The organism is Rummeliibacillus sp. TYF005 (genome assembly GCF_003844195.1).
In the GTDB taxonomy this organism is placed as follows: Bacteria; Bacillota; Bacilli; order Bacillales_A; family Planococcaceae; genus Rummeliibacillus.
This window is the reverse complement of record NZ_ML122560.1, coordinates 1-57671: the sequence shown is the minus strand read 5'-3', so window position 1 is coordinate 57671 and position 57671 is coordinate 1. Positions and strand designations below refer to the sequence as shown.

Genomic DNA, 57671 nt, shown 5'->3' with positions numbered 1-57671 from the left:
CTAAATGCAAAACGTATTTTAACTAATTGGTATCCAAATGTTTCTTTAAACTATATTACAGCTCGTGAAGAAAACTCCCGTGCAGTGACAGACCATTGGTTTAAAGCAAATCACCTACCTTATGATACGATTGATATCGTTGGAGCAACAGATAAGGTGATTGCTGGACGTAGACACGGCGTTCAATTGTTTATGGAAGATAAGCATGATAATGCCGTTAGAATCCATGAAGAATTAGATATACCTGTTCTATTGTTCGATGCACCATATAACCGTGAAGCAATTCCAAATGGTGTTGTTCGCATAAAAAGTTGGCTTGAAGCTGAAAATTGGGTAAAAAAAGAATTTGGAGTTTAATAGATTAAAAGTAAAAGCGAAAGATTGCTCTAGAGCAGTCTTTCGCTTTTTATTAAAAATTAATATCTAATATTTTCTTCACTTTTTCTAATTTCTCAGGCTCTTTTTTAACCGTCATATACATCATTTCTTTTTTCATCGTATCTTGGAAGAAAATTGTTCCATCTTTTAACATATAAATCTTATAGGTCAGTTTGTTCATCTCTTTCGTGTCCCCAAGGGCTATTATGTAGCTACCTTGTTTGTCTAACTGTTTTACAACTTCAGCTTGTTTTTCAGTTTTAGGAACCATCACAACTGATCTATTTACAGTTCTTATATAATCTTGAACAACTGCAGGATCTTCTACTAGCTTACTTGTTTCCTTCGTTGATATTCCTTTATCATCGACGCTTTGAATAAATAGATATTGATAAAATTCAGTTTTAGGTATAATGATTTCCCTTGTATTCGCTTTAGAATTTTCTTTCCCACAACCAACTAAACCAATTACTAAAGCAGAGACTAATAAAAACGTTTTAAACAACATTCGCATATGTAATACTCTCCTTTTCCCTACTATAACTTTCCCCGCTCATATTATACCTTGAAAATTATGAAAGAAATCAACACTCAAATAAGTTGTAACAAGATTGGCAAACAATGTTATCTTTTTTGAAAAAATTTCTTATGTTAAAAGTAACTATTTTTCTATATTTTCTTGACTTTTCTGTTTAAATTAATATGTATAATTCTATTACAATTATGAATACCATTTTGTATAATAATCAGTATACTAAAGTTTCTAAGAATCGAGGAAAGCGGTGGAGAATATGGACTTGCAGTATTTCATGAATGTCTTTACAAATTGTTTTATTTTCCTCTTTTTCATTCAATATATTGTTAGTATTTTTAAATCGAAGCACAAAGACCTATTATCAAAAATGTTGATTAATTGCTTCGTTATCTCAACTATTATTACCTTATCAATTCCTCTACTTGAAGAATGCGATATTCAATTAGGATATATTATTGAATTTCCATTTGAGGATTGAATAAGTCGCCCCTGTTTTTTAAAATTCCCAATTAAACCTTCAAAAAAATTGAGCTTGCCATCCTTCTGGATAACAAGCTCAATTACATGCGGGTAATTCCCTATATATTTCAGGCTCTATTTTTCACTTACTCTGTCTATAAATAAGAAGACTGATTTTCTAAAAAGTCAATCAACTATAGATTTTTACTAATTGTTGTTACACATTTATAGTTTTACGTGCCTGACTTGCGTGCAATTTTTTCATAGTAAATCTTGCTGCTGGCTGAGCGATTAACATTTCAACCCAAAATGCGATGAAAAAGTTTCGTGGCCAATTATATAAGAATGTTCGAATCAGATCTAAACTCATTTGCCTTGTACCAATCCATGAACCAATAATTGTCAGTAAAATAGACAAAATAGTTACGCTAAACAATATCGTAAATAATATTCTTGCATTAAATCCGTCCGTCGGCTCCGTAAACTTTTGGTTAAGTTTTGTAACAAGTGGATTTGCAACAAGTGTTACCAATAAAACGACAAAAATCCATACAAAAGGAATTACTTTTAAGGTATCAAGATACACATCTTTACTGAATCCAAATTGATATCCCATAATTATAGGTGCGATAATATTAACTGAAAGTATAGATATAATCGCTAAGAATAATATGAATTCCTTTCCATTTCTAGGTAATCTTGTTTCCTCATGCATATTGATCATCTCCATATAGTATTTCAGATGGCAGACGTATCATTGAGACATATATTTTTGGTCTGTTAAACCAATATCTCTACACACTTATTGTTAAATCATATCATTTTTTTCGAGTATATTTCAAGTACTCGAATATAAAAATGATAAATCTTTACATTAAAATTTACTAAAACAAAAACCTGTCATCCATTGCTATGACAGGTTTTTCTTTATACAATCCGGACATTTACCGTAAATTTCAAATTTGTGATTTTCTATCTCGTACTCAGGAAGTTGTTCGTGGAGCATATCCATTGGGCACAAGTGAATTTCTTTGATCTTCCCACATTCCATACAAATAAAATGGTGATGGTGATGTTCAGTTTCACATTGCATACGGAAGTGACGTTCACCTGATAGCTCGGTTTCTTCTAATATCCCCAGGTCTACAAATGTAGCTAGATTACGATAAATCGTATCATAGCTCATACCTGGGTAATCCTTTTTCATCACCACAAGCAGATCGCGGGCAGTTAAGTACTTATCATTCTCCTCGAACATCTCTAGGATTTGCTCTCGTTTATCTGTCTTTTTAAACCCGCTATCCTTTAGTATTTCCCATGCCTTTGTCAAATTCATAACCCAATTACTCCCCTCAATCCTTTGCACGAATTGCCATTACAATTTTCTTGATCATAATGACCAATAGTAAAATTAAAATAGAAGTTACTACAATTGTACCACCAGGTGCCAAATTTAGATAGAAAGCTGTTACTAATCCTATAATTACTGCCAATTCACCAAAAAGAATGGCAAAGAAAATAGTTTGTTTAAAACCCTTTGCTATTCGAATACTCGCTGCAACAGGTAATGTGATTAAAGAAGAAACAAGTAATATCCCTACTATTCGCATACTTGCCGCAATAACAAGAGCCGTTACTACCATGAATAGTAAGTGAATTGTTTTTGCAGGTAAACCACTAGCTTTTGCATAATCCTCATCAAATGAAAGGACAAATAATTCTTTATAAAAAATAAAGATAAACGCAAACACTAAAATGGCAATTCCAAGTACAATCCATAGATCTTGTCTACTAACTGCTGAAACAGAACCAAATAAATAGCTAAACAAATCCGTACTAAATCCTTGTGCCAATGAGATGAAAATAGCACTCATTCCTAGTCCAGCTGACATAATAATTGGAATCGCTAATTCTTCAAAATGTTTATATAATCTGCGCAGACGTTCGATTAAAACAGAACCCCCTACTGCAGAGACAATCCCTAAGTAAATAGGATTCAATGTTGCGAGTGCTGTAACACTTTGACTTAAGTATAAACTTCCAGCAATACCAGCTAAAGTGACATGGCTTAACGCATCTGCGATTAAGGATAAACGCCGTACAACAATAAATACACCGAGTAACGGAGCAATTACGCCAATAATAATTCCTGATAAAAAAGCATTTTGTAAAAAATCATATTGTAATATTGATTCGATCATTTTTGTTTCTCCTTATTATCATGATGAATTTTTCGAACTGCATGGCCATACCATGCGTTTAGTTGATCATCGGATAAGGAATCATAATCGTCTTTATAACCGTGGAAGTGGATAGTTTGGTTTAAACAAGCTACATGACTTATCGTATTGGATACTGTGTCCACATCATGTGTGACTAAAATCATTGTCATATGATGTCGCTTATTTAAATCGGTCAGCATATCATAGAATGACTGCACATTCTCGTGGTCAATTCCGACGGTTGGTTCATCTAATATAAGTAATTTTGGCTCTGCTACAAGCGCTCTTGCAATAAAAACACGTTGTTGTTGACCACCGGATAGTTCACCAATATTACGATTTGCAAATTGTTCAATACCAACAGCTTTCAAAGATTCTATTACTTTGGCTTGCTGATTTGGTAATCTTCTTTTAAATAGGCCGATTTTTTTAGTAAGACCGCTCGCTACTACCTCTTTAACTGTTGCAGGAAATCCAGAATTAAACGAATTAGACTTTTGAGAAACATATCCAATCCATTCTCTATGTTTAAAAGTCGAACCTGGTTCTCCAAATAATTTCACAGTACCCTTGGTAGGTTTTAATAACCCTAAAATAATTTTCAATAATGTCGATTTTCCGGAGCCATTTGGGCCAAGTAGCGCTAAAAAATCGCCTTCTCTTACGCTTAATGATATATCTCTTAAAACATTTGTATATTCATATTGAAATGAAACATCTTGTAATTCAATTAACGGCTTTTGCGCCATATACTTCTCTTCTTTCTAATTCATAATCATTACGATTTACAAATTCAAAGTATAATAGATTGCGGGCGCTTTGTAAAGAACAATATCTTGAGAGGATGACTAAATGGATTATCTTTCATTAATAAGTGAAATCAACCGTAAATCAGATAAGGAGCTTGCCGAATATGCCAAAACTTATCAGATTCCACTTTCGAAAAAAGAAATACAAAAATTACGCCCACTTCTTTCATCGTTCTCGATCTCATGGGTATTAACAGGTATTCCTGAACATGTGCTCAAAGAAATCGAGAATATTCTTGGCAAGAAGAAAACGAAAGAATTATTAGGTAAATACGGAAACTATATTTAATTGAATTTAGAAAGCGCGTCCAGCCAAAGGATGCGCCTTTTTTGTTTGTAAAGAAGGTTGAAATAAACTCATTTAGAAAGGAAATAAATAAACGCTAAATGGTAATAAATCAGTTCAAAATGCAAATAAATTTATATCAAAAAGAAATAAAAAGCCGATAAAAGGTACTAAACTGCCCTGAACAAAAATAATAAACGTCATAAAAAAGCTGATTGTTGATAAGCATCTACAATCAGCTCTTTCGTTAACTTCACTACATCATATATAGCTTTTAAATTGTTCCTTCAGTTTAAACTTTTGTATTTTGCCTGATGCGGTCATTGGATAATGATCCACGAAGTAAATATATCGAGGAATTTTATGGCGTGAAATTTTTCCATCACAAAATGATTTGATTTCTTCTTCAGTTGCAGTTTGACCATCTTTTAGGATGATCCAAGCTGCTGCCTCTTCACCGTACTTCACATCTGGAACACCTGCAACTTGTACATCCAATACTTTAGGGTGTTTGTACAAGAACTCTTCAATCTCACGCGGATAAATATTTTCACCACCGCGTATGAACATATCCTTTAATCTTCCTGTTATTCGGACATAGCCATTTTCATCCATCGTTCCAAGATCCCCTGTATGAAGCCAGTTATTTTCATCAATTGCTTCCTGTGTTGCATCTGGATTTTTATAATACCCCTTCATCACTACATAGCCTCGTGCACAAATTTCCCCCTGTACTCCTGGTGGAACTTCGTTATTGGTACCAGGTTCCATAATTTTCACTTCAACATTTGGTAAAGCTCGACCAACTGTCTCCACTTTTAAATGGATAGGATCATTGGTTCGTGTTTGCGTTAGCACAGGGGAAGTTTCAGTTTGACCATAACAGATCGTAATATCCTTCATCCCCATCCTATTCATAACGCCTTTTAGCACTTCTATTGGACATATGGATCCTGCCATTACGCCTGTACGAAGAGATGATAGATCGTAATCTTGAATATTTGGCAAATTCAATTCGTTTATGAACATCGTCGGTACTCCATGAAGTGCTGTACATTTTTCCTTCTCAACTGTACGTAAAACTTCTGCTGCGTTAAACTCTTGTACTGGTACCATTGTACCGCCAGCAGAAACAATAGCCAATGTTCCAATAACACATCCAAAACAATGGAAAAATGGTACTGGAATACAGAGTTTGTCCTCATATGTTAGTTTCATACACTCTGCAATATTAATAGCATTATTGATTAGATTAAAATGACTTAACATTACACCTTTTGGAAAACCAGTTGTACCTGACGTATATTGAATATTAATAACATCATCGTAAGATAACGAATTCTTACGTTGTATTAGTTGTTCATCGGTAATTTTCTGACCATTTGATAAAAATTCTTCATAAGTAAATGTACCAGGATACTTTTTCTCACTAATCACAACAACCGTTTTTAATAATGGTAAACGTTCGCTTACGAGCTTTCCTGGCTCACTAGTTTTTAATTCAGGGCAAATTTCATAAAGCGTATCGATAAATGAGTAATCTCTTAGCTGATCCATTAATATAATCGCACGCGAATCGGATTGCTCCAACAAATACTCTAATTCTGCCGTTCGATAATTTGTGTTTACCGTTACGAGAGGAGCGCCCATCTTACCTGACCCAAATTGTAACCCCGGCCATTGAGGTACATTTGTTGTCCAAACGGCAAAATGATCCCCCTTATCTAATCCAATAGCCATTAATGCTTTTGCTACTTCATCTGCATGTCGATTAAATTGCGAATACGTTAAACGGAAATTACGATCTGCATACACTAGTGCTTCTCTATTAGGATATAATAATGCTTTTTCCTCAACTAGTTCACCAATTGTTCGATAAACCAATTCTGCCAAATAGTTCCCTCCCACTATTTTTTTAAAACCTAATATACGAGACAATAGCAACTCTTTAAACTTCAGATGTGCCTTTGTTCATCTTCGTTAGCTTAAACACTTTTCCAGATACTATCGCATTTACAATCTCAAAAAATGAACTAGAGATGAAATTAAGATTTTTACCATTACCATTATTAACCGTATTACAAATTCTTTATATTTAAGAGTAGACAACATCTTGTAAGAATAAGTTATGATAAAAACTATTTTTTCATGTTACATTCTTTGCAACAAATTGGTTATGTTCGAAGAAAATTTAGATAGTGATATACATTACATATTTTCTTTGTATACTCTTACTTTCAATTCCACCCATTCGCCTTCATCGTCACCTCTTAAAATATGAAAGATGGGAGAATTGATCTGATAATCATTTCGAATGGCATATTGAAACAATTCATCATATGCTTTTTCAGTTTTCACTTCGAAATTGTCTCTGACTCTCGTCATCAACATCTCATCTATATAGAAATAACTTTGGAAGAATAAATCCGAGTCTTTCGGAATATCAGATTGTTCTACTGGAATATAGATATCGATAAGCATTTTTTCGTCAAAAGGTATATTATGCAATGCATAAAAAAGAGGCCCTGCTACGGTTAAATTCGCCTTCACCAATTTTACATTAAAGTCCTCCATTGCAAGTTCAAATTGACTAAAATGGATTTCATATGTATGCCAAACCACATTCTTATACATCATTGTTTCAAAATCCACAACCATCTCTCATCCTTCTTTCACTTGAGCATAAATATCCATAATGACATGATCAAATGCATCAAAACATACATGATAAAAAGGTTCTTCGATCATGAGATTATTTTCCTTCGCATAAGTTCTCAAAAGCGTATAAGCCTCTTCTAACTCGTCAATTTCTGCGCATCTCACATAAATAGCAGGCGAAATCTCCAAATACTCTAATTGTTTAAAATCTGCATCATCCCCTACCTCAACCTCAGTATTTATCCCAACATAATAAGAATATTTACCAAAAGCAGGCTCATTTTTCATCTCCTCTGCTTTAAAAGTAACAGGGCTCGTATAGTAAATATCCTTATTCACTAAATTTCTACGTAAACTTAAAGCAGGCAAATACCATTCCTCATGCGGAATAATCTCCTCAACACAAATTACATTTCGAATAACAAGTGATTCTTCACGTACAATCACGGTCAATCTCCTTTCTATTTAAAAAATTCAGAAATTAGAATATCGAATAACTCCTTATCGTCTATTCTTCTTCCTCTTCTTCTTTTTTCTTTGATTCTTAGGATTTACATATTGTAACTTTTTTTGCGGTGGTGGGTTTACAGCAAAAGATGGGTAACAGAAAATACAATAAGCAGCTATTATGAATTCACAATTTCCTATTAACATTGCTATAAAAACTATTGAAAATGCTAAAGTCATTAATAACATATTAATATCTTGAAATAGTACATTTTTTGATAGTATTGTTGTTAATACAATACATAAAAATAAAATTGATATCCAAATCATCGTATTCCGTTTACTTAGTAATTTCTTTTCTTTCTTTTTAACACCATTAATTAAAAACAATATATGAACAATTATTCCTGTGAAAATTATTAATAATAGAAAAGGGGTATAGGTACTAAATGTTCCATCGTCAATTGTAAACATAGCAATCATTATGAAGGGATCAAGAGCAGCTTTATAAGTATATAAAACCCGGCTAACACTTAATACTTTAAAATTAAAAGTACGCTTCGTTCTACAGAATAAAATTAGTAGTATTTGAAGAATCAATAGACTTACTTCACCATAAAGGATTACTTTCCATTCCTTTTGAAGTACATTTAATCCAATTGAATAAGCAACTCTATATGTTATGCCTAAAAGAACAAGAGAATAAATGAATAAACTTAAAAGATACAATCTATTTCCAGAAATCGTTAATCTTCCATGTTGAATTTCGTATTGGATATTTGAAAACTTTTTATCATTTATTTTTTTCAAACTTACACCTCATTTTCACTTAAACCAATTCAATAATTTTCCTCCATATTTTTTTACAGAATTAACCCCTTTATTAACAACATCTTTTGATTCTTCAACAATACTCTTTGAAGAGTTATTAAGTTTTTTATTTACTGCAAATGTCAATCCAAAACCCAATCCAGCTCCAACCACGGTACCTATTGGTGGAAAGAAACCTGAGCCAATTGCTGCACCCATTGCTGTTGCCCCTGCACCATAAGTAGTATCCACAACTGTACCTACAACAACCTTTTGAGTATTTCCTTTGTAAGTTTTATAATTGTCTGCAGCAACAATTCCGACACCCAACGGACCTAAACTTTTTCCTGCAACCTTCATACTTTTCCCCAGAGAATTCATCCCTTTAGTACTTTCTTTAAAACTTTCTGCTGCATTTTTGTAAGCTGTTTTTGGATTTTTCCAACTTGGTAAAGATTTGATCGTTTTTTTTGTAGACTTATAAGTTTTCCCTACAAATTCATCTCCAAAAGTGGTAGCCATTTTTATAACTTTTTGGGAAGGCGAAAGATTTATGAACTTTCTATATTTTTCTAATCCAAATAATTTATCATATTCTCGTATCATTGCGAGCTTACCACGTTCTTTTCCGTATACATCCAGGCTTTTTTTTAAGGCTTTATAATTTTCTGTAGTAAATGCTTTTGTTTTAAACTCTCCTATATGTTCCGTAAATTCTTTTGCTTTAAATTTATATAAAGTAGTTTTTGAAAGTACATTATTAAAATTCCGATATTGTTCTTTTGTTAAAGCATGTATACCTAAATTTTTTAATATTCTACGTGATGATTCATCTAACTTGTAATAAGTATATAGTTGCGCTGCAGCGGTCATCATGGTATTCGCCTTATTTATATTTTTTAATACTTTTTCAAAGCTCTTCATGCCAACCAGCATTCCTATAGCCATCGTTGCCAATTTGATATCATCAGGTTGTTGTACCTTTCCAATTTCTTTTGAGCTGACTTTAGGAAAATGATTGGATGATATGCTATTTGCAGTTAGTTGAATAATTTTCTGCGTGACTTTTTCTACGTCTTGTTTGGAATCTTTTACAATTTGTAATCCTCTTTGATCGAATCGATGGAATCTTTCGTTAACTTCTTCTATATGCTTTTCTGAGTTGTCTACATTGTCGATGAAAGGTGAAATGGCTGGTACCTGTAAGCTGATGATATCTGATACACTTGTTATAATTTGTTCACCCTCATGATGTGTATCTAACATGCCAGTTTCAATTGTTTTTACTTTTTTATCTAAATCGAGCAAATACTCTTTTGTTAGAATAGCAGCTGAATCTGCATCCACCATTTGTTGAAATATTTTAGTAATTTCGGTGTAGTTTTTCAATATTTGTCGGGCAGTTTCTTGTAAATCGATAATTGTTTGTCCGTGAACATTCTCAAAATACTGTTTCGTTGTATCAGCAGCTTCTCCCTGAAATGAATGGATTTTACTAATATTATCTGTTTTTTGTTTCAGTGTATCTAATTTAGCCGTAATTTTTTTCACACTATTATGTAAGTCTAATTGAAGATTTAGCAATTCTTCCATCGCTATCTTCATGCATTTCAACTCCTAGCATGTTATTTATTTTTTATTTGGTTCGCTAGATGCTCATCATGCTGTACCATAGAATCTCCTATCATTTGTAGCTTTTTCAAGTCTGTTTCCAAAAATTCGTTATAAAGGTTGAACACATTTTTTAAATCCTCTATAACTTTTAGTTGTTCTTCCATGCAATTTACATCAGTAATTTTGAGTTTAAAGGGTGGTATTTTAGCTCCCGCTACATTATTTTTAGCGTTTGTTATTTCCTTAACCGTTGCATCAAATACTGATTTATTGATCGATATTTCACCCACAGTCATTCACCTTTCCTTTTAATTTTCAATAGAATGATTGAGACTTGAAATACTAGACTGTAGAGAGGAAATTTCTGAATAACAAAGTTGTAACTGATTGTATAGTCTTACAATTTCCTCTTCGATGCTCTCTTCTACCTCTTGTAAATCCTTGTTATAATCCACTAAAGACTGCTCGATTCTATACTTTAAATCTTCATATTTATTTTTTGTAATCCCCTTCCAAAGCGTTGTATCTATATCTAAATTTTGAACTTTCTTTTTGTAATCGTTACTTTCATTTATGACATCAACTAGTTGTGCATTTGCAGCTTTAAGGCGCTCGATTTTACCATTTAATATGGTAATCTGTTGCCTTTTTTGAGCTATTTGTCTCTGCAAAACAGATCTCCTACTAATTAGTCCAGCTTTATCCAAACTCACACCTACCTTCAATATTGCCATATGTACTATTTTCCAACATTTACACTTCATGAATCAATAGTTTTCCAAATAATATAACTTTAGTCCTTATTTTACCAATTAAATATTCCTATCTAAATTTTTTGTATATGTAAATTTCCTTATGTATTTTTATTTTTTAATATGTTATTTAATTTCTCACTGTGCTATAAGTAGCGATGTAAAAATATGCATTAAAAAACACCTGTTCTTTTATTGAAAGAAACAAGTGCAATGAGTGGTATTTATTTTCAAGATAATTTTAGTTTTAGGATAATTTCTTCTATTAAAGAGCTTAATGGATTTAAAATTTGAGTATGTAAATTTCCACCTGCTTCTACCATTGACAACTGAGCAATTGCCAAGTGATTAGAATGGTCTTTTGTCATCTCCGAAAGTTTATTGTAAACAATTTCATTATGCAATTTTGTATTTCCATCCATTAAATAGTCAAATGCATTTGGTATTATTTCAATGAGGTAACTATTTTGTCTATTTTGCTTACATAAATATTCGTTAAGTCTGTTAGTTGTTCCTTTTACAGTTTCAGGATTAGTAAAGATCAACTTTTTAGGAGCCGGTAATTGTGCAAAAGCTTTAAAAAATGGTTCATCAATGTTTATAATCGGTACACTTACTGTACTTGTATCATCTAATAATGCACTATAATTGGTACATGTAATTACTATCGCATCAATACCTACTTTTGACATCCAATGGAGTTGTTCTAAAACCTTTTTCTTTGCTTCTTCAGCAGTGAAAGTAGGATCATTTGTTATACGTAATAGTAAACCAGGATCTACAAAATGATGTAATGTAATTGGATATTGCTCTAACGCTTTTTCAAGATAGCGAGTGTTCGAGTAATGTGCATGTAAGCATCCTATTGTTTTCATTTTTCACCTCATCATCCCTTTTTATCAATATCCATCATGAAATCTTCAATTTGTTGAAAATGATGTAAGTCATGATCCATTAACCCTTTGAAATAATCACTTAATGTTAAATGACTTTTACCGATTGAAAAAGTTTGATCAAATACTTCATGGGATAATTCATTAATGAAAGTTAATAGTCTTTGTCTTTCTTCGATAAATTCGTGAATCACCTCTCCTTTCAACTTTTCTTTGCTCATTGAAGCCGCTGTAGCATTCGCTTCATGGACTTTTGGAGTAACTACCTTTTCCGTTCCCAACAGGAATGAAGGCAGTCTTTTTTCAATAAGAAATTGATCCCAAAAGATTAAGTGACCTATAATTTCACAAGTCGCCCACTTTCCTATAGCAAGTGGCATTAGCCATTGCTCATTATTTAAAACTTCTAGATTACCTACAAATTGAATGGACTTTTTATAATGATCAACAATTCTTTCTTTCGGTTTGATATTATTCGTCTCCTTCTACAATGTTTTTTGACAATCTATTCAAACAAAGTTACTTTAACATTCCCCTTTAGTAATAGTAAATATTGATGTAATTGTGCTCTATGGTGTTGCAAGTGGACTAATATTTCTAATAGCCATTCAAAATAAGAGTATGTCGTTCCCCAATAACTTGATGTTTCCTCTGTTAAATCATCTATAGATGAATAATAGTTTTTCAAATCTTTGTATCCTTGTTTTAAAGCAATGCTCCATTCTTCTTTTGTATAAGCAACGTTTTTAGAGTAGAATACATCCATTTCTTCTAGGGATGATTCTTGCAAAATTTGCAAATCCGCACTGCATATTAGTGAAAGATGAGAGCATAGTTGTCCTAAATTTCTTTTCCCTTCAACAGGACAAAACTTAAGATCTTTTGTTTCTACATGTGAAAATAACTCGTTAATAGAGTTAACTATAAATTGAATTTGATAAAGTGTTTTCTGGACATAAAATTCCATATCGTTTCCCTCCTTGTAAAAAATTATATTCTATAAAATACCATAAATCATATACAAATTCATTTAATATTTACTATTAAATATAAAAATAGATTTTTATTCTAAATTTTTGTCCAAATTGTGAAAGTGTGCTTATTCGGAGAAAAAAACACTTACATCAAGGGGGAAATTTTTGTTATAGTGAGAAACATATTGGTATTGCTGTAATGGTCTCACTGTTCTCTGCAAAAACCATAGCTATCTAGTAACTACAGCAAAACGGTCTAAAATTTTTAGTATAGGATAATAAGAATATTATAAATTTATTTAAAAATCTAAATATACCATTGACAAGTTATAGAATTTTAGATAAAATTAATTTCAATATTTGTATATAAGAGCAAAGGCTATGATAAGAAGTAGTAACAATTATAGAGACTTTCAGAAAGTTGCCGGTTGATGAGAGGCGCATGTCGATTGGTTGTGAATTCCTCTTGGAGCTGCGTACCGAACAGAAATCTAAGTAGGCTACGACGGTAAGCATCCGTAATCTAGTGCAACAGTATCGTCTATATGACCGTACTTTTTGAGGTAAGTAATGTGAATTACTTGCAAATTAAAGGTGGTAACACGAGTATAATCGTCCTTTTGGTTAATCCAAAAGGACGTTTTTTTATTTCTTTGTTTCTTATTGTAGTACAAATGTTAGTAAACTATTTGATAGGAGATGCTAGCGATGATATTAAATTTAGAAGAACAAATGAACGAGTATAAAGCTATAGAGGGGCACGTTTACCAAAAAGAACTAAAATTAAATCATGAGAATGGTCCTCACAAGATTCCTGAGCTATTACTAGAAATAAATTCTGAAAGAGTAATTGATATTATTCCTCAACTTATTCAGCTAGGTATGGTGAATGATACTAATCAACTGATTCGATTAATAAGACAAGATGCCGTAAAGATCAATAATGAAATGCTTTTTGAGGATGAGTTGGATCGGGTTTTGATAAATGATGAAATATTACAAATAGGTACGAAGAGATTTTTGAGAATTATTAAATAACTGAATCAGAATTATTTATCTTTAAAGAAATTTTAACACAGTGGTATTTTTTCAATTACCACTGTGTATTAGTTTAAATAATCAGGTATTACAGTCGAAAATTTCGTGGGCATTAAGCTTATATTTTAAGCTCTTTTTTGAAAAATAGCTGTAAGTATTCCATCAACTCCAAAAACAAGTTCATCTTCATGTACATTCTTCATTTTTCGAATTTCAATGCAATCGAAGTCATGGAATATTCTTTTCAATTTATCCGCAGTAAACCCTAATCCACCTTGTAGACTTTTAACTCGGTATACCTCCCAATCGGAAATATCAGAACCTCCTAATGGTCCATTTTCAACAAAACAAGTAATTGCAAAGTATCCGCCTGGTTTTAGGGATTCTTTTACTAGATGAATATAATCAGCCCTTCTATGTGGTGCTATATGATGAAAGCACCCCGAATCGTATACTAAATCATAATGAGATTCTTTAATATGTAATTTAAACAGATTTTGATTGATAAAATTGATTTTTAGATTTCTTTTGATTGCTCTTTCCGCAGCCCATTTAAGTGATTCTTCAGAGAGGTCTACTGCATCAACATGAAAATGATTGTCTGCTAAATAGATGGCATTTCTCCCTGGACCACAGCCTAATTCTAATGCATTCCCATCTTTCAATAACCCTTTTGCTAAATAACTTACTAAATTTTCATCTGGCTTGTTTTCAAAGAATGGAACCTTCTCTTCTCGATTACTATAAAAATCATCCCAATGAATCTGTGAATTATTTAAGTAATCATCTAACATTTGCATTAAGTTGTCGTGGTTAATTTTACCTTGTTCATGCTCTTCGGATAAAGCTTTTTCAAGAATTGTTACTGTCAAGTCATGATCCTCTCTTACATATGGAACTTCAGCAGGCTCAACCCAAATTCGAGCAAGTGACTCGTTTTCTCTTAAGAATGAATCGCAACTTTTTACATCCATTCTGTAAAAAGCCTGATAACCAACGACTGGATATTTTCCTGTAACATCAAAATGTGGGTTATCTTTATGGTTAACTTCTATTGCACCTATATATGTAATATCACCTCTGATATAGGCTTCTTCATATACTTCTCGGTGAATCGCTTCTTCTAGAGACTCTCCTTTTTCAATATGACCACCAGGGTAGTTAAATCCTCTATTTTTTATTTTAGAAAGCACTATTTTGTCATTTTGAACACAAATTGCATGTACACTAGTAACTATATCTTCATCCTCGATATTATAATCAGGTAGCCAAGTCAATTTTACAGGTTGACCTCCCCACTCTACTATCATAGATTTCATTTTATCCTCCTATATTTTTGAAGTTTCAAACCCTTCTCCTAAATAACGCGTATAAATTGTTTCCTCTTTCACTCTGTCTTCATAAGTTACTCTATAGGCCTGGGCATAGGGTCTTGAACTGATTACTTCTTTAATAGTTTGATCGACATAGTGTATTGCTACACCATCATCTGCTGCAATACCAGATTTTATCCTATTTGTTTGAATAAGATTTTGGTATGAAGGTCTTCTATCCTTTTCTCCGTCATAATGTGGACAATTACTACCTTTTAGAAATCCTAAACAATGTATAGGTTCTAAGGCATCCCCAAAAGAATCGGTGACTCCCTCTTCAAACCAACAAATGGCTCCTGCACTAATACCCGCTAAAATAATGCTGCCATGCCTTTTTCAAAATCTCATCAATGCCCCACTCTTTTCAAAGTGCTAGGAGATTTTTTGTATTACCTCCTCCCACATAAATAATATCTTTTTCTAAAAGGTATCCTTCTAAATCTCTTGAAGGAGGGTTAAATAATGACAAATGGGAAGGAATACAATTCTGCTCACTAAAGAATTGATAAAATCTCTGAATATAATTTTCTGCATCTCCGCTTGCTGTTGGTAAGAAGCATATTTTAGGTGTCTTATTAGGAGATTGGCTTAATATATATAAATCTAATAATGGATTGTCAGGTTCCATTGAGAAACCTCCTCCACCTAAAGCGATAATTTGTTTCATCTTTTCTCCTCCATAATCATTTATAAATAAAAACTCAGCACGATTAACTCGCCTTTTTCCCCCATTACTCGAACTCCTTCATCAACAAATCCACACTTTTTATAGAGAGATTGTGCATCTATATTTTCTACATTAACCGATAAAACAATTTCATTGATTTCAGGAAACTCACTTTTCACTAATTGTGGCAACAATTGCAAAGTCTTCTTTGCATAACCTTTTCCTTGATGTCGATCATCAGTAGAAAAGCCACGCAATAGAATTGCATAGCTATTATCGCTGTAAGGTACTACGCCTTCATTTCTATGTAAAACGAAGAAAGTTACTAGCTGCTCGTCCTCAATAACCAAAATATTGTACCGATCTTCTTCTTTCGTTGATCGTTCAATACTTTCTTTTGGTGTACATGTAAATCTTAGCTGTTCTTCTGTTAATTTATAATTTTCAATCAACTGTTTATATTGTTCTGTATATAAGATTAAATTCAATTTATAACTACCTCCTAAAATACGCATCTACTAATTCTTTTGACTAAATACAACTTTACCAGCTACGACAGTCTTTACTACTTTTGCTTCTAGCATCTCTTCTGATGTTCCTTTAAATAAATCTCGATCAAAAATTGAAAAATCTGCAACGTAACCTGGTTTTATAAGCCCACGTTCATGTTCCTTACAAATTGCTTCTGCGCTACCTACTGTATACATTCGGACTGCTTCATAACGTGTTAATTTTTGTTCTTGTAAATAGCCTTCTCCCTCTGTATATGGCTTTTTACGCTCTACTGCTGCATAAATGGTCAAAAGCGGGTTAATGTCTTCAATCGGGGCATCTGTCCCAGCAGCACACATAATTCCCCTATTCAATAATGTTTTCCAAGAGTAAACATATTTTAAGCGTTCTTCCCCTAAACGATCTATAATCCAAGGAAAATCAGATGTAACGAATGCCGGTTGAGCATCTATCACTATAGGTAACTCGGCAATCCTTTCTATTAAATCTTCACGTAATACGGAAGCATGGATTAGTCGATCCCTTTTCCCCTTTGGTACAGGGTATTTTTCAATGACATTCAAAATTTGTTCAGCCCCTGCATCACCAATCATATGTACAGCAATTGCCTCATCGTATTTGCGCGCAAGTTTTACTAAATCCTCTAATTCTTGATCTGTATGAATAAGGAGTCCCTTAGTTTCTGGATTATCCGTATATGGTTTGGAAAGTGCTGCTGTAAAACCACCTAAAGATCCATCCGTAAAGATTTTCATTGCACCCGGTTCGATAAAAGGTTCATCAAATTCAACGTTCGCCGCCATCATTTCTTTAAACACAGCATTATGTCGCAGCAGATTTACTCTAAAATGATGTTTTTCACCAATGACACGACGAAAAGCAGTTAGTGGATTGATAAAATCCCCAAAATAATGCATATCCTCCGTATGACCACCTGTTAAGCCAAGGGACAACATTTGGTTGACCGCAAGATTGAGTTCATCTGATAACATATCAATATATGCTTCACCTTCTCTTGGAATAGCGGAAGTAACAAGATCACCCGCGGTATCATATAACAAACCATTTAGTTTGCCCTCCGTATCCCTTCCAATCTCTCCGCCTAATGGTGATTGGCTTTTTTCATATATCCCACCTGCTTCAAGTGCCTGAGTATTGCATAGGATCACATGATGACAAACTCTTTTCAAAAGAATCGGTTCTTTACGAATTGAATCTAGTTCATCCTTTGTTGGGATACGTTTTACTGCAAAATTATTTTCATTCCACCCATCGGCAAATAACCATTGATCACTTGGGGTAGCTTTTGAAGCCTCTTTCACCATTTCTAGCATTTCTTCAGCAGAGGTAGCTTTTGATAAATCTAACCAGACCATCTTTTCACCTTGAAAAATCATATGAAGATGGCTATCTACAAAGCCTGGATACATTGTTGCACCCTTTAAATCGATTTGTTCATCTGAATGATTAACCAAATCCTTGAATAATCCAACAGCTATAATTTTATCCTCTTCTACTAAAACAGCTTCAACTGTTTCCTCTTCTTTTTCCATCGTATAAATTGTTCCACCATACCAAAGTTGTTTCATATTATAAATGCTCCATTCTTAAAATTCTCTGATCTTATTTAGAAGTTATTTCGACAAAAGCGTTATTTTGTCCTTCATATGAAGCATTCTTCTTTTTCATCTATAAATTAACCTGCAGTAAGCCCCCTCAATACAAAATAAAAATGCCCTAAAAGATATTTATACCTTTTAAGACATTTTCGTCCCAGTTATATATTGATGCTATACTTTTTTCGTAAATGATTTAACTTCTGTACAAATAATGTTAATGCAAATAATACACCTATTACAGTTGCCATCATGCCCGAAATAGAGGTGTTTAAAATTTTAGCTATATAGTAACCAAGTATAGCAATTATTTGAATTGTCAATTACTTTTTTACATAAAAAAACATCACCCTAATAAAAATAATTAGAGTGATGTTTTTAGCTTGCTATTCTCCGCGTAATGCATCGATCTTCTCTGGCATAAATTTTCCTGAGCGGAACATTTCGATTTCATAAGCATATGGAGCTTTTTTATTTTTTGAATCGGTACCAACCCATGGTGTTTCAAGAATCTTAGGGATTCCTGTGAAAGCTTCATGATGTGCGATACGATTTAGTGCATCAAAGCCGATATGACCAAAACCAATGTTCTCATGACGGTCTTTCGCAGCACCACAAACATTTTTACTATCATTGATATGTAGTACTTTGATACGATCTACACCAATAACTTTGTCAAAATGTTCTAATACCCCATCAAAATCATTTATAATGTCGTATCCTGCATCATGTGTATGGCATGTGTCATAACATACAGAAAGGCGTTCGTTATTGGTTACGCCATCAATGATTTTAGCTAATTCTTCAAAGGTACGGCCACATTCTGAACCTTTACCAGCCATTGTTTCTAATGCAATTTGTACAGGATAATCTGTTGAAAGGACTTCGTTTAAGCCTTCAATAATTTTAGCTATACCGACATCAGCACCTGCTCCAACATGAGCTCCTGGGTGTAAGACAATTTGGGTAGCTCCAATTGCTGCTGTACGTTCAATTTCTTTTTGCAAAAATTCAACACCTAGAGCAAAAACTTCTGGCTTTGTCGTATTTGCAATATTGATAATATAAGGTGCGTGAACAACAATATTCGACAGACCATGTTCTTTCATATGCGCTAATCCGGCTTCGATATTTAAATCTTCAATCGGTTTTCTTCGCGTATTTTGCGGTGCACCTGTATAAATCATAAATGTAGATGCTCCATATGAAGCAGCTTCTTCACTAGATCCTAGCAGCATTTTTTTGCCACTCATTGATACATGTGAACCAATTAACATAATATGTCCTCCTTTTAGCGTTGGCGGCGACGTTTTTTACGTTCTTTCTTCTTAATTTCTTCCATTTCCCAACGCATATTGCGCTTATATCCTGGTTTTACCTTTTTAGGTTTACGTACTTTAGATTTTGCAATACGATCGATTTCATCTGATTTTTTCTCACGTTTTTCACGTGCATGGCGTGTTTTCATTTCAATAATCTCGCCATTTTTAATGTCTTTTGCTTGGAATGGTATACCCATATTTTCAACACGTGCAATAGCATCTTCGTCAGACGGTTCAAAAATTGTGATAGCTAGTCCTTTGTTACCTGCACGAGCTGTACGTCCAACACGATGGATAAAGAATTCTAAATCTGTTGGTAGTTCATAATTGATAACATGGCTAACACCTGGAATATCAATACCACGAGCAGCTAAGTCAGTTGCAACGATATATTGGAATTCAAGATCGCGGATTTGTTTCATCATCTTTTTACGGTCACGAGGAGTAAGGTCTCCGTGAATACGACCTACACGATAACCGTTATTTGAAAGAAAACCGGCAACATGTTCAGCTTGTTTACGTGTATTAGTAAAGATAATCGCTAAGTAAGGGTTTATCGCACCCATTACCTCTAATAGTTTGCTGTTCTTAGATTTACTGCGTGTCGGAATAAGATAGAAATCTAAATTTTCCGCTACAGGTTTTTTGTCATCCATTTGAATATGGATCGGCGATGACATATATTTTTTTAAGAAAGGTTGTAAACTTTCTGGAACTGTTGCAGAGAAAACAAACATTTCAAGGTTTTCTGGCATTTGCGATGCAAATTGGTCAATATCTTCGATAAAGCCCATATCAAAAGCAAGATCTGCTTCATCAATTACAAGAATTGATGCAGTATGAACTAACAATGCTTTTTCGTTCACTAAATCGCGAATTCTTCCCGGTGTACCTACTACAATTTGTGGTTGCGTCTTTAGCTTATCAATTGAACGCTGTTTATCAGTACCACCGATAAATAATTTTGCTTGAATATCAGTCTCATCAATAAGTTTGTGAAGTTCTACATTTATTTGAGTAGCTAATTCACGAGTTGGAGCTGCAATTACAGCTTGTACTTCTTGTTTATCTTGACGGATACGTTCTACTATGGGGATTAAAAAGCTGTGCGTCTTCCCTGTTCCTGTATGCGCTTGTCCGATTGCACTTTTACCTTTTAAAATAAGTGGAATCATTTCTTTTTGAATCGGGGTTGGCTCTGTAAAGCCTAATTTTTGGATAGCATTTCTTAAAAATGGTTGGAAATTATAATCTGTATATTTGGACATTAAATTGTCACTCCTAACTTTCTATAAATATTGTAACATGATTCGCATTCATTAGACCATCTGCATATCATATCTATTAATAAAGCATTAGTCAATTCTCTTGTTGATTTTTCCTATGTGCTTTTTATTGTCTTATTTTACAAGTAAACAAATTCATAATTCACGTTTGAGTGAACTTTGATTTTACTTTGAAAAATTGAAAGGAGATTCTTATGGTTTACCGATCCTTTAACCCTTATGGTAACCCAATTCAGGGAGGGTTTAATCCATATGGAATGCAACAAATGATGAGGCCAATGCCTTTTCCACCTCCTGGTCCAGGCAACTTTAATGGACCTGCACAAGCTTTCGCAAGAGGAGCCGGTAATTTTATAGGTGCACCAGGTTTTGGTGGCCCTGGTCCAGGTGGTCCTGCTCCTGCTGGTCCAATTCGGAATTTTACAGGTGGCGCAGCTAGAGCTGTAAATTCTATAGGTAATTTTGCTGGCGGCACCGCTAGAACAGCGAATACTGTAGGTAATTTTGCCGATGGTGCTGCTAGAATGGCAAATTCTTTAAGTAGTTTTGCTGGTGGTGGAGCAAGAGCTGCAAATACTGCTGGAAATATTGCCGGGGCTGCCGGAGCTGCTGGAGCCGTGGAAGCTGCTGGGGCTGCTGCAAATGTAGCTGAAGGTGCAAGTTCCCTTGGAGGATTCGCAAAATTAGAACAATACTTAAATACAGCCGATCAATTGTTTAATACTGCTCAAAAATTTACGCCTATGGTTAAACAGATTTCACCGATGTTCCAAAACCTACCTGCTTTATACAGACTTTATAAAGGGTTCCAAGGACTTCCTAATGCAAATAGCCCTACCACCGCAACTGATCCACAAAATAATAACCTTGCGCAAGAAAGAAGACCAATGAGATTTAGATTTGGTAGAAATAGTTCACAACCTGAGCCTGCACAACCAGAAGTTCAAGCATACACACCACCAAGAACACGCCCATCAACCCCAAGAATATTCCAACCACCCTTTAATGGGTAAAGTGATACTTCCTTCAGAGGGGTTCTTTCCCCCTCTGAAGGTTAGTTGAACCAATCGGGCTTTTTACGGGCAGTTCCATCATCTCTCCTTTTGAGGTGATGGAACTGCATATTGCTGAAGAATAGATTATTTTGTATTCAAATCAGGACTCCGGTATAATATACATAGCGAGCGTTGAAAGGAGTTCGAAGCATGCAAGTCATTAAAATCACACCACGAGGATACTGTTATGGCGTTGTCGATGCAATGGTGATCGCACGTAATGCAGCCTTAGATAAAACATTACCAAGACCTATTTATATACTCGGTATGATTGTTCACAACAAGCACGTTACCGATGCATTCGAACAGGATGGAATTATTACTTTAGATGGTCCAAATCGTCTTGAAATTTTGAAACAAGTTGATAAAGGAACCGTTATTTATACTGCACATGGTGTCTCACCTGAAGTACGAGAATTAGCAAGAAAAAAAGGATTAGTTGCAATTGATGCAACATGCCCTGATGTTACAGTCACACATGATTTGATAGAAGAAAAATCTGCTGAAGGCTATGATATTATTTATATCGGTAAAAAAGGACACCCAGAGCCAGAAGGTGCTATCGGTGTATCACCTAACCATGTACATCTTGTGCAAAACTTGGAGGATATTGACCAACTAAATCTTACTCGTGATAAAATCCTTGTGACAAACCAAACAACCATGAGTCAATGGGATGTAGCAGATTTAATGGACCGATTGAAAGAAAAATATCCAAATATCGAAATTCATAAAGAAATTTGTCTAGCTACACAAGTTCGTCAAGAAGCAGTTGCAAAACAAGCAGGTGAAGCTGATCTATTATTAGTTGTTGGTGATCCTAGAAGTAATAACTCTAATCGTTTAACACAAGTTTCTGAAGAAATTGCTCATACAAATTCTTATCGTATTGCAGATTTATCAGAACTTAAATTAGAGTGGCTTGAAGGTATCGAAAAAGTTGGAGTTACGGCTGGTGCTTCCACACCTACTCCAATTGTTAAAGAAGTGATTAGATTCTTAGAAAAATATGATCCCAATGACCCTTCTACTCATTCTTTAGCGAGAACCGTAACATTAGATAAAATTTTACCTAAGATTAAACAACCTTCACCAGTTGAAAAAATCATGCCGTATAACCTATCTGAAAAATAATAATGGCTAGTGTTAGTAAGAGCGTCTTACTGTCTTTATAGACAGATTAGACGCTCTTTTCTATTCTTGTTCAGTTATTATATATCTCATTTATATAAATTGGAAAGGTTCTGTCGATATTTTTGAAGGAATAAAAGTACAGTCGACTTTATGCTGTTCGCAAAGAAGTGTCATTTTTTTCGCAACTCCTGCTTTCATAACACTCTCAACATGATGACCAGGATCAACAATATGTAATCCCATACTTTCCGCATCTTGTGCAACATGGAAATACATATCTCCAGTCACAAAAACGTCCGCTCCTGCACGTTTAGCTGCATAGATATACTTATTCCCGTCGCCACCTAAGACAGCAATCTTACGTACTTGTGCTGACAAATCCCCCACAACTCGTACAGCAGGAACATTTAAAGTATTCTTTACATGTTCAGCAAATTGATGAAGTGTCATTGGATTTATCGTTCCAATTCTGCCTAATCCCATTTCATTTGCAGGTGTTTCTAAGGCAAATAAATCATAAGCAGGTTCTTCGTAAGGATGATGATTGAACATTGCACGCAAGGCTTTGTTTTTATTTGTCTCAGATACAACCACTTCTATCTTCACTTCTGGTTCTGTGTGAAGCTTTCCAACTTCGCCAGTGAAAGGATTGGCTCCATCTAATGCTCTAAATCTTCCTTCACCAGAAATCGTATAGCTACAAGAATCATAATCCCCTATTTGCCCAGCACCAGCACCTGCTAATGCTTGTCGTAATGGTTCTGCATGATTTTCTGGAACAAATACAGCAAGCTTATACATCTTTTCAGTAAATGTTGGTACTAACACTTCACAATTCTGTAATTGTAATGCTTCTGCTAATAAATCATTCACTCCGCCTTCAGCAACATCTAAATTTGTATGTGCTGCATATACTGCGATGTCATTTTTAATACATTTTTCTAATAATTGACCTTTTGGATTATCAGTTCGTAGATTTGCTAATTTCCGGAAGATTGGTGGATGGTGAGCAATTATTAATTGGCATTGATTGGCGATGGCTTCATCAACTACATTTTCGTTAACATCTAATGTAACTAACACTTTGGATACAGGTTTGTTTAAAGTACCAATGGCTAGTCCAATTGGGTCGCCTTCCATTGCCGCAATTTTTTTCGGAGACCATGATTCAAAAATTTGAATAATTTCTTGACCATTCGTTTTTTTCATCATCGCAAAACCTCCTCTACCATTCGAATTCGTTGCTGTAATTCTTTCTTTTTAGCTAAAATTTCTTTGGTTTGCTCTGCTTTTTCAAGAGCTTTTAAAACATTTTGCCATTGTTCGATTTCATGATTCCATTTTTCTTTAAAGACTTCATTTTGTTGTTGCATTAGTACTGGTCCTAATAGTAAGGCTTCATTTGTTAAAGTTTCTTTACCTGGTTCAAGTACTAATACTTCATAAATCTTGTCATCTTCTTTTAAGATTTCCTCGTTTATAATCTTCCAATTATTTTTAGAGGCCCATTCACGGATTGCAATTGCATGTATATTTGGTTGAAGAATTAGTCTCTTCACTCCTGCTAATCGACCTACTTCTTTTTCCAAAATAGATGCTATTAGCGGACCACCCATACCTGCAATAGTAATGACTGTTACACAGTCTTCTGGATATATAGCTTTAAGCCCATCAGCTAGACGTACTGTAATTTGTGATTGTAAGCCTTCTGATTGTACTTCATGACATGCTGATTCATATGGTCCCTTCACTACTTCTCCTGCTATTGCACCTTTTGCAATCTTATTTAAAACTAAATAGCAAGGTAAGTATGCGTGATCACTACCAATATCAGCTACAATTGAATTTTCCGGCACAAAAGAGGCAACTTTTTCGAGGCGCTTTGATAATTTTTGAGCATTCATTTTTAAACCCTCCTCCCTTGTCTTATTGTATCGAAATTCGTCATATATTGTATAGATAAGTCTTATTTCGAATTAGATTTAAGTAAAAAACCCTTATCCCAAGTAGGATAAGGGTTTGGAAAATATATAGGAATTAATTATTTTAATTCAGAAATATATTTAGCCATAGCATCAAGTTCTGCACCTGAAACTAAACCAGCAGGCATACCGCTGCCTTTACCGTTAGTAAGAATATCTTTTACTTCAGCTTCTTTTAAACCTGTACCATGTAAGTTTGGACCTACTTGGCCTTTAAGGTCTCCACCGTGACAAGATATACATTTTTCTTTAGCGATTGCTTCGGGATCAACATCACCAGATGCCGATTCTTTATCACCAGCTGCTTGTTCAGTTTTTGCTTTGTCTCCGCCTTTAGCGATATCGGCTTTATTTCCTGCTCCTTCTACAGACAAGAAGAAGATTAAACCTAAACCGAACGCCATGATTAAGATATACGGAATAATAGGATTCTTTTTCATAAATTTACCCTCCCTTATAAGTTCAATCTATTTCTATAAATAGAATCAGTCAACACTTTATATTGTACTTCATAACTGATGAAACGAAAAGGCTTTCTGTACAAGTTTTCGTTTGTTTGTGACAAATTTGACACAATAGTCATATTAACAACCAATTTGTCTTGCAATAACCATTCTTTGTACTTCAGAGGTTCCTTCACCAATTTCTAACAGCTTTGCATCTCTTAAATACCTTTCGACTTCAAATTCCTTCATATACCCATATCCGCCATGAATTTGTATAGCTTCTCTTGCGATTTCCATCGCTATTTCTGTTGCATATAATTTAGCCATTGCTGCCTCTTTTGTAAATGCTTTTTGTTGATCTTTTAACCAAGCTGCTTTATAAACCATATTTCGTGCTAATTCGATTTTTAAAGCCATATCTGCGAGCTTAAATTGTGTTACTTGGAATGTACTAATCGCTTGTCCAAACTGCTTTCTTTCCTTTGCATAATTTAGTGCTTTTGTATAGGCTGCCTGAGCAATTCCTACAGCCATTGCTGCAATCCCTATCCTTCCTCCATCTAATGTAACGAGAAATTGTTTAAACCCTTCTCCTTCAACACCCAATAAATACTCTTTTGGAACTTGCACATCCTGTAATATAAGTTCTGTCGTATTTGACGAATTTAACCCCATTTTTTCATATGGCTCAGAGATAGTAAATCCATTAGAATCTGTTGGTACAATAATGGAACTTATTTGTTTTTTACCTTTTTTGATACCAGTAACAGCAGTTAAAGCTAAATGATTTGCGTAACTTGCATTTGTGATAAACATTTTACTTCCGTTTATCGTATAAACACCATCATCAAGTTTTGCAGTTGTTTCAGTTCCACCAGCATCGGAACCTGCATTAGGCTCTGTTAAACCAAATGCCCCCAACGATTCACCTGTGCAAATTGGTGTTAGGAATTTTTCTTTTTGTTCTTTTGTTCCAAATAAATGGAGTGGAGCACCTCCTAAGGAAATATGAGCAGAATACGTTATTCCAGTGGATGCACACGCTTTACTAAGCTCTTCTGTTACGATTGCAAAACTAATGGTATCAGAACCTGCCCCACCATAAGTTTCTTCAAAAGGCAGTCCCATTATTCCCATTTCGCCTAATTGTTTAAAAATTTCTTTTGGAAACTCTTTCGTACGGTCTCTTTCTATTGCTCCTGGCGCTACTACTTCTTCCGCAAACTCTCTTATCATTTTCTGTAACATTTTTTGTTCATCGGTTAGTTCAAAGTTCATCTACTATCACTCCTCATCGAATTTTACAAAACACTTTATATAAAATCATATTTTTTAAGACTAAAAAAAAGAAGCTATTTTTAAAATAGCTTCATACTTAATTGATTGAGTTGTGAATTCCAAATCTCTAAAGTAATCGTTTTGATATCAATTTATTTAAACAACATATAAAAAATGACGATGATTAATCCAATAATACCTGAGATTTTAAAATAGATTAAGTTTAATAATCTACCAGTTAACAACCATAAAATACAATTCCCAAGTAGAACACCATAAAGAAGTGAAGGGTGTCCACCAAAATAGAGGTTTACGATTTTGATAGAGACTCCAAAAATTAGTAGAGCTATTGTAGCGTATGTTAAGGTTTTTCTCACTGTTTTATTGGGCTTGAATTTAAAAAGAAATACTAACAGACCAACTATTATGCTCACACTTAAAATAATTGGAATAAGAACGAATGGGGCTTTCAAGACAAATAATGCAACGAAAATTAGGATAATAGCTATGGAAGCTAAAATCGTTTTCAAATTATTTTTTGAATAATTTTCTGCCAGTAAAGAATTGGCCGCATTGATTCTTATTTTAGTCGTATTATTTTCTTCTACTTCTTGACCTTCTGAATATAAAGTTGTTAAAAAATCGCAATAATGTTCAGGTAATAATTTATTTTTCTTCCAGAATGAGATTTCGTTTAGGATTACTTCTTTCTTTTGACTGTTCATGTAATTGCCCCCAGCTATTGAAACCATTTTCATCCCCAATTTTACCTTAATTCAACGAAAAAAGGCACCCTTTTAAAGGGTGCCTTTTTGACTATTCTAGAAAATCTTTTAGACGTTTACTTCTTGAAGGATGGCGCAATTTTCTTAGTGCTTTTGCTTCTATTTGTCGAATACGTTCTCTTGTAACACCAAAGACTTTACCTACTTCTTCAAGTGTACGAGTACGGCCATCATCTAAACCAAAGCGTAAACGTAGTACATTTTCTTCTCGGTCAGTTAATGTATCTAATACATCTTCTAATTGTTCTTTTAAAAGCTCATATGCAGCATGTTCAGAAGGTGATTGAGCTTCTGAATCCTCTATGAAATCACCTAAATGTGAATCATCTTCTTCACCAATTGGTGTTTCCAATGAAACTGGTTCTTGAGCGATTTTAAGAATTTCGCGAACTTTTTCTGGTGTAAGATCCATTTCTTCACCGATTTCTTCAGGTGTTGGTTCACGTCCTAAGTCTTGAAGTAATTGACGTTGAACTCGGATCAACTTGTTAATGGTTTCAACCATATGCACGGGAATACGAATTGTACGTGCTTGGTCAGCTATCGCACGAGTAATTGCTTGACGAATCCACCAAGTTGCATATGTTGAGAATTTGAATCCTTTTCGATAATCGAATTTTTCAACTGCTTTAATAAGCCCCATATTTCCTTCTTGAATAAGGTCAAGGAAAAGCATGCCACGTCCTACATATCGTTTTGCAATACTTACAACAAGTCGTAAGTTTGCTTCTGCTAATCGTTTACGTGCTTCATCATCACCTTGTTCGATACGTTCAGCAAGTGCGATTTCTTCTTCTGCACTTAGTAAGTCAACCCGACCAATTTCTTTCAAATACATACGAACTGGGTCATTTATCTTAACGCCTGGTGGAACACTTAAATCATTCAAGTCAAACGTTTCTTCATGGTCCTTACCTTTAAGTAGTCGATCTAAGTTTTCTTCATCACCATCTTTACCACCTAATTCAATACCATTAGATTCAAGTTTTTCGATGAATTCTTCAACTTGATCGGCTTCCATTTCATATGTTTGCAATTTATCTGCAATTTCTGCATATGTTAATTCGCCATTTTTCTTACCAATAGCCAATAAGAATTTTTTTGTTTCTTCTAAAGTATGCTCATGTTCTACTTCTTTTACTTTTTTATCATCGGTTGAACGTTTAGACTTGTCCGCCACAGGTGTTTCCTCCTTCTAACCATCACTATCCCATTACACTTTTGATAGTGAATTCTTTAAATCAATAACTTCTTTTAAAAGCTGCATTGCACTATTCAAATCGTGCATCTTTTCTGCTTCTTGAATAGCATGTTTTTTATCTTGTATAATTTGCTTAATCCTGAACTTTCTTATTTGTTTTAAACAATCAGAAATTTCTTCCTCAGCATGATCAGGATCTCTCTCTACAAGTGCAGCTTCCATTATGATTTTACGTAGCTCTCTATCACCAATGACTTCAGCAAAACGCTGGTAATCTGCTTTTTGATGTTCTTCATAAAAACCAATTAGGTGAATATAGATTGCCATATAATCTTCCCGTACAAAGGGATTTTCATCCTCTTCTTGGCGAATTCGATCGACAACGTCAATGTTGTGTAACATATGTGCTAAGAGTAGTCTTTCTGCACGGTCAGTCGCTGTGATTTTATCTTTTTGAAGAGTAATTTGTTGAGTTATTGGTTGCACTTGTTGCTCAAATCGTTTAGAATTCTTTGCAAGCTGTGCTTCCTTTTGACGTAATTGCATTTGTAATGTTTCTTCGGAAATATTCGTGTCCATTGAAATCTGTTTGATATATAATTCTTTTTCAATAGGTGAAATTCCTTCAACTAAAAAGCCTAAAGCCTCATCCACATATTGCAATATGTCATTCTGATATTGAAAATTTTTGTTCCGCCTAGCATACATTAACATAAATGCAACATAACTTTGAGGTTCACTGATTACCTTTTCTTTAAAAGCTTCTGGACCAAATTGCTGTATATATTCATCCGGGTCTAAACCTGTAGGAAGCACTGCAACTTCAATATTTAATCTTTCAGCATGTAACATTTCTGCCGCTTTTCTTGCAGCTTCCCAACCAGCTTTGTCACCATCGTAGCAAACAATTATATGATCAGTTAGACGTTTTAACTTATTCATATGTTGCATCGTTAAGGCAGTCCCCATAGACGCAACACCATTAAAAACGTCTGCTCTCTTTGCCGAGAGCACATCCATAAAACCTTCAAATAAAACAACTTTACGTTCTTTTCGTATAATTGGTCTTGCTTGATCCAAGTTGTATAACACTTGCCCTTTATGGAAAATAGGCGATTCAGGACTATTTAAGTACTTGGCATCTTCTCCTCCACTATCAAGAATACGACCAGAGAACGCAATAATTTTACCTTGCTCATCACGAATTGGGAACATGACGCGGCCTCTGAAACGGTCAAAGTAACCCGAACCGTCCTCTCGTTTAATAATTAATCCGCTCTGTTCCATTTCATCTAAGTCAAAGCCTTTTCGTGTTAAAAGTTGTGTTAAAGAATCCCAATGGGGTAAAGAATAACCTATCCCATTTGTTTCGATTTCTTCTTTGGTAAAACCTCGTTGTTGCAAATACTCAAGCCCTTTTTCGCCTTCTTCAGTATTTAAAAGTAAGTGCTGATAATAATCTGCTGCAAAAGAATGGGCATCTTTCATACGTCCTTCTTCAGGAGAAATAGGATGTGTATGAATATTAGGTGTTGATGAAACATCGACATGAATGCCAACACGTTCACCAAGCTTAGCCGTAGCTTCTTGGAAGGATATATTATCAATGTCCATTAAAAATGTAATGGCACTTCCTCCAGCACCGCAACCAAAGCAATGGAAAATTTGCTTATCAGTGGATACAGAAAAAGAAGGGGTTTGCTCGCCATGAAAAGGGCATAAGCCAAAATAATTCCTTCCTCTTTTTGTCAACTGGACATATTCACCAATAACATCCACAATATCTGTTTTTGAACGTATTTGTTCAATAATCTCTTCAGGTATTTTTTGCGCCATTCCATCACCATCTTTTTTCGCTCATAACTGAATTCGAGATAATTATCAAAAAGTCCTTCATTTTTCGACAAAAAATTTTAAATTTAAGTTAGTATGGGCTAAATACTTGTAATTATTTTTACCACAATTTTTTATTATAAAACATTACACCCGAAAATTCTATTTCTTTTTTAACATTTTCATACTAAAACGTAAAAAAACCTCCCTAGAAAGGAGGATTGCATAGTTAGTTTATTGTTTAGATAATTGAATACGATGAATAATATCGTTAGCTGTTTCTTCAACAGCTTTATTGGTCACATCAATCACCTGACAACCGATTCGATCAACTACTTTTTTAAAATGCAAAATTTCTTCGTTTATCCGTTCCAGTTTTGCATAATTCGCTCCATCATTTAATCCCAAAGCTAGTAAACGTTCTTTTCGTATGCTATTCAATTTTTCTGGAGAAATTACAAGACCAAAGCATTTTGCTGGATCCACTAAAAACAATTCCTCTGGCGGCTCTACCTCAGGAACTAAAGGGACATTAGCTACTTTGAATCGTTTGTGTGCTAAAAATTGTGATAATGGGGTTTTGGAAGTTCGTGAAACGCCTATTAAAACAATATCCGCCTTTAGTAATCCTCTCGGGTCGCGTCCATCATCATATTTTACTGCAAACTCGATTGCCTCTATTTTTTGGAAATAATCATCATCTAATTTGCGAACTAGTCCAGGTTCTTCTAAAGGTTCTACTTGTAAAGTATCTCCTAAGATTCCTAAAATAGGCCCCATTAAATCTACACATGGAATATTATGCTCCTGGCACATTCCATTTAAAAAAATACGCATTGTTTCTTTTACTAAAGTGTAAACAATCATAGCATTCTGCTCTACTGCTAGATGAACAATCTCTGTAAGCTGTTCTTTACTCTCTATATGGGGAAAACGTTGAATTTTAGTATCCTGCATTCCTGGTCTAAATTGACTAATAGCTGCTTTTGTAACTAAATCACCCGTTTCACCTACTGAGTCCGAAATGATAAAAACAGTTAAATTATTCATGGAAGCATCACCTCACAAATCATGATTTTCAGCAAGCGACAAGAACGCTCGTGTTATATTTGTTTTTGTCAAACGACCTATGACCTCTAAGCCATCTGGATGTTCGATAACGACAGGTAATGCATCTATTTGCCTTTCAATAAGCTTATGTGCAGCCTGTATTAAACCGTCCGATTTAAAACAGTATGCAATATTTGGCATCCTCGTCATGATTATATGTACGGGAATATGATTCAAATCCTGACTTCCTATACTTGTTCGAAGTAAATCTTTTCTTGAAAGCACACCTGTCAAGTATGAGTTGTGGTCTACCACAAATAGTGTACCCACATCTTCTAAGAACATTTGACAAATGGCATCATATACAGAAACATCCTCAGAAACTACCACTGGTATCGATTGAAAGTCCTTCACTTTCATATTGGTCATGCTATCGATAACAGCTTGGTTTGTCTTTTTACCAGAGTAAAAATAACCGACACGCGGTCTAGCATCCAAAAAACCTGCCATTGTAAGTATGGCTAAATCCGGTCTAAGTGTCGCCCTAGTCAGAGAAAGACGCTCAGCTATTTGTTCCCCGGTAATGGGACCATTTTCTTTGACAATTTCTAAGATCTCTTCCTGACGTTTGTTGAGTTCTATTGGACTCACCGCCTCAAAAAATGTTATACTCAATACTCAATTATTATATACTATTTTTCAATTTATTGCGAAGAAAAGAATCACATGATACAATAAGCATCAATACAAATAAGCAATGAACGGTCTATAAGTACGATTTCATCTACTGAAAGCGAGTAGTGATGGTGAAAGACTACACGAAATCAGAAAAAGGCAACCGGGAGCTAATATTCTTGAAAGAGGGTTACTATTTTTTAGTAGCCAATCGGGGTGGAACCGCGGGTCTATATGCACTCGTCCCCGGGTACAAAATTGTGCCCGGAGACGGGTGCTTTAATATTTGGAGGGATTTTCTAATGGCAAAAACAATGGAAAGCATCGTAAGCTTAGCCAAACATCGTGGCTTTGTCTTCCCTGGTTCTGAAATCTACGGAGGTTTAGCTAACACTTGGGATTACGGTCCACTTGGTGTTGAATTGAAAAACAACGTAAAAAAAGCATGGTGGCAAAAATTCGTTCAAGAATCACAATATAACGTAGGTCTTGACGCAGCTATTTTGATGAACCCAAAAACTTGGGTAGCTTCTGGCCATGTGGGTAACTTTAATGACCCTATGATTGACTGTAAACAATGTAAAGCTCGTCATCGTGCCGACAAACTAATTGAAGAAGCAGCACTAGAAAAAGGCGAAGAAATCATCGTCGATGGCATGCCTTTTGATAAAATGGCTGATGTTATGAAAGAATATGACGTGCATTGTCCAGATTGTGGCGCTCAAGATTTCACTGAAATCCGTCAGTTCAATTTAATGTTCAAAACATTCCAAGGTGTTACAGAAGATTCAACAAACGAAATTTTCCTTCGTCCAGAAACTGCACAAGGTATTTTCGTTAACTTCAAAAATGTTCAACGCTCTATGCGTAAACGTACACCATTTGGTATTGCACAAATCGGTAAATCATTCCGTAACGAAATTACACCAGGTAACTTCACTTTCCGTACTCGTGAATTTGAACAAATGGAACTTGAATTCTTCTGTAAGCCAGGAACTGAACTTGAATGGCATGCATACTGGAAAGAATTCTGCAAAAACTTCTTATTAAACTTGAACATGAACGAAGAATCTATGCGTCTTCGTGACCATGAAGAAGAAGAACTTTCTCATTATTCAAATGCAACAACAGATATTGAATTTAAATTCCCATTTGGTTGGGGCGAATTATGGGGTGTTGCATCTCGTACAGATTTCGATTTAAAACGACATATGGAACACTCTGGTGAAGATTTCACTTATATTGATCCAATTTCAAACGAACGTTATGTACCATATTGTATCGAACCATCACTTGGTGCCGATCGTGTGACACTAGCATTCTTATGTGATGCATATGATGAGGAAGAATTAGAAGGTGGCGATACTCGTACAGTACTTCACCTACACCCTGCTCTAGCACCATTTAAAGCAGCAGTATTACCTCTATCTAAAAAATTATCTGATAAAGCTACTGAAGTATGGGCTGAATTACGTAAAGCTTTCCCAGTAGATTATGATGAATCACAATCTATTGGTAAACGTTACCGTCGTCAAGATGAAATTGGTACACCATTCTGTATCACTTACGACTTCGATTCAGTTGAAGACGGTCAAGTAACAGTACGTCACCGCGACTCTATGAACCAAGAACGTATGCCTATCGCTGAAGTTAAAGAATATATCGAAAAGCATCTAGCTTTTTAGTATCAATACTCTAACCTAATTTTCGCTATATCTAGATAAATCAAAACCAACATTTAAGATGGCGTTAACCGACAATGGTTGCGCCATCTTTTTTCGCATTCATGTGGAATAATCCTGAAATAGTGAAAAGTTTTCGAACTATATCGACTTACCAATTGAGAAGTGTTATCATAAATGCGTGATTAGATGTGAAAAAAATTTGGAGTGAACAACATGTCATTAAATGAATTGAAACTTGGTGAAAGCGCGATTATCGTCAATTTATCAACATTAAATAAATATATTAAAAGAAGATTATTAGATTTTGGGATTTTAGAAGGCGAAGAAGTCTTGTTAAAAAATCGAATGCCATTTCATGGTCCTTTCATGATTGAACATAACGGTCAAATGTTAGGGATTCGATATAAAGAAGCTATGCAAATCGAGATTGAAAGACAATGGTAAATATAGCGCTAGTAGGGAACCCTAATACAGGAAAAACTTCATTATTCAATTATTTGACTGGCTCTTATGAATACGTCGGAAATTGGAGCGGCGTTACAGTTGAAAAGAAAGTTGGAACATTAAAGGATAAATTAGGTCATCTAATTGACCTACCCGGAATTTATTCATTAAGTCCATTATCAAAAGATGAGAGTGTTGTTTCTAAATTCTTTATCTCAGAGGAATTTAATAGCATTATCAATATCGTAGATGCTTCTCAATTGGAGCGGAATTTAGTCTTAACCATTCAACTTTTGGAATATGGAAAGCCTCTTATCATCGGGCTGAATATGTCTGATGTTGCCAAGCATCGAGGAATTTCTTTGAACGAAGAAAAACTATCTGAAGCCTTACATACACCGGTTGTTTCCATTGTTGCGAGAACTGGTGAAGGTTGTAACAATATGATGAATTATATGACTTCACTTAATACGAAGCCTGTCGAGCAGCTAGCATTAAATTATGGAAAAGATATTGAAAATGGCATTGATCAATTATTATCAATTTTGCCACTAGAAGATATTCAACATCTTCCTCATCGATGGCTTGCGTTACAGTTTTTCGAAGGAAATGTAGTCATACGAAATTATTTAGAAACGCTTGTTTCAAAAGAACTGTTGGATAAACTGTACCAACAAACTGAAGCAGAACTAAAGAAAAGTAATCATATTAATAGTATAGCTCAAAGGATTTATCAGATAAGAAAGAATTACATTACAACTATTTTAGAACAATCTGTGAGTCATGAAAAACAACAACAAGTTCATTTGTCTGACAGAATTGATGCAATCGTTACAAATAAATATTTAGGAATGCCTATCTTTTTATTATGTATGTTATTCATGTTTAAACTAACATTCGATTGGCTTGGAACCCCTCTTTCAGATTTATTGGATCAATTTATTTCTGGTAGATTAACAGATTGGATAACTATTCTATTGAATGATCTTGGTACATCTCAGTTTATTCAATCGCTAGTTTTAGATGGTATAGTTGCTGGTGTTGGCGGTGTACTTGTTTTTGTACCACAAATCTTTATCTTATTTTTCTTTATTTCATTTTTGGAAGACTCAGGTTATATGGCACGTGCGGCACTTGTGATGGATAAGTTAATGGAAGCTGTTGGTCTAAACGGAAAGGCTTTTATACCGATGATTATTGGTTTCGGCTGTAATGTGCCTGGTGTAATGGCAGCGAGAACGATTGAACAGCCAAAAGAACGATTAATCACGATTTTGTTGACTCCATTAATGTCTTGTTCAGCAAGATTACCTGTCTACGCATTATTTGTCGGTGCATTTTTTGCTGGTCATCAAACAATTATTGTCTTTTCACTTTATTTGTTAGGGATTACTTTGGCATTACTGATGGCGAAAATCTTTTCAAAGCTTTTACTTAAGAGTGAAACTTCTATTTTTGTAGTGGAATTACCTCCTTATCGAATTCCTCAATCAAAAACATTATTAAGAAGTACTTGGGATAAAGGAAAGGGTTTTATTCGTAAAGCCGGTACATTCATATTCGGAGGTTCTGTTATTATTTGGCTATTATCATATGCTGGTCCAGGTGGATTAGGTGTAGAAATGGATGATAGTTTTCTAGCAGTAATTGGTGGATTATTTGCACCGATACTCGCTCCCCTTGGGTTTGGTACATGGCAAGCTGGAGCATCCCTTTTAACAGGATTTTTGGCAAAAGAGGTAGTTGTTTCAAGCATGAATATTATCTATCATGCTCCAAATATGGATAGTTTACAAGGATTGTTAACACAAGCTTACAATCCATTGTCATCATTTACATTCATTGTTTTCATCTTACTATATGTTCCTTGTCTAGCTACTGTTGGTACGATAAAAAAAGAAACTGGTTCAACAAAGTGGACATATTTTGCAGTCGTTTACGCGTTGATTTTAGCATACATCATTGCGTTGATTATTTACCAAGGTGGTAAACTATTAGGATTTTAAGGAAGGAAGCATCGAGATGATCGCTAATATTATTATAGGTCTACTTATTTTCGGATACGCAGGATGGACTATTTATCGCCATATTCAAAAAAGTAAGGAAGGTAAATGCGGTACATGTGAACTAAAAAGTAATTGCAAAAGCTGCGGCACACCGACTGCTATCAAATCAAATAATAATGACCATATAAGTACATTACACAAATAGGTACGGGGTTATCCGATTTTAGGATAACCTCTTTCTTATGGTGAAATATTAATACATCAATTGAATAGTGACCAACATTATTAGAGATTACCCTCACCTATCAATTTTCAGATGAGGGTATTACTCTTTAATGCAAGAAAAAGTTTTGACGTTTTTCTATCGTCAGTGAATTTCCTCTATTTTTCTTTTACCACAGAAATGCCGAAGCTAGACCGATTCCTACGATTGCCCCAAGAGCGATTCCTACGCCAAATCCTGGTCTATAATATCCGTATCCCGGTCCGTATCCATAACCACCCCAACCCCAGCCTAGGCCATATCCGCCCATTCCACTTTGTGGGTTAATCCATACCATTTTTTGATCTACTCTTGTAATTTGTCCTACATGTACTGTTCCATCATTACATCTAATTCTTACCATTTTCCCATGATATCTATTACATAAATTATACGCATCTGCCGGATTCATGTTCACCCTCCTTCCAAACTTATATTGCATATGAGTATGCATTGTATTATATGGTCAGTGAAATAGAATCTTATGGATAAAGGTCTAAGGAATAAAAATTCATATTCACTTAAATTTTCGAAAGCAATAACATTTTCAAAACATAACATAAATATAAAAGTAAAAGAGGATGAGGTAATTGTCAGTAATTCAAACAAAACAATGGCTTTATGAATTTATAAATAGATGTAAAGAGAAATCGATTCTTGACTATCCTACTATTCAACGTGAAACGCTCTGTGACCCATTAAAAAAGGGATTCCCTAATATTGCTCCTCAATCATTACATCACGAATTATTAAATCATGGATTATTTGATCCTTTTGAATGGTTTAAAATTGAAACAGTAGTTGAGAAAATGGAAGAATTAAATGTTTGGAAAATTGTGCAGAAGGAATATAAAAAATTAAAGAAATTGTGGAACGGACCAAATGTTCCAATATATATTTTTCCTATAAAAGGGATGGGATTCAAAAGAGATTTTCGGAAAAATGGTGTTGCTTATAAAGAAGGTGTCTTTTTATTCTTTTCGAATAGTCTCTCTGAAACGGAAATAAAAGCAATGTTTGCACATGAGTATAACCATGTATGCCGTATTCACCTTAATAATCTGTCACTAGATCAAATCCCTTTAAAAGAGTCAATTATTATTGAAGGACTTGGAGAATATGCAATAAAAGATTTATACGGTGAAAAGTTCGTCGGTCCATGGACAAATCTCTATTCATATGAACAGTCTTTAGAAATATGGAAGAGATACTTTTTACCTTCATTGTATTTAAAAGGTTTAAAGAATCATTATCCTTTCTTATATGGTCAAAAAGGTAGTCCGTTACCTAAATGGATTGGATACCATATTGGTTATCAGATTATTAATAGCTATCAAGAAAAAAATGGTCCCTTCAAAAATGATGAGCTTTATCGAAAATCCTCAGATACAATAATTTCTGGTTCGAAATTCCCGAAAGAATAATTTTTTTATACAGGGTTAGTAATAGTCGAATAAATTATAAAAAAACTATGCAAGAGAACATTTAAATGCACGATAACCTACTAGATGATTATTTTTCTCTACAAAATCATTATGTTCATCCCACAGATTATAAAAATGTATCGGTATTTTTTCAGATTCATCGATATCATCAATCTCACTTGGAAGGAGGAATGGAGGCGTTAGGATTTCTTTTACATTTGTAAATCCTGCCTGCCGCAAACACGTGATCCATTCTTCTTCCGTTAAAACTTGATTGACCCCATATAATTCTAAAATTTTTTCTCTTACTTCGTTTGATAATGGTTGCTCGGCAGTCATTTCAATTATGATCATACTACCTTCTCTTTTTAAAACTCTTACTAACTCTTTTAAAGTCTCTGGTATATTTGTAAATGAAATAACCGATTCAGATAGTACAAAATCAAAGGTTTCATCAGCGAATTTCATTTTTTGTACATCACCTAAAACGGTTTTAATATTAAGCCCTTCGTTCACAAATCTTTTTTTGGCTTTCTCCACCATCATTGAATTTATGTCGATTGCTGTTACACTACATCCAAACTTTTCTGTTAAATAAGATGCGGTTTGTCCTGTACCGCAACCCATATCTAGTACACTAAAATGCGGTTCAATTTTTTCTTTTTCAAAAATAGATTGAGTTAGCGCAAAACCACCAGGATGTGCACCACCAATACCGAAATAGGCAAGTAAATCTAAATATTGATTCATCAAATAACCCCTCTACAATAAGATACTGTTATTGTATGCGAATGAGGGAAGCTTCAAAGTGTACGAAAACCTAGAAATATATGAAACTAGTCAATCAATGAAATACCTCTAAAAAATAAAAAAACTCCTCATTAGTTAACAAATAAAATTTGTTTAGACTATGAGGAGTATTTCATTTACCTTATCGATTTAAAGAAATTGATATGGTATGGGGAAATCATTGTAATCCCCCAAAAAGTTCATGCTATTAATCATTTTCAAATACTCTTTTTGAGTATAGTTGAATAATATATAACATTGTGGCGACAATCAGTAATTTTACAGAACTAGGATGGTATTTCGACTTTTACAGTCGTCATAAAGCGCATTGCCCTACTTATTGCAGTAGGTACAACAGATGCATGATTTTCATCTTCTGCTTTATAAAAAGAAATATTGTTCATAAATCTTGGTTGAAGTAATTCGTGCATCTTTTCCGAATCTTCAACCATAAATCCTTCTTCACTCCCAACAGCCACAAATAAGGGAGAAACTTTACAATCTTGATCATTTATAAATGATTGCGCTAAATTTTCTATTTCATATTGGTTCCACCAAATAGATGGACTAAATGCAATGTAACGGTCAAAATAATGCTTATTCATAAACAAAAGCCAGAGTACATAATACCCTGCAAGAGAGTGACCGAATATAATTTCATCACCATGGTTTGGAAATTTTTCATGTATTGCCGGTTTCAATTCTCTCATGAGAAATTGAGTAAATTTTGTTGCTCCTCCATTTTTACGAACCTTTCCCTTTTGCAATAAACGCTGGGGATATATATACACCTTCGCCGGTGCAGTAAAATCATAAAAGCGACGATCTCGCATATCCTCACCATGCTCAATACTTACGACAATTGCCGGACAAACCTTTGTCTTGGGTGAATTTAAACATTGCAATTTAATCGTTTGATTGGCAAATGTAAAATATGAACTACCATCTAAAATATAATAAATAGGCAACTGATCTGAATTTTTTACATTCTCAGGAATATAAATTTGAACAGTATACGTATAATCTGCACACGTAGAATGTATTTTAAAAGTCTCTATACTTGGGGCCATTTATAATCCTCCTAAGCCTTAGTCTTAATTAGTAAATAAAGAAAATACGGAATACCGATGATAGATACAACTATCCCAACTGATAATTCTAAAGGTGCAAATACCGTTTTGCCGATAAAATCTGCGAAAATTAAAAGAAAAGCTCCCATTAATGCACTAATAATGACAACAGAGCGGTGATGATTTCCAACAAGCTGTTTTGCGATATGAGGAGCCATTAGGCCGATAAACCCAATGCTTCCCGAAACAGATACACAAGCACTTACTAAACCAACACTTGCAATCATTAACTTTCTTTTTTCGCTCTCTGTTTTAATCCCTAAACTGATCATATTCTCTTCCCCTAGTTGGAAGTAATCTAAGAGATGCGCTTTATAAAAAATATAGATAGCCAAAATGACTGCCAATGGTAAAATTATCCAAATAAACATCCAATCAGCATTATAAATGGAACCATTCATCCAAACTGCTGCCGCTTCAAAATCAGATGCATTCATCTTTAAAGAAAAGAATAATGACAATGCACTAAAACCACTGTTAATCGCGATTCCTGTTAAAATGAGCCTTTGCATATCAAGTCGTTTTTGTTTATAAGCGAATGAGAATATAATAGCAGCTGCTAATCCTCCTCCAACAAAACCGAAAATAGGCATCATCATAACAGCTAGCCAGTTCTGAATATCTGCCTGAACTACTTGAATTTGAAAGAAAAACATAAACAATACAATAGCTGTCCCTGCTCCTGCATTTATGCCTAGAATCCCTGGATCTGCCAATGGGTTTCTCGTAATCCCTTGTAATACAACACCAGCAAGAGCTAATCCTACTCCTACGATGGCCGCAATAATAATGCGTGGTAACCTAAATTCAAAAATAACTAGTTTAAACCGTTCATCATCTTCAAATCCTAAAATTGTTTTTAAAACATCTTTTACACTAATATCAAAGACGCCATTTGTAATATGTATATAGCTTGCAAGAGCAATGCAACCTAGCAACAATACTGCTATTAGAGATGTTGTAAGTTTTTTATGCCGCATGTTTCCCACCTCCATGCGTACGAATTAAATATAAGAAAAATGGTACACCAATCAATGATGTAACTACTCCAATTGGCGTTTCAAACGGAAAGTTTATATAGCGACTAATTAAGTCACATAAAGATAAATACATCGCACCTAAAAGTGCTGAGAAAGGAATAATTCTACGATAATCTACTCCTACTAAAAAGCGAGTAATATGCGGAATTACTAATCCAACAAATCCAATTTTACCAACAAGAGCTACTGCTGTTCCCGTTAAACAAACCACAGCTATCATGCAAATGATTTTGATCCATTTCGTATTTTGCCCTAAACCTGTAGCTATATCTTCTCCTAATGATGTTATCGTAATAGATTTAGAACTAGCTATTGCAAGTATTAAGCCAAGAACGCCAAATGGAATGGAAATGATCAATAATTTAGGATCGACCATATGAATTTTAGTATTATACCAAGAACTAATAGATTGAGATGCTTGAAAATACATTGCAATCGCTGTCGCTATACTACTTAGAAAAGTACCTATAACTGTCCCTATAATCGCTAGTCTAACTGGTGACAATCCATTCCGAATAAGCGACCCAAATCCAAAAACAAGCCCTGCGCCTAAAGCAGAACCTAGCATTGAAAGTAAGATTAATTGGTAATTCGCAAGTCCAGGTAAAAAAATCATTGCTAATGTAATAACAAAAGCTGAGCCATCATTCACGCCCATTAATGATGGAGACGCAAGATAATTCCTTGTAATCCCTTGCATAATTGCACCAGCGACTGCTAAAAATGCTCCAACAATCGCTACTGCTACAGCTCTTGGAAGTCTACTCGTCCAAATTATTTGGTGATTTACATTTGTTGCATCATAGTTTATGATTGCCTGCCAAACCGTTGACAAAGGAATATCCTTTGTACCTAGTATGATAGAAACAATCATAACAGCTATGATTAAAACTGGTGATACAAAAGAAATAACAATTGCATTCCAGCGCTGTTTATTCATTGTGACACCTCATTTATATAAAAAGAATACACTTTCAAAAATATAGTGTTTTAATAATGAGAAAAAGAGCAGATGGACGAGAAAAATAGATTCTCTCCAACTGCTTTGTTGATAAAATGGACAAATCAAACTAAGCTTTTAAGATACGTTTGGGTCAATTGACTGAAAAGCATTAGGCTATTCGCTTTTTCAAACTTACTATTTTAGAAGGTCTTTAGAGATTGCATCTAAAAATCTTGTTTTAGACCAAGCTGTTCCTCCTTGTGCTGAAGGAGAAATACTATTGACAAATACTTTGTCATTTTTAGCAGCATTTACACTTTTGAAGATATCATTTTTTAATACTTCATCTAATGCTTTTGGTGTTTTAGTATTTTCCGATTCGTCAAATTGAAGGAAGATCACATCAGGATTGATTTTTGATAATGTTTCGTATGATAATTCCATTTGTGTTTTTGCATCTGCTATTTCTTTTGGTACCTCAAGTCCTAAATCATCATATAAAACAGGATTTAAATAAAGAGAAGGGCCATAAGCCATCATGGTACCACGAACACGGATAATCATTACTTTTTTATCTTTTAGTTCTTTAACCGCTTTATCTTTTAATTCAGCTACTTTTGTTTCATAATCACTAATTACTTTATCCGCTTGGTTTTCTTTACCTGTCAATTGACCTAATAATTGCAAGTTTTCACGCCATTTTTCTGCAACAAAAGTGTATGGGAAGGTTGTTGCCACTTTATCATATTTAGCTAATTTTTTTGCATCCATTTTATCAGAAGCTAAAATGACATCTGGTTCAAGCTTTAGCATAGCTTCTGCATTTGGTTCAAATTTATTTCCCACAACAGTCGCTCCATCAAAGTCATCTTTAAGATATTCTGGCATATCGTTTCCGGCTATTGAAACAACACCTGTTGGCTTGACACCAAGAACTGCAGCATCTTCCATAGATTCTAAACTTGCTGCGATAATATTATCTGTTTTAGCTGGCACTGTATATTCCTTACCAAGGTATGTAATTTGTTTTGTAGTAGATTCCTTGTCAGCACTTGCACTACTTTCCGATACTTTTGTATCATTTGATTTTTTTGTATCACTGTTTGAATTGCATCCTGTTGCAATTGCTAAAGAAAGTAAAGCAACCGCTCCTAATTTCCAATATTTCCCCATATTGATCCTCCTAGTAAATTATAAATTTTCATTTATTGATAATGATTATCATTGCCGATTATTAATTTACCAAAAAGATTAGAAAATGAGAATGGACAAAATGTTTTTTCGCATGGACTTTTGCCGATTTATGTAATCTCTCTGCGATATGCTGTCGGAGATACACCTACATATTTTTTAAATATTCTACTAAAGTAAAATGGATCATCATAGCTTAATTGAAAGGCAATTACTGCTATGGAAAGATCACTCTGACGAAGCATCTCTTTTGCCTCTTTCATCCTTAATTCGATGATATAATTTGATGGATTTAACCCAGTATGTCGTTCAAATAATTCTGTAAAACGACGTCTATTTATTTTAAAACGCTTTGAAATTTCTGCTACTGAAATTTTCTCTGTATAATGTTGATGCATAAAATCCACCGCTTGTTCAATTACTGTGTCCCTATCGGATTTACTGTTTCGTTTTGCACCCTGCACTAGTTCTTCAATAATTTGATGGAACAATGTTCTCGCCGTAATTTTAGAGATGGGACCTGGAACAGAATACGCCTTTATTAACTCTTTAATATATCGAGTAATTCTTGTTTGATTGTCCACTTTTAAAGAAAAATGTTGATGATAAAGCTGATATACTTCCTTCTCTTTAGCTGGGATTTCATAATGTAATACCACATACCTCCAAATTTTCTTGCTTGAATTATCTACTTTTATACTCATTTGGGGCCCTGCATGGACGATTGTACCTATCCCCATTGCAAAGGTTTGATTATTCAATGTAAAATTTGCACTTCCTTGCAAAGGGATAATAAGACCACACATTCCAGGTGCTGTCCTACGTCCTACATCACTCTTACCTGGATTTAAATTGGCAACAAATATATTGGAAAAAGATACAGATGCATTTGCATAATAATTTATAATCTCATTTAATGAAATGTCCATTTTTCTATTCTCACCCACAATTGAAAACGATTATCAATTAACATGGTAATATGTAGAAAGTGAATTGTAAAGATTTTTTAAAGGAAAACTGCTATTAATGCTACTATAAAAAAATGCACCACCGTTTGATTTTTTATCAATCGGGGTGCATTTCATGTTCATGAATTTTCTCTACTTATATTATTTTTAAATGTTTTTTAATGTTCATGATGATGACTATGTCTTTCTTCTAATTTACAAAGGATTGTATTATCATGTTTGTGTCGGTCATTTTCTAATTGAACTGTCATATGCCCTATCCCTAAGTGCAATAATTTATGTTCGAGTTCTTGTAAAATAATTTGGCTATCTTTTACTGTAAGCTTTCCATCTACAACTACATGGCAAGAAAGTGCATTTTGACCACTTGTAATACTCCATATGTGTAAATCATGAATAGCAAGTATGCCCTCCGTTGTTTGGAAAGTACTAATAATATCATCTGTCTCAACATTCGAAGGCGTCCCTTCCATCAACACATGTATAGAAGCTTTCGTAACACGCCATCCACTTGTTAAAACAAGTATTGCTACAATTATACTGGCAACCGGGTCTGCCCATTCCCAACCGAATAACATGATAAGAATAGCCGCGATAATTGCACCGACAGAGCCTAACATATCACTAATGACATGTAAAAAAGCGGCACGCATGTTCAAATTATCATGTGTATCACCACCACGCATTAAGATCCACGCAACAAGGATGTTTACCAATAAACCGATTATTGCAATGATAAGCATACCACTTGAAGCAATTTCCTGTGGTTTCGTAAAGCGTTGTATTGCTTCTACACATATAAAAATAGCTATTAAAATTAATGTCACACCATTGAAAACAGCTGCTAAAATTTCAAAGCGTTTATATCCATACGTATTTCTATTATTAGCCACCTTCTCACTTATCGTAAAGGCTAATACACCCACCCCAAGTGCAATGGCATCACTTAACATATGCCCCGCATCAGATAACAGTGCTAGGCTGTTTGTGTAAAGACCACCTACAACTTCAACTATCATATAAGATGTAATAATTATGAAAGCTATCATTAAGGTCTTTTTGTTTGCACCATGTGTATGATCATGACTGTGACCGTGCTCATGTGAATGTCCCATTATTCATTTCACCTCTAATTATGTTTCGCATGCTCAATCGTTTGTTGTAGAATGGCCATGACATGCGCATCATCTTGTGAATAAAAAACTGTCGTCCCTTCGCGACGGAATTTCACTAATCTTAAATTTTTCAAAAAACTTAATTGATGAGAAACAGTAGACTGTTTTAAATTTAACTTCTCACCAAGTTCACTAACAGAACATTCTTTTTTACTCAATAAGTTTAAAATACGAATTCGAGTTGGATCACTGATTGCTTTAAATGTTTGAGATACTAAAAATAAAATTTCTTCATCTAAATCTTCATTATTGAATGAAATTTGTTCCTCAATCACGTGAACGCCCCCTTTTTTAATGTTCTTAGATTCTTTATATGATTAGTTGTTCATATATACATATTATATGTACGATGAATTGAAAAAGTCAAAACAATTGAATAAAAAACAAAAAGCCACGATATAGCTTTTTATAGCTAGTATCGAAGCTTTTTATGATTGATGATCTTCCTCGTCCTTAGTAAAGTGTGCATCGAACAGTAATGGGGTGCGTTCTAATTGGTCTATAAATGAGCGACTTTTAAAGCGCATACCCGTTTGTTCTTCATATATAGTCGTAACAATTTTACGGATAAATTTCTTTGTTTCTTTTTTTAAAGTTAGCTTACCAATTTGGTCTATTGGTACACTATAGAACATCCTTATAAGCTTTAGCTGTGTTGGTGTTAAACGGATAAGATATGGATCTCGTTGGAAGCAACGGTGGCATAGGAAACCTCCCTGTGTAAACGAAAACGCAAATTCTCCTTCAACTGAACCACAACTTGCACATGCATGTAGAATAGGCTGTACGCCTGTGTAAGGTAACATTTTCCACTCTACGAACATGGCAATTGCTTCTGGATCATATCCTTCTTCTATTGCATGTAGTGCTTGTGTTAATACATCAAATGCATAGGGTTCTGGTTTTTCAGATTCTACTAAACGATCAATAATTTCAACAACATAGCTAGCGTATGCTGTTGCTACAATATCTTCTTGAATATGCCGCATAGATTCTAAAGGTTCCCCTTGTTGCAATGTCCCCATGCCACGGCCTTGTTGAATCATAAAAGTACCATGTACAAAGGGTTGGCTAATCGCAGCTAAACGGCTAGACGGTTTTTTTGCTCCTCTAGCCATTGCTGCAACTTTGCCAACCTCTCTTGTCATTAGTGTGACGACTTTATTTGTTTCGCCATACGGTCGTGTTTTTAAGACAATGCCTTCCCATTTATTCAGCAATTGTCTTCACTTCCTATTTCCTAGTATTCATCATCACGGTATCCATAATCACGAAGTTGTGATGCACGGTCACGCCAGTCTTTTTGTACTTTGACCCAAAGTTCTAAATAGACTTTACTTCCAAGTAATGTTTCAATGTCTTTACGAGCACGTGTACCAATTTCTTTTAACAAGGCACCACGTTTACCAATGACGATTCCTTTTTGTGAATCACGTTCAACAATAATAGAAGCATTGATGCGTACTAAGTCCTTATTTTCATCTTTTGCAATTTTTTCAATTTCAACAGCTATAGAATGTGGTACTTCATCGCGTGTTAAATGCAATACCTTCTCACGTATTAACTCTGCAATTATAAATCGTTCAGGATGGTCTGTTACTTGATCTGCTGGGTAATATTGTGGGCCTTCTGGTAAGTACTTTTTCAATGTATCAAGTAGTTGTTGTACATTGTTCCCTTGTAGTGCTGAAATAGGTACAATTTCTGCAAATTCGAATTCTGCTTTATACGAATCGATAATATTCAAAAGCTCATCAGGATGCACTGCATCTATTTTATTGACTACTAAAAAGACAGGTGTTTTCGTGCCTTTTAGCATTTCCATTACATATTTGTCACCTGCGCCAAGTTTTTGAGTCGCATTTACCATGAACATAATAGCTTCAACTTCACGCAAAGCATTTTTAGATACTTTTAACATGAATTCGCCTAGTTTATGTTTTGGTTTATGAATTCCTGGTGTATCAATGAAAATCATTTGAGCATCATCTGTTGTATAAACACCTTGAACTTTGTTTCGAGTAGTTTGTGGTTTGTCACTCATGATTGCGATTTTTTGTCCGATGACATTATTTAAAAATGTAGATTTTCCTACGTTTGGACGTCCAACAATTGTGACAAATCCTGATTTAAAAACTTTATTTTCCTGCATTCAATAAATCCTCCGGTGAAAATGCGCCTGGTAACAACTCTTTTACAGTTGTTTCTTGCACATCGCCTTTCATATTTGTTAAGTAAACTGGCATATTCGGTGCACAAAACTCTGAAATAACTTGTCGACATGCTCCGCATGGTGAACAAGGACCTTCTGTATCTGCAACAATTGCAATTGCAGCAAAATCTCTTTCACCCTCAGAAACAGCTTTGAACATTGCAGTACGTTCAGCACAGTTAGTCATAGAATAACCAGAGTTTTCAATATTACAGCCTTTAAATACTTTGCCGTCAGTTGTTAACAGCGCTGCTCCTACTTTAAATTTTGAATATGGAACATAAGCTTTTTCGCGGCCTTCTTTTGCAAGTTCTATTAACTGTTCTTTTTCCATTTCATACACCTCAATCCCATAAATTTATCCATTTCGGTATAAAGATAAGTATACCGATTATAACACTTGCACAAGCAAAAACAAGCACAGCCCCTGCTGCTATATCTTTTGCAGCCTTTGCTAATGGGTGTATTCCAGGAGAAGCAAGGTCAACAACCCTCTCAATAGCTGTATTCATCATTTCAAGTGACAGCATAATAGCCATCACAACGATTAATATAATCCATTCTAGCTGAGATAGGCCTGTAAATACACCTGCTACTACAACAATAAACACCATCATTAAGTCAAAACGAAAATTTTGTTCGACCATTACTTGTTTAATGCCTTCAATCGCATATTTAAAGGAATGTAAAAACTTACGCACGATCATTATTTTCACGAGATAATCCATAGGATTCTAATATCTCATCTTGTTTTCCAAACATCACTTTTTCATCTTCAGGAACCATATGATCATAGCCAAGAACATGTAGAAAACCATGTACAGCTAGAAAACCAAGTTCACGTTCAAATGAATGGCCGTATTCTTCTGCTTGTTCTCTTGTACGATCAATTGAAATAATGACATCGCCTAAAATACGTGGCATTCCTTCTGCAATAATAGGTGTTTCACCTTCGCCCACTTCTTCAAGAGCAAAAGAAATAACATCTGTTGGCGCATCTTTGTGGCGGTACTCTCGGTTAATCTTATGGATTTCTTCGTTAGTGACGAAAGTAATGGAGATTTCTGTACCATCTTCAATATTTTCAATCTTCGCTGCATGTTGCAAAAGATTTTCCACTAATGCAATATCAGATTCCTTTACTTTTCCTGTTTCATCTAAAAAATCAATATTCAAACTCATTTTATGCCTCCTAGGCTTATTTTGGCTTCGGATATTCGATACGTGAATGGAAGGTTCCATTTAAAGTTTCACAAAAAACGCGTTCAGCCGTTTTCAGTTCACGGATAGAAAGATCACATTCATCAAACTGTCCGTCTAGCAATTTATCTTGTACGATATTGTGAACAAGCTGTCTGATACCTTCCGATGTTGGATTCTTCATCGAGCGTACAGCAGCTTCTACACTATCTGCTACACTTATTATAGCAATTTCTTTCGTTTGTGGCTTAGGTCCAGCATAACGAAATGCTGATTCCTCCACATCTGGGTTATTTTCTTTCTCTTTAAAGTAAAAGAATTTCACCAAGCTTGTACCATGATGTTGTCTTGCAATATCTACAATTTCCTTTGGCATTTTATGCTGCTCTAATATTTTAACACCATCTTCCACATGTGCAATAATTATATCTTTACTTGTATTCGGTGGGAGCTGATCATGTGGGTTAATACCTGACATTTGATTTTCCACAAAAAAGCCTGGCCTTTTTGTCTTTCCAATATCATGATAATAACAACCTACTCGAGCTAGTAAGCCATCAGCTCCAATTGCTTCACAAGCAGCGTCTGCTAAATTTGCTACCATCACACTATGATGATAAGTACCAGGTGTTTCTACTAAAATCTTCTTTAATAATGGATGATTTGGATTAGATAGTTCAATCAAGCGATACGTAGATAACAATCCAAATGCTGATTCAATGAAAGGAAGTAATCCAAGCATCAATGCTCCCGATAAAATAGCTGAAACAATTGCTGCTAATAAATAGTAAGCTAATTCTCTTACCTCGTAATTGGACTGAGATAAAAGCAAATAAAATGCGATAAAGGCAATATTTACTGCAGCTACATATAAGCTTGTTGTCATCACACTAGATCTCTTCTTGGCATTTCGCATAAAATAAATACTAGCAAATCCGCTGAAGATAATATATAGAGATACTTCCATTTGCATAACAGAAGAATAACCTTCTTGGAAGACAATTCCTCCAACAGCTGCTGTCATAATAGTGGTCAGCAATGCAATACGTTCGTTCACCAAAACTCGAATAAGCATAGGTACGACTGCCGCCGGGAATAGAAAACCAATTGTCACATCAAAGTCACTCGAAACTAAATTTAATAATTCCATCACAATGATAGAAGTTAAATATACAATCATTGTAATAATTAAATTACGTGTTTTTAACTTTTTATCAGCTTTCCAATTATAAAATGCTACATAAAAGAAAGCCATTTGTAAGAAGATAAAAAGCCCTAATCCAACAATCGGTTTCTTAGATTGCTGATTTGACAGCATCCCTGTTATTTCCAATTGGTGATATACTTCTCTATCAATCAGTTGTCCTTCTTGTACAATAATTTGACCTTGTAGAATTCTTGTTGGGTCGACATTTGCCTTTTCTTGCTCAATTCTTTCTTTCGTTAACTTATTATCCTTTTTTTCAGTCTCTACAATAGATGTTCTGGCTAATGTTATAGCAATAGATTGAATACTTTCAGGTATTGTATAACTTCCTCGAACTATTTTTTCTACACTTGCTTTTTCATCTGATACTTGTTCTTGACGAATAGGCTCCGATAAAGATTTAGTGATAATAGAAGTCAGAGTATCTCTTGTTTTAATAAGATCTTCTTCATTTTGCGCGAGTAATGTTGATATTTCTTGACCAGTTAATCGAACAGTTTGTCCATTTGTACTAATCTCATCTAGTTTATTTCTTAAATTTTTTATCTGTTCTTCCTTTTCTATGTCTTTTTTAGATTTGCTCTTTTCTTTATTAATCGTCTTTTGAACTTCAATTATGTAATCAAATGTAGAACTAATAATTGCTGCTTGGTTTTTAGCAATATCAGGCGAAAAAGTATAAACAGGCTTAACTTCGCTAGCAATTTTTTCTCTGTCACTTTCCGTTTTTTCCGTATCTTCTATTGTTTTGGTGGAGCGAATTGTTTCAGGTGACAATTGGAATAATTTAATGTCATATTGCTCCCCTTCAATATCCTTGACCATTAAGAAAAATTGTATGATTCCCGTTAGAAATAATAAACTTGCTAGTAATAAGGGGAAACGTACATATTGGTTGAGTGTTTTTATGATATTAATCATCTCGTCACCTCCTCTTCTTATCATACCAATAGAAAAGAGATTTTCCATCATTATTTTATAGAATATTAGTAAAATTATTTTATTTATCCTTTAAATGGAAAGTTCTATGTACGGTTCAATCACTATTATAGGTGGCTTTTTATTTTTTAAGAAATGCAAAAAATCAGAGATACAATTGCACCTCTGATTTCATGCTATTTTTGTTGTTCGTATGCTTGAATTATTTTTGCAACAAGCGGATGTCGGACAACATCACCTTGTTCTAAAATTCTGAATTCAATATTTTTAACGTGGCGCAACGTTTTTTCTGCACTAATTAGACCTGATTTTGCTCCATGTGGTAAGTCAATTTGTGTTTCATCACCAGTAATCACCATTTTAGATCCAAATCCTAATCGTGTTAAGAACATTTTCATCTGTGCTTCCGTTGTATTTTGTGCTTCATCGAGAATGACAAAAGCATCATCCAATGTTCTTCCACGCATGTACGCGAGTGGTGCGATTTCAATTGTTCCACGTTCAATCATACGTCCTGTTTGTTCTGCGCCTAATACATCATGTAACGCATCATATAACGGTCTTAAATATGGGTCAACTTTTTCTTTTAAATCTCCTGGTAAAAAGCCTAAACTTTCACCGGCTTCTACAGCTGGTCTTGTCAAGATTATTCGTTTTACTTGACTATTTTTTAAAGCTTGAACTGCCATCACAACAGCTAAGTATGTCTTCCCTGTTCCTGCTGGCCCAATACAAAATACTAGATCCTTATGGCGAATTGCTTGAATATACTGTCTTTGACCTATTGTTTTTGCTCGTATAGCTTTTCCTTTTGTATTCCGCGCAATAACTTCATCATAGAGCTCCGCAAAATATTCAATCGTTCCTGTTTTAGACATCTCAAGTGCAGAGACAACATCGCGCTGATTAATGTTAATACCTTTACGAATAACTTTTAATAATTGCTGTACTAATTGACTTGCGTGTTGTTTATTTTCTTCTTCTCCAACAATGACAATTGAATCACCGCGGGTAATCATCTGAATTTGGAAAGCTTCTTCGATTAATTTTAAATTGGCATCAGATATGCCCAGAAGCATGACTGCTTCGTTTGGATCTTGCATTTGTAATTGAATAGGTTGTTGTTCTGTCATGCTCAATCTCCTTGGTTAATCGCTTGTTTAATCGCAATATTTTCATTTACTAAAAACAATACTTTCCCCTTTACTGTATCATTATCAATTGTAACATTCAAAAGTTTTTCTTGTTTAACGACTGTTTTACGGGGTAATTTTTCTAAATACTTTTGATGCAATAGTGGTATCACAAAATCCTCCACTGATTTTTCATCGATTGTCACCTTCTTTTTAATCAATTCTTGTTGTATATAAACTTCCCCAATCATTGAAAACCATTTTGGAAGGTTTGCAACTTTCCATTCTTTTTCAGTCTTTTTTTCATTTGCCCAACGGAAATGATATGTTTTTTCCCCCATGGTTTGATAAGTAATCTCCTTGGGTAACGAAAACTCTGATTCTATCCAATAATCAGCATAAACTTCACCTTCTGCTCCATAAATGATATCCTTTTCACCACGTTTTAAAATTCCAGTTACTAATAATTGTCCATTTTTTACAGCATCATTTTCTTCTACTACTCGTTCACCTTTCGATAAATTAAAATGAGTAACAACACCATTTTTTTTAGCAATTAAATTTCCTTTAATAGGGTCATTAATGACTTCATTTTCAATAATAGGTGCAGCCAGAGGTTCAAATATTATTCTGCTCCCTCTGCGATGGATGTGTACCCAAGATAAATCACGATGCTTTGTCAATATATTCTGCCTAATTATAGTGTCATCAGGTTTATCCCTTTTCAGAAATGGTCCTGCAAGATGCATTTCATGTAATGTTTCAAATAATTCATCCGTCTGTTCAGGTGTAGCATTTTCAACTGAAACTTGCCATATCCACTGTGAAAAGAAAAAAGGAATTGCGAATAATATCAGTAAACCGGCATAGACAATCCATTCTTTTCTTAAAACGTGGTCATCATCTAATGATTCAATGCGGAATGTAATACCATATTGATACCGTAGTTTCCTAATTATACGTAAATTTTTTCTAGTTGTATGGAATGATACTTCATTTTCTGTAGTGATAAGATGACGTAAGACAATATTATTTTTTGTTAAGGCAGTTAAAAAAGCTGGGACTCTTTTCGTTCGTTTAATACGAATGCGAACAATACGATATTCTCGACTTTTTTTCATACTTCCTAATCCTCTATTCTGGTTAGCTCAATTTTTTTTAAGTTTTCCATGTCAAGTGCTAAAAGCTCATCTCGAAGAAGCTTTACATGAAATGAATCTGCTTCAATTTTTATACGATAATCTTCATGTATAAAAATCATATGGTTATCTGCAATTGTCTCAAGCAATAAATCTCCTCTGATTCGCATATGCTGGAAGTTTTCAATTTCGACCAGAGGCATTACTTGAAATAGCCTTTTCGACATAAAAAACCTCCTCTCTTTTTAGCATATGCTTAAAGAGAGGAGGGCATGTTATCTTTTCGATTTAGGCGGGCCTAAAATTTCAGCCATAACCATTGCTTGAGCTAACTCATTTGGGGTTTGAGGAAATTTAAAGCTGTTGTTTGTTTGATTATTATCATCTTTTGCAACTTGCTTTTTTGTAACATTTTGAAGCATTTCAGAACGGTCATAAGAAGTGTGATTCAAATGTTCAAAAACATTTTTTTCAATATTTCTCTCTTGTTTCTGAATCATTTCATTTGCCTGTTTTCTCAACTCATCAGGCTGTGGAATCTTCTTTTCTACCTCTTGTATAACGTTCTTTGAAGCTTCAGTAAGCTTTCTACGCATTGTTTGCTCTATTTTCTTTGGCTCAGAGCGTTGGACTCTACGATTAACAGGTGGAGGCGTGTTGGATTGCTCTTCTTTGTTTTTTAAGAAATAGCCTATAAGTGAAGAGATGACGAGTAAAATAATCGCTTCCAAGTTACACCCTCCTTTCTTCGTTTAAGTTATTGTTCCTTAGTGTTGTTAGCGTCATGTCCATTTTGATTCATTTTACCAATTGAATCACGCATTCCTGTATCAGCTTGAATGTTTTTGTAATTCATATAATCCATAATACCGATATTACCTGTGCGTAAAGCTTCTGCCATCGCCATAGGAACTTCTGCTTCTGCTTCAACTACTTTTGCTTTCATTTCTTGTACCTTTGCAATCATCTCTTGTTCAGAAGCAACTGCCATTGCACGACGTTCTTCGGCTTTTGCCTGTGCAATATTTTTATCTGCTTGGGATTGTTCAATTTGAAGTTCTGCCCCAATGTTCTTGCCGATATCAACATCCGCAATATCGATGGAAAGAATTTCAAATGCTGTACCTGAGTCTAATCCTTTTGATAATACAGTTTGTGAAATGGAGTCTGGATTTTCAAGTACATCCGTATGGCTTTGTGAACTACCAATCGTACTGACAATCCCTTCACCTACACGGGCAACGATTGTTTCTTCACCGGCCCCACCGACTAAACGGTCAATATTTGCACGAACAGTTATACGTGCTTTTGCTTTCACTTCAATACCATTCATCGCAACACCAGCGATAAATGGTGTTTCGATAACTTTAGGGTTAACAGACATTTGTACTGCCTCTAAAACATCACGCCCTGCTAAATCGATTGCTGCACAACGTTCAAATGTTAGAGAAATATTCGCACGGTGAGCTGCTATTAATGCATTTACTACTCGATCGACATTACCACCTGCTAAATAGTGACTTTCTAATTGGTTAATAGTAACAGGTAAGCCTGCTTTATGTGCTTTGATCAAAGGATTAACAATTCTTGATGGGATAACCCGACGTAAACGCATCCCTATTAATGTGAAAATACTAATTTTAACACCTGCAGCTAATGCTGAAATCCATAATGCTACTGGCACAAAAGTAAATAGAATTACTAGCGCTAAAAAAGCAACAACAATTCCGATAATTGTAACGATGAAACTACCACTTAATGCTGTCATTGTTCTCCTCCTATACTTTATGAGACTCTCGTACGACTATACGAACGCCTTCTACTTTAATAATAGTGACTTTTTTATGAGCTTCAATATAGCCACCTTCTGATACGACATCAATGCGCTCATCTCCTAACATCGCTGTGCCAGAGGGACGAAGAGGTGTTGTCGTAATCGCTTCCAATCCTAACAAATCTGTACGACTCTTATTGGATATATATCCTTTTTCAGTATCCGTTGAATCCTTTAAAACCATTTTGTTTAGCATATTCAGTTTTTTACCAAAAAACTTCATCATAATCACCATTCCTAAAACTGCCATAATTAAAGCAGTCAATATTGCATATGCCATATGCGTCGTATCTGCTCCTGAACTCAACAAACTAATAATAATTGCAACAAACCCTATGATTCCTACAATACCACCAGGCAAGATCAGCTCCAGTAATAATAAAATAATACCAAATACCAGTATAAATATACTTTGCCAAGTTGCAAATCCTGTAATCATATGAATTACGTAAAAAATTAATAGCGCCAAGATGCTTATAATACCGCCAAATCCAAAATGTGGTTGAAATAACTGAAAGACAATACCGATACTAGCTATACAAAGTAAAATGGCTACAACAAAAGGATGCGTCATCCACAGTAACATGCCATCTGTCGTATGAGTTGTTAAGTTGTCACTGGCATAACTTGGACTAGAAACATAAAACACTAAGAACATTGCAATAATCAATATTTTTGTTTTCTGCATTCTCCTTTACATTTACCCCTCCTCCGTCTAAAAACCTATCATTATAGTATACGGATAAATCCACAATAAGTTTCATTTATGCCTTTTTAGAATTTCTAATAGCATGAATGGACAACCGTACAAGAATTATTAAACTTAAGAATAACCCCAAGAACGAAGCCGTATTTAGATAAATGGCAGAAGCCGAATTGATGAATTGTGAAATGGCCAATAAAGATACGGAAATAATGCCAATTGTTATACCGACGATTAACAACATAAAATAGGATAGCCATTGGTTGACAAATGTGCTACTGGCTTTCTCCGAAAAAACATCTAACTTAACGGTTACTTTGCCTTTTTCTATGGTCTCTGCCATATTTTCAAATCGTCTTGGTAAATCTCTTAAAGAAGGTAATAACATGATCAATTCTTGTTCTAACAGAGCTTTTGTTTCTCTAATATTTGAAACAGGTAGGAATTTGCTTTTGTTGTCTGAAGTAAATAGTTTTGCTTCGGAAAACAAATCGAAATCTGTATCTAAAAAATTCAACGTCCCCTCCAAAGTAATTAGCGCTCGTAATGCTACACCTACCATTGGATATAGACGTAACTCATGCTTCTGCATAATGGTAAAAAGAGATTGAACAAGTTCTTCTGCAGAAATTCGATCTAAATAAGAAAGTTTAATAAGCAATTGGCTAATTGCTTGTAAAAGATTTTCCTCATGATTGATTTTATCATCTTGAACTAATTTATTTACTCCTTCAAGTACTACTTTAGGATCATTCCGCTCAATACCGATAAACATCGTGCGTAAGCCTTGTTGTTGTATCGGTCCAATTCTTCCTACAGCACCAAAATCTAAGAAACAAGCTTGACCAGTTTCCTCAAGTACATAAATATTCCCAGGGTGTGGATCTGCATGGAAAACGCCCGCTACGAGCAACTGATGTAAGAATGTAAAGTAAATGGAGCGCAATAATTCTTTCTCTTCAATTTTATGTTGTTTAAGTAGTAATGCGCTATCTTTTATACTTACCCCTTGTATGAACTCTATAACTAAAATCATTCGATTACTATACTCTTTATAAATTTTAGGAATTTTTACAATCTTTTTGTTTTTGCCTAATGAATTTGTTATTTGTTCCATATTTCTAGCTTCAATTTCAAAATTAATCTCTTCACGAAGATTATCAGCAAAACCTTTTGCTAGTTGAAATATGCCAAGATTTTCAGCCCAAGAAGATTCTTCTGAAAGCCAATTCGCAAAATGCAGAAGAATATCTAAATCTTGATTCATAACTGATACTACTTCTGGGCGTAATATTTTTACTATCACTTCATCACCATTAGCTTTTAACTGCGCTCTATGTACTTGACCAATTGAACCTGCTGCTAGTGGTTCGTCATCAAAATATTTAAAAATATCCTCTAAAGGTTGTGATAGATTTTCTGATAATTGTTCATGTATTTGCTCTGTTGTCATTGGTTTAACAAATTGCTGTAATTTTGATAATTCTAAAATATATGCAGAAGGAAGGATATCTTTTCGAGTTGATAATACTTGACCAAACTTGATAAAGATTCCACCGCAATCTTCTAATGTTTTTCGTAAGATACTCGCAAGAAAACGGTCATTTTCATATGTCCTTTTATAGCTTAAAGTCCGTCCAATACCTTGTCGAAAGGCAATTCTGAAAACTTGAGAAAGGCGTCTTTGTCTTCTCCAACTACCGCGTAATCTAGTTATTATATTTTGGTTTCCTGTTAATCGTTCTCCTCGCTCTCCTAATTTAATCGGATCAAATAATTCTAGGATTAAGTAAAACAACATGGCGATTAACAACATACTTCCAATCCAAACAAGTGTACTGATATTTGTGACTTCTTGAATCATATCTTCTTTCGGAAAATCTGTATGACGCAAATACGAGTACCAATAAACAAATGTCGTAAATACAACGCTTAGCGTAGCTGATAATACCTTTTTGATAAAATTAAGCTTTGTCCCAATAAGACGCCCACTAACGAAATAGATCAGCAATCCTATTCCTATCAGTTGTAAAGCTGTCCATAAATAATGCATGGAATCACCTTCGCATAATAATTTCGTTACTTCTATTAAACCACAATACATTTGGTAAGGCTTGTAAAAACATTGGTTCTTTGTCAAATGTGGTGGTGTTTAA

Annotated in this window: 62 protein-coding genes, 2 pseudogenes and 1 other annotated feature (1 of these 65 running past the window's edge); of the genes and pseudogenes, 10 read left to right on the top strand and 54 right to left on the bottom strand. The window is 34.5% G+C overall.

Translation table 11 applies throughout. The features are described from left to right. A protein-coding gene (locus CW357_RS10805; protein ID WP_124218019.1) for a hypothetical protein crosses the window boundary here: on the top strand, positions 1-357 show its 3' portion. It extends 216 nt beyond the left edge of the window; only the last 357 of its 573 coding nucleotides appear in the window; its start codon lies off the left edge, out of view; its stop codon occupies positions 355-357. Between the two features lie 52 nt (positions 358-409). Here CW357_RS10805 and CW357_RS10800 read toward each other — a convergent pair whose 3' ends face one another. The 5 genes from CW357_RS10800 to CW357_RS10780 all read right to left on the bottom strand — a co-directional run bounded on the left by CW357_RS10800 (position 410) and on the right by CW357_RS10780 (position 4343). Next, positions 410-892 carry a hypothetical protein gene (locus tag CW357_RS10800; protein WP_119417055.1) on the bottom strand — a complete coding sequence of 161 codons (483 nt, stop codon included), beginning with the start codon at positions 890-892 and terminating at the stop codon, positions 410-412. 697 nt (positions 893-1589) lie between these two features. After that, positions 1590-2087 (bottom strand): DUF2798 domain-containing protein, encoded by a 498-nt coding sequence (locus tag CW357_RS10795; RefSeq protein WP_119417057.1) that lies wholly within the window; start codon positions 2085-2087, stop codon positions 1590-1592. A 195-nt stretch (positions 2088-2282) separates the two neighbouring features. After that, positions 2283-2708, bottom strand: a complete 426-nt coding sequence (locus tag CW357_RS10790) for a Fur family transcriptional regulator (protein WP_119417058.1) — start codon at positions 2706-2708, stop codon at positions 2283-2285. Positions 2709-2724: 16 nt separating this feature from the next. Beyond that, a complete protein-coding gene (locus CW357_RS10785) occupies positions 2725-3573 on the bottom strand; it encodes a metal ABC transporter permease (protein ID WP_124218018.1) in 849 nt (282 codons plus the stop codon). Further along, positions 3570-4343 carry a metal ABC transporter ATP-binding protein gene (locus tag CW357_RS10780; RefSeq protein ID WP_124218017.1) on the bottom strand — a complete coding sequence of 258 codons (774 nt, stop codon included), beginning with the start codon at positions 4341-4343 and terminating at the stop codon, positions 3570-3572. Before CW357_RS10780 ends, CW357_RS10785 begins: the two co-directional genes overlap by 4 nt. 103 nt (positions 4344-4446) lie before the next feature. Here CW357_RS10780 and CW357_RS10775 point away from each other — a divergent pair, with 103 nt between their 5' ends. After that, positions 4447-4692 (top strand): DUF2624 family protein, encoded by a 246-nt coding sequence (locus CW357_RS10775; RefSeq protein ID WP_119417061.1) that lies wholly within the window; start codon positions 4447-4449, stop codon positions 4690-4692. Between the two features lie 258 nt (positions 4693-4950). On the opposite strand, the gene CW357_RS10770 is transcribed toward CW357_RS10775, so the two are convergent. The 10 genes from CW357_RS10770 to CW357_RS10725 all read right to left on the bottom strand — a co-directional run bounded on the left by CW357_RS10770 (position 4951) and on the right by CW357_RS10725 (position 12830). After that, entirely contained in the window at positions 4951-6573 is a 1623-nt protein-coding gene (locus CW357_RS10770) for an AMP-binding protein (protein WP_124218023.1), read from the bottom strand. Positions 6574-6897: 324 nt separating this feature from the next. Then, positions 6898-7347: a DUF5085 family protein gene (locus CW357_RS10765; protein ID WP_124218016.1), complete on the bottom strand. Its 450-nt coding sequence runs from the start codon at positions 7345-7347 to the stop codon at positions 6898-6900. Between the two features lie 3 nt (positions 7348-7350). Further along, a complete protein-coding gene (locus CW357_RS10760) occupies positions 7351-7794 on the bottom strand; it encodes a DUF5085 family protein (protein WP_124218015.1) in 444 nt (147 codons plus the stop codon). 54 nt (positions 7795-7848) lie between these two features. Beyond that, the gene (locus tag CW357_RS10755) at positions 7849-8604 is read right to left on the bottom strand and encodes a hypothetical protein (RefSeq protein ID WP_124218014.1); all 756 of its coding nucleotides are present in this window, start codon (positions 8602-8604) and stop codon (positions 7849-7851) included. 15 nt (positions 8605-8619) lie between these two features. After that, entirely contained in the window at positions 8620-10209 is a 1590-nt protein-coding gene (locus tag CW357_RS10750) for a T7SS effector LXG polymorphic toxin (RefSeq protein WP_124218013.1), read from the bottom strand. A 20-nt stretch (positions 10210-10229) separates the two neighbouring features. Continuing rightward, complete coding sequence (locus CW357_RS10745; RefSeq protein WP_124218012.1) at positions 10230-10514, bottom strand: TIGR04197 family type VII secretion effector; 285 nt, start codon at positions 10512-10514, stop codon at positions 10230-10232. Between the two features lie 12 nt (positions 10515-10526). Further along, a complete protein-coding gene (locus CW357_RS10740) occupies positions 10527-10952 on the bottom strand; it encodes a YwqH-like family protein (RefSeq protein WP_256386324.1) in 426 nt (141 codons plus the stop codon). A gap of 248 nt (positions 10953-11200) precedes the next feature. Further along, positions 11201-11845 carry a hypothetical protein gene (locus tag CW357_RS10735; RefSeq protein WP_124218010.1) on the bottom strand — a complete coding sequence of 215 codons (645 nt, stop codon included), beginning with the start codon at positions 11843-11845 and terminating at the stop codon, positions 11201-11203. 11 nt (positions 11846-11856) lie between these two features. Next, the gene (locus tag CW357_RS10730; RefSeq protein WP_256386325.1) at positions 11857-12291 is read right to left on the bottom strand and encodes a DinB family protein; all 435 of its coding nucleotides are present in this window, start codon (positions 12289-12291) and stop codon (positions 11857-11859) included. A gap of 77 nt (positions 12292-12368) precedes the next feature. Further along, positions 12369-12830: a DinB family protein gene (locus tag CW357_RS10725; protein ID WP_124218008.1), complete on the bottom strand. Its 462-nt coding sequence runs from the start codon at positions 12828-12830 to the stop codon at positions 12369-12371. A gap of 379 nt (positions 12831-13209) precedes the next feature. After that, positions 13210-13460 (top strand) — a binding site (T-box leader). Positions 13461-13545: 85 nt separating this feature from the next. Here CW357_RS10725 and CW357_RS10720 point away from each other — a divergent pair. Beyond that, positions 13546-13875 (top strand): hypothetical protein, encoded by a 330-nt coding sequence (locus CW357_RS10720; protein WP_124218007.1) that lies wholly within the window; start codon positions 13546-13548, stop codon positions 13873-13875. Positions 13876-14000: 125 nt separating this feature from the next. Here CW357_RS10720 and CW357_RS10715 read toward each other — a convergent pair whose 3' ends face one another. The 8 genes and pseudogenes from CW357_RS10715 to CW357_RS10685 all read right to left on the bottom strand — a co-directional run bounded on the left by CW357_RS10715 (position 14001) and on the right by CW357_RS10685 (position 20634). Continuing rightward, positions 14001-14675 (bottom strand): class I SAM-dependent methyltransferase, encoded by a 675-nt coding sequence (locus CW357_RS10715; protein WP_124218022.1) that lies wholly within the window; start codon positions 14673-14675, stop codon positions 14001-14003. A 105-nt stretch (positions 14676-14780) separates the two neighbouring features. Further along, positions 14781-15185, bottom strand: a pseudogene (locus CW357_RS10710) (NUDIX domain-containing protein); the annotation flags it as partial. An 18-nt stretch (positions 15186-15203) separates the two neighbouring features. Beyond that, positions 15204-15915, bottom strand: a pseudogene (locus tag CW357_RS10705) (Type 1 glutamine amidotransferase-like domain-containing protein). Between the two features lie 20 nt (positions 15916-15935). After that, the gene (locus CW357_RS10700) at positions 15936-16403 is read right to left on the bottom strand and encodes a GNAT family N-acetyltransferase (RefSeq protein ID WP_124218006.1); all 468 of its coding nucleotides are present in this window, start codon (positions 16401-16403) and stop codon (positions 15936-15938) included. A 30-nt stretch (positions 16404-16433) separates the two neighbouring features. Further along, complete coding sequence (locus CW357_RS10695; RefSeq protein WP_124218005.1) at positions 16434-18017, bottom strand: amidohydrolase; 1584 nt, start codon at positions 18015-18017, stop codon at positions 16434-16436. Between the two features lie 188 nt (positions 18018-18205). Next, positions 18206-18367, bottom strand: a complete 162-nt coding sequence (locus CW357_RS18265; RefSeq protein ID WP_164489583.1) for a hypothetical protein — start codon at positions 18365-18367, stop codon at positions 18206-18208. A 63-nt stretch (positions 18368-18430) separates the two neighbouring features. Next, on the bottom strand, positions 18431-19321 hold the full coding sequence (locus CW357_RS10690) for a deoxyribonuclease IV (protein WP_124218004.1): 891 nt from the start codon (positions 19319-19321) through the stop codon (positions 18431-18433). A 14-nt stretch (positions 19322-19335) separates the two neighbouring features. Beyond that, positions 19336-20634: a DEAD/DEAH box helicase gene (locus tag CW357_RS10685; RefSeq protein WP_124218003.1), complete on the bottom strand. Its 1299-nt coding sequence runs from the start codon at positions 20632-20634 to the stop codon at positions 19336-19338. A 212-nt stretch (positions 20635-20846) separates the two neighbouring features. Here CW357_RS10685 and CW357_RS18590 point away from each other — a divergent pair, with 212 nt between their 5' ends. Together CW357_RS18590 and CW357_RS10675 are read left to right on the top strand one after the other, a co-directional pair. Beyond that, positions 20847-21665, top strand: a complete 819-nt coding sequence (locus tag CW357_RS18590) for a YqfQ family protein (RefSeq protein ID WP_241155075.1) — start codon at positions 20847-20849, stop codon at positions 21663-21665. A gap of 192 nt (positions 21666-21857) precedes the next feature. Continuing rightward, on the top strand, positions 21858-22841 hold the full coding sequence (locus tag CW357_RS10675; RefSeq protein WP_119414853.1) for a 4-hydroxy-3-methylbut-2-enyl diphosphate reductase: 984 nt from the start codon (positions 21858-21860) through the stop codon (positions 22839-22841). Between the two features lie 90 nt (positions 22842-22931). Here the strand turns inward: CW357_RS10675 and CW357_RS10670 are convergent, their stop codons facing one another. The 9 genes from CW357_RS10670 to CW357_RS10630 all read right to left on the bottom strand — a co-directional run bounded on the left by CW357_RS10670 (position 22932) and on the right by CW357_RS10630 (position 32067). Next, positions 22932-24050, bottom strand: a complete 1119-nt coding sequence (locus CW357_RS10670) for a Nif3-like dinuclear metal center hexameric protein (protein ID WP_124218020.1) — start codon at positions 24048-24050, stop codon at positions 22932-22934. After that, positions 24050-24745: a tRNA (adenine(22)-N(1))-methyltransferase gene (locus CW357_RS10665; RefSeq protein WP_119414852.1), complete on the bottom strand. Its 696-nt coding sequence runs from the start codon at positions 24743-24745 to the stop codon at positions 24050-24052. Before CW357_RS10665 ends, CW357_RS10670 begins: the two co-directional genes overlap by 1 nt. A gap of 137 nt (positions 24746-24882) precedes the next feature. Beyond that, positions 24883-25263: a cytochrome c550 gene (cccA, locus tag CW357_RS10660; RefSeq protein ID WP_119414851.1), complete on the bottom strand. Its 381-nt coding sequence runs from the start codon at positions 25261-25263 to the stop codon at positions 24883-24885. A gap of 144 nt (positions 25264-25407) precedes the next feature. Then, a complete protein-coding gene (locus CW357_RS10655; protein WP_119414850.1) occupies positions 25408-26547 on the bottom strand; it encodes an acyl-CoA dehydrogenase family protein in 1140 nt (379 codons plus the stop codon). A 152-nt stretch (positions 26548-26699) separates the two neighbouring features. Next, entirely contained in the window at positions 26700-27272 is a 573-nt protein-coding gene (locus CW357_RS10650; RefSeq protein WP_119414849.1) for a hypothetical protein, read from the bottom strand. 91 nt (positions 27273-27363) lie between these two features. Further along, on the bottom strand, positions 27364-28512 hold the full coding sequence (rpoD, locus tag CW357_RS10645; RefSeq protein WP_119414848.1) for an RNA polymerase sigma factor RpoD: 1149 nt from the start codon (positions 28510-28512) through the stop codon (positions 27364-27366). Positions 28513-28545: 33 nt separating this feature from the next. After that, a complete protein-coding gene (gene dnaG, locus CW357_RS10640; protein ID WP_124218002.1) occupies positions 28546-30369 on the bottom strand; it encodes a DNA primase in 1824 nt (607 codons plus the stop codon). Between the two features lie 231 nt (positions 30370-30600). After that, positions 30601-31416 (bottom strand): pyruvate, water dikinase regulatory protein, encoded by an 816-nt coding sequence (locus CW357_RS10635; RefSeq protein ID WP_124218001.1) that lies wholly within the window; start codon positions 31414-31416, stop codon positions 30601-30603. A 12-nt stretch (positions 31417-31428) separates the two neighbouring features. Then, positions 31429-32067 (bottom strand): helix-turn-helix transcriptional regulator, encoded by a 639-nt coding sequence (locus tag CW357_RS10630; protein ID WP_124218000.1) that lies wholly within the window; start codon positions 32065-32067, stop codon positions 31429-31431. Between the two features lie 326 nt (positions 32068-32393). Between CW357_RS10630 and CW357_RS10625 the strand changes: the two genes are divergently transcribed. The 4 genes from CW357_RS10625 (at position 32394) to CW357_RS10610 (ending at position 36431) form a co-directional block, all read left to right on the top strand. Further along, complete coding sequence (locus tag CW357_RS10625; RefSeq protein ID WP_124217999.1) at positions 32394-33776, top strand: glycine--tRNA ligase; 1383 nt, start codon at positions 32394-32396, stop codon at positions 33774-33776. Between the two features lie 213 nt (positions 33777-33989). Next, positions 33990-34220 carry a FeoA family protein gene (locus CW357_RS10620; RefSeq protein WP_119414843.1) on the top strand — a complete coding sequence of 77 codons (231 nt, stop codon included), beginning with the start codon at positions 33990-33992 and terminating at the stop codon, positions 34218-34220. Next, positions 34214-36226 carry a ferrous iron transport protein B gene (feoB, locus tag CW357_RS10615; RefSeq protein ID WP_124217998.1) on the top strand — a complete coding sequence of 671 codons (2013 nt, stop codon included), beginning with the start codon at positions 34214-34216 and terminating at the stop codon, positions 36224-36226. Before CW357_RS10620 ends, feoB begins: the two co-directional genes overlap by 7 nt. 16 nt (positions 36227-36242) lie before the next feature. After that, entirely contained in the window at positions 36243-36431 is a 189-nt protein-coding gene (locus CW357_RS10610; RefSeq protein ID WP_119414841.1) for a FeoB-associated Cys-rich membrane protein, read from the top strand. A 187-nt stretch (positions 36432-36618) separates the two neighbouring features. On the opposite strand, the gene CW357_RS10605 is transcribed toward CW357_RS10610, so the two are convergent. After that, on the bottom strand, positions 36619-36900 hold the full coding sequence (locus CW357_RS10605; protein WP_119414840.1) for a hypothetical protein: 282 nt from the start codon (positions 36898-36900) through the stop codon (positions 36619-36621). 178 nt (positions 36901-37078) lie between these two features. Between CW357_RS10605 and CW357_RS10600 the strand changes: the two genes are divergently transcribed. Beyond that, positions 37079-37912: a DUF2268 domain-containing putative Zn-dependent protease gene (locus tag CW357_RS10600; RefSeq protein WP_124217997.1), complete on the top strand. Its 834-nt coding sequence runs from the start codon at positions 37079-37081 to the stop codon at positions 37910-37912. Positions 37913-37957: 45 nt separating this feature from the next. On the opposite strand, the gene CW357_RS10595 is transcribed toward CW357_RS10600, so the two are convergent. The 21 genes from CW357_RS10595 to CW357_RS10495 all read right to left on the bottom strand — a co-directional run bounded on the left by CW357_RS10595 (position 37958) and on the right by CW357_RS10495 (position 57568). Next, positions 37958-38662, bottom strand: a complete 705-nt coding sequence (locus CW357_RS10595) for a class I SAM-dependent methyltransferase (RefSeq protein WP_241155074.1) — start codon at positions 38660-38662, stop codon at positions 37958-37960. A gap of 326 nt (positions 38663-38988) precedes the next feature. Further along, positions 38989-39771, bottom strand: a complete 783-nt coding sequence (locus CW357_RS10590; protein WP_119414837.1) for an alpha/beta hydrolase — start codon at positions 39769-39771, stop codon at positions 38989-38991. An 11-nt stretch (positions 39772-39782) separates the two neighbouring features. Next, the gene (locus CW357_RS10585) at positions 39783-40811 is read right to left on the bottom strand and encodes a FecCD family ABC transporter permease (RefSeq protein ID WP_124217995.1); all 1029 of its coding nucleotides are present in this window, start codon (positions 40809-40811) and stop codon (positions 39783-39785) included. Continuing rightward, positions 40801-41811 (bottom strand): FecCD family ABC transporter permease, encoded by a 1011-nt coding sequence (locus tag CW357_RS10580; protein ID WP_124217994.1) that lies wholly within the window; start codon positions 41809-41811, stop codon positions 40801-40803. The genes CW357_RS10585 and CW357_RS10580 overlap by 11 nt, the downstream gene beginning before the upstream one ends. Before the next feature lie 198 nt (positions 41812-42009). Next, positions 42010-42987 (bottom strand): ABC transporter substrate-binding protein, encoded by a 978-nt coding sequence (locus CW357_RS10575; RefSeq protein WP_119414834.1) that lies wholly within the window; start codon positions 42985-42987, stop codon positions 42010-42012. Positions 42988-43115: 128 nt separating this feature from the next. After that, positions 43116-43934 carry a helix-turn-helix domain-containing protein gene (locus CW357_RS10570; RefSeq protein WP_124217993.1) on the bottom strand — a complete coding sequence of 273 codons (819 nt, stop codon included), beginning with the start codon at positions 43932-43934 and terminating at the stop codon, positions 43116-43118. Positions 43935-44131: 197 nt separating this feature from the next. Further along, positions 44132-45088 (bottom strand): cation diffusion facilitator family transporter, encoded by a 957-nt coding sequence (locus tag CW357_RS10565; RefSeq protein ID WP_119414832.1) that lies wholly within the window; start codon positions 45086-45088, stop codon positions 44132-44134. Between the two features lie 14 nt (positions 45089-45102). Next, the gene (locus CW357_RS10560) at positions 45103-45420 is read right to left on the bottom strand and encodes an ArsR/SmtB family transcription factor (protein ID WP_369973749.1); all 318 of its coding nucleotides are present in this window, start codon (positions 45418-45420) and stop codon (positions 45103-45105) included. 156 nt (positions 45421-45576) lie between these two features. Further along, positions 45577-46368, bottom strand: coding sequence for a DNA repair protein RecO (gene recO, locus CW357_RS10555; RefSeq protein ID WP_119414830.1), 792 nt, complete (start codon positions 46366-46368; stop codon positions 45577-45579). Between the two features lie 20 nt (positions 46369-46388). Further along, complete coding sequence (era, locus tag CW357_RS10550) at positions 46389-47300, bottom strand: GTPase Era (protein ID WP_119414829.1); 912 nt, start codon at positions 47298-47300, stop codon at positions 46389-46391. After that, positions 47287-47694 carry a cytidine deaminase gene (locus CW357_RS10545; RefSeq protein WP_119414828.1) on the bottom strand — a complete coding sequence of 136 codons (408 nt, stop codon included), beginning with the start codon at positions 47692-47694 and terminating at the stop codon, positions 47287-47289. Before CW357_RS10545 ends, era begins: the two co-directional genes overlap by 14 nt. Before the next feature lie 10 nt (positions 47695-47704). Further along, complete coding sequence (locus CW357_RS10540) at positions 47705-48067, bottom strand: diacylglycerol kinase family protein (RefSeq protein WP_119414860.1); 363 nt, start codon at positions 48065-48067, stop codon at positions 47705-47707. Next, a complete protein-coding gene (ybeY, locus tag CW357_RS10535) occupies positions 48054-48542 on the bottom strand; it encodes an rRNA maturation RNase YbeY (RefSeq protein ID WP_119414827.1) in 489 nt (162 codons plus the stop codon). Before ybeY ends, CW357_RS10540 begins: the two co-directional genes overlap by 14 nt. 16 nt (positions 48543-48558) lie before the next feature. Beyond that, positions 48559-50688 (bottom strand): HD family phosphohydrolase, encoded by a 2130-nt coding sequence (locus CW357_RS10530; RefSeq protein WP_119414826.1) that lies wholly within the window; start codon positions 50686-50688, stop codon positions 48559-48561. Positions 50689-50882: 194 nt separating this feature from the next. Next, entirely contained in the window at positions 50883-51839 is a 957-nt protein-coding gene (locus CW357_RS10525; RefSeq protein WP_119414825.1) for a PhoH family protein, read from the bottom strand. A gap of 2 nt (positions 51840-51841) precedes the next feature. Next, complete coding sequence (locus CW357_RS10520) at positions 51842-52960, bottom strand: sporulation protein YqfD (RefSeq protein ID WP_119414824.1); 1119 nt, start codon at positions 52958-52960, stop codon at positions 51842-51844. A 5-nt stretch (positions 52961-52965) separates the two neighbouring features. Then, positions 52966-53205, bottom strand: a complete 240-nt coding sequence (locus CW357_RS10515) for a hypothetical protein (protein WP_119414823.1) — start codon at positions 53203-53205, stop codon at positions 52966-52968. 48 nt (positions 53206-53253) lie between these two features. Continuing rightward, positions 53254-53709, bottom strand: a complete 456-nt coding sequence (locus tag CW357_RS10510; protein ID WP_119414822.1) for a hypothetical protein — start codon at positions 53707-53709, stop codon at positions 53254-53256. 26 nt (positions 53710-53735) lie between these two features. Beyond that, complete coding sequence (floA, locus tag CW357_RS10505) at positions 53736-54746, bottom strand: flotillin-like protein FloA (protein WP_119414821.1); 1011 nt, start codon at positions 54744-54746, stop codon at positions 53736-53738. 10 nt (positions 54747-54756) lie between these two features. Then, a complete protein-coding gene (locus tag CW357_RS10500; RefSeq protein ID WP_119414820.1) occupies positions 54757-55500 on the bottom strand; it encodes an NfeD family protein in 744 nt (247 codons plus the stop codon). Between the two features lie 76 nt (positions 55501-55576). Then, positions 55577-57568 (bottom strand): ABC1 kinase family protein, encoded by a 1992-nt coding sequence (locus CW357_RS10495; protein WP_124217992.1) that lies wholly within the window; start codon positions 57566-57568, stop codon positions 55577-55579. Positions 57569-57671: the final 103 nt, after the last annotated feature.

Bases quoted from the DNA above. Each gene is read 5' to 3' on its own strand.
- CW357_RS10800 (WP_119417055.1), bottom strand. From the start codon at position 892: ATGCGAATGTTGTTTAAAACGTTTTTATTAGTCTCTGCTTTAGTAATT.
- CW357_RS10795 (WP_119417057.1), bottom strand. From the start codon at position 2,087: ATGCATGAGGAAACAAGATTACCTAGAAATGGAAAGGAATTCATATTA.
- CW357_RS10790 (WP_119417058.1), bottom strand. From the start codon at position 2,708: ATGAATTTGACAAAGGCATGGGAAATACTAAAGGATAGCGGGTTTAAA.
- CW357_RS10785 (WP_124218018.1), bottom strand. From the start codon at position 3,573: ATGATCGAATCAATATTACAATATGATTTTTTACAAAATGCTTTTTTA.
- CW357_RS10780 (WP_124218017.1), bottom strand. From the start codon at position 4,343: ATGGCGCAAAAGCCGTTAATTGAATTACAAGATGTTTCATTTCAATAT.
- CW357_RS10775 (WP_119417061.1), top strand. From the start codon at position 4,447: ATGGATTATCTTTCATTAATAAGTGAAATCAACCGTAAATCAGATAAG.
- CW357_RS10765 (WP_124218016.1), bottom strand. From the start codon at position 7,347: ATGGTTGTGGATTTTGAAACAATGATGTATAAGAATGTGGTTTGGCAT.
- CW357_RS10750 (WP_124218013.1), bottom strand. From the start codon at position 10,209: ATGAAGATAGCGATGGAAGAATTGCTAAATCTTCAATTAGACTTACAT.
- CW357_RS10745 (WP_124218012.1), bottom strand. From the start codon at position 10,514: ATGACTGTGGGTGAAATATCGATCAATAAATCAGTATTTGATGCAACG.
- CW357_RS10740 (WP_256386324.1), bottom strand. From the start codon at position 10,952: ATGGCAATATTGAAGGTAGGTGTGAGTTTGGATAAAGCTGGACTAATT.
- CW357_RS10735 (WP_124218010.1), bottom strand. From the start codon at position 11,845: ATGAAAACAATAGGATGCTTACATGCACATTACTCGAACACTCGCTAT.
- CW357_RS10725 (WP_124218008.1), bottom strand. From the start codon at position 12,830: ATGGAATTTTATGTCCAGAAAACACTTTATCAAATTCAATTTATAGTT.
- CW357_RS10720 (WP_124218007.1), top strand. From the start codon at position 13,546: ATGATATTAAATTTAGAAGAACAAATGAACGAGTATAAAGCTATAGAG.
- CW357_RS10715 (WP_124218022.1), bottom strand. From the start codon at position 14,675: ATGCAAATGTTAGATGATTACTTAAATAATTCACAGATTCATTGGGAT.
- CW357_RS10695 (WP_124218005.1), bottom strand. From the start codon at position 18,017: ATGAAACAACTTTGGTATGGTGGAACAATTTATACGATGGAAAAAGAA.
- CW357_RS10690 (WP_124218004.1), bottom strand. From the start codon at position 19,321: ATGTTAATTGGTTCACATGTATCAATGAGTGGCAAAAAAATGCTGCTA.
- CW357_RS10685 (WP_124218003.1), bottom strand. From the start codon at position 20,634: ATGTCCAAATATACAGATTATAATTTCCAACCATTTTTAAGAAATGCT.
- CW357_RS18590 (WP_241155075.1), top strand. From the start codon at position 20,847: ATGGTTTACCGATCCTTTAACCCTTATGGTAACCCAATTCAGGGAGGG.
- CW357_RS10675 (WP_119414853.1), top strand. From the start codon at position 21,858: ATGCAAGTCATTAAAATCACACCACGAGGATACTGTTATGGCGTTGTC.
- CW357_RS10670 (WP_124218020.1), bottom strand. From the start codon at position 24,050: ATGAAAAAAACGAATGGTCAAGAAATTATTCAAATTTTTGAATCATGG.
- CW357_RS10665 (WP_119414852.1), bottom strand. From the start codon at position 24,745: ATGAATGCTCAAAAATTATCAAAGCGCCTCGAAAAAGTTGCCTCTTTT.
- cccA (WP_119414851.1), bottom strand. From the start codon at position 25,263: ATGAAAAAGAATCCTATTATTCCGTATATCTTAATCATGGCGTTCGGT.
- CW357_RS10655 (WP_119414850.1), bottom strand. From the start codon at position 26,547: ATGAACTTTGAACTAACCGATGAACAAAAAATGTTACAGAAAATGATA.
- CW357_RS10650 (WP_119414849.1), bottom strand. From the start codon at position 27,272: ATGAACAGTCAAAAGAAAGAAGTAATCCTAAACGAAATCTCATTCTGG.
- dnaG (WP_124218002.1), bottom strand. From the start codon at position 30,369: ATGGCGCAAAAAATACCTGAAGAGATTATTGAACAAATACGTTCAAAA.
- CW357_RS10635 (WP_124218001.1), bottom strand. From the start codon at position 31,416: ATGAATAATTTAACTGTTTTTATCATTTCGGACTCAGTAGGTGAAACG.
- CW357_RS10625 (WP_124217999.1), top strand. From the start codon at position 32,394: ATGGCAAAAACAATGGAAAGCATCGTAAGCTTAGCCAAACATCGTGGC.
- CW357_RS10620 (WP_119414843.1), top strand. From the start codon at position 33,990: ATGTCATTAAATGAATTGAAACTTGGTGAAAGCGCGATTATCGTCAAT.
- feoB (WP_124217998.1), top strand. From the start codon at position 34,214: ATGGTAAATATAGCGCTAGTAGGGAACCCTAATACAGGAAAAACTTCA.
- CW357_RS10610 (WP_119414841.1), top strand. From the start codon at position 36,243: ATGATCGCTAATATTATTATAGGTCTACTTATTTTCGGATACGCAGGA.
- CW357_RS10605 (WP_119414840.1), bottom strand. From the start codon at position 36,900: ATGAATCCGGCAGATGCGTATAATTTATGTAATAGATATCATGGGAAA.
- CW357_RS10595 (WP_241155074.1), bottom strand. From the start codon at position 38,662: ATGAATCAATATTTAGATTTACTTGCCTATTTCGGTATTGGTGGTGCA.
- CW357_RS10590 (WP_119414837.1), bottom strand. From the start codon at position 39,771: ATGGCCCCAAGTATAGAGACTTTTAAAATACATTCTACGTGTGCAGAT.
- CW357_RS10585 (WP_124217995.1), bottom strand. From the start codon at position 40,811: ATGCGGCATAAAAAACTTACAACATCTCTAATAGCAGTATTGTTGCTA.
- CW357_RS10580 (WP_124217994.1), bottom strand. From the start codon at position 41,811: ATGAATAAACAGCGCTGGAATGCAATTGTTATTTCTTTTGTATCACCA.
- CW357_RS10575 (WP_119414834.1), bottom strand. From the start codon at position 42,987: ATGGGGAAATATTGGAAATTAGGAGCGGTTGCTTTACTTTCTTTAGCA.
- CW357_RS10570 (WP_124217993.1), bottom strand. From the start codon at position 43,934: ATGGACATTTCATTAAATGAGATTATAAATTATTATGCAAATGCATCT.
- CW357_RS10565 (WP_119414832.1), bottom strand. From the start codon at position 45,088: ATGGGACATTCACATGAGCACGGTCACAGTCATGATCATACACATGGT.
- era (WP_119414829.1), bottom strand. From the start codon at position 47,300: ATGCAGGAAAATAAAGTTTTTAAATCAGGATTTGTCACAATTGTTGGA.
- CW357_RS10545 (WP_119414828.1), bottom strand. From the start codon at position 47,694: ATGGAAAAAGAACAGTTAATAGAACTTGCAAAAGAAGGCCGCGAAAAA.
- CW357_RS10540 (WP_119414860.1), bottom strand. From the start codon at position 48,067: ATGATCGTGCGTAAGTTTTTACATTCCTTTAAATATGCGATTGAAGGC.
- ybeY (WP_119414827.1), bottom strand. From the start codon at position 48,542: ATGAGTTTGAATATTGATTTTTTAGATGAAACAGGAAAAGTAAAGGAA.
- CW357_RS10530 (WP_119414826.1), bottom strand. From the start codon at position 50,688: ATGATTAATATCATAAAAACACTCAACCAATATGTACGTTTCCCCTTA.
- CW357_RS10525 (WP_119414825.1), bottom strand. From the start codon at position 51,839: ATGACAGAACAACAACCTATTCAATTACAAATGCAAGATCCAAACGAA.
- CW357_RS10520 (WP_119414824.1), bottom strand. From the start codon at position 52,960: ATGAAAAAAAGTCGAGAATATCGTATTGTTCGCATTCGTATTAAACGA.
- CW357_RS10515 (WP_119414823.1), bottom strand. From the start codon at position 53,205: ATGTCGAAAAGGCTATTTCAAGTAATGCCTCTGGTCGAAATTGAAAAC.
- floA (WP_119414821.1), bottom strand. From the start codon at position 54,746: ATGACAGCATTAAGTGGTAGTTTCATCGTTACAATTATCGGAATTGTT.
- CW357_RS10500 (WP_119414820.1), bottom strand. From the start codon at position 55,500: ATGCAGAAAACAAAAATATTGATTATTGCAATGTTCTTAGTGTTTTAT.
- CW357_RS10495 (WP_124217992.1), bottom strand. From the start codon at position 57,568: ATGCATTATTTATGGACAGCTTTACAACTGATAGGAATAGGATTGCTG.